This is a genomic window from Streptomyces sp. NPDC055243 (genome assembly GCF_044544025.1).
Taxonomy (GTDB): Bacteria; Actinomycetota; Actinomycetes; order Streptomycetales; family Streptomycetaceae; genus Streptomyces.
Map to the genome: position 1 here is coordinate 56,179 of NZ_JBITWR010000018.1, position 57,480 is coordinate 113,658.

Consider the following 57,480-nt stretch of genomic DNA (forward strand, 5'->3'; position numbering starts at 1 on the left):
TCGCCCGACTCCCGCGTCGGGCTCCGTCACCTTGTCGACATGCGCAAGGAAAGCCCCGGCTACGAGGGGGAGACCCCCGAGGCCCTGCGGCCCGCCCGCACGTTCCCCGGCGCGGAAGGCCGCTACGACCAGTACAGCGCCCTGACCGACCGGCGCATCGCCGCGCACCTCTCCTCGCTCGACTCCGACGTGGTGGTCGGCACGCGGCCGGGCCTGAACGTGCACATCGCCCGCGAGGCGGCGCGCGGCCCGCTGCGGGTCGGCCAGGAGCACCTCACGCTCGACAGCCACTCCAAGGAACTGCGCCGACAGCTGCGCAGCGTCTACCCCCGCCTCGACGTCCTGACCACGACGACCGAGGCCGACGCCCGCGCCTATCGCCGCATGATGCGCCTGCCCGGAGTCCACGTCCAGGCCGTGCCCAACCCCGTGCCCGCGCCCGGCATAGAGCCCGCCGACGGCAACCAGAAGTGGGTCGTCGCGGCAGGGCGGCTCGCCCCCGTCAAGCGGTACGACCTGCTGATACGGGCCTTCGACCAGGTGCGCGCCGAGCGCCCCGACTGGCGGCTTCGGATATACGGCGGCGGCAAGCAGAAGGACAAGCTGCGCGCCCTGATCGACGAACTCGGCCTCTACAACCACGTCTTCCTGATGGGCCCCGCCCACCCCATCGAGCCCGAGTGGGCCAAGGGCTCCATCGCGGCCGTCACCTCCAGCCTGGAGTCCTTCGGCATGACGATCGTCGAGGCGATGCGCTGCGGTCTGCCCGTGGTGGCCACCGACTGCCCGCACGGTCCCGGCGAGATCATCGACAACGGTGTCGACGGGCGCCTGGTCGAGGTCGGCAACCCCGACGCGATCGCGGGCGGACTGCTCGAACTGATCAACAACGACACACTGCGCCGACGGATGGCGGGCGCCGCGCTCCACGACTCCGAGCGCTTCGACCCGGCCCGCATCGCCGAGCGCTACGACGCGATGTTCACCGGGATGCTGGCCCGCGGCAGCTCCTTCGGCGGCCGGATGCGCGGCTCACTGCACCGCACCCGCGGCGCGCTGCTCGGCGGCGCGTACGCGCTGCGGGACATCGGACACGGGGTACCGACCAGCGGCATACAGACGAAGGGATCCACCGCATGACGGCCTTGGCCACCTCGGACGCCTCATCGCCCTGCGACGCCGGTGTCGATCACGACGTCGCCGCCGCACCGCGCGCGGACTGCATAGCCGACTCCGCCGGCGGCCTCACCTTCGACGTCACCGACCCCGGCGGCAAGGGCGCGGCCTACCTTCTGCTGCGCCGCCGCGACGCCGCGTCCGCCGACGAGGACGTACGCCTGCCGCTGTCCCCGGCGGCCGACGGCAGGCTGCGGGCCGCACTGCCCAGCAGCGTCCAGCTGGCCGAGGGGCGCTGGAACGCCTACGCGGAGGTCGGCGGCGGCACCCCGCGCCGCCTCGCGCCCGGCGTCAACGACCTGCGCTCGCTGGTCGACCGCGCCCCCAGCGGGGCCCGCGGCCACATCGCCGTCCGCATCCCGTACGCGACCAAGCAGGGCAACCTCTCCGTACGCAGCTGGCTGCGCGCCCCGCACGCGGAGATCGGCGAGCTGCGGATCTCCGGCCCCGCGGTGACCGCCCAGGGCCGCGTCTACGGCACCGTGCTGACCGGCGCCGCCTACGCCGAGGCGTCCCGCCGTGCCGAGCCCGACCGCGTCGAGCGCTCCGAACTGACCGCGGACGGAGTGGAGTTCAGCTTCGGCCTGCACTGCGACGTGCTCGCCGACAGCGGCCCGGGACCCTGGGACCTCTGGCTGCGCCCGGCGGGGGAGAGCGGGCCGCGCATCCGGCTCGCGAGGCTCCTGGACGACGTGCCGGACAAGAAGCAGATCTTCACCTACCCGGTGGTGCGGCTCGACACCGCGGCGCACGGACCGCTCGACGCGGGGCCGTACTACACGAACGACAACGACCTCTCGGTGCGGATCCGCGAGGCGGACGCGATCGACGGCTGACCTCGTCGAGAGGCTGAATGCCATCGGTGGCCGACGCCGTCGCGGACCGTGGCTGTCCGCGACGCCGGGCACAATCGGCCCCATGCTGGAGACCTCCGCACGACTGCTCCGCCTGCTCTCGCTGCTGCAGGCCCACCGCGACTGGTCGGGCGCCGACCTCGCCGACCGGCTCGGCGTCACCCCGCGCACCGTGCGGCGTGACGTGGACCGGCTGCGCGAGCTCGGCTACCCCGTCAACGCGAGCCCCGGCACGGGCGGCGGCTACCAGCTGGGCGCGGGCGCGGAGCTGCCGCCGCTGCTCCTGGACGACGACGAGGCGGTCGCGGTGGCCGTCGGCCTGCGCACCGCCGCCGGGCAGGGCATCGAGGGCATCGGTGAGACCTCCGTACGCGCCCTGGCCAAGCTGGAGCAGGTCCTGCCGAGCAGGCTGCGGCGCCGGGTCGGCGCGCTCACCGCGTTCACCGTGCCGATGCTCAGGACCCCGCAGCGGCAGGCCGTCGACCCCTCGGTCCTGACCGAACTCGCCCACGCCTGCCGGGACTCCGAGCGGCTGCGCTTCGACTACCGCGACCACCAGGGCAGTTCGACCCGCCGCACGGTCGAACCGCACCGCATCGTCTGCACCGAGCGCCGCTGGTACCTGGTCGCCTGGGACGTCGAGCGCGAGGACTGGCGCACCTTCCGCGCGGACCGCATCACCCCGAGGCCGCCGCACGGCCCCCGCTTCGGTCCGCGCGCCGCGCCCGCCGAGGACCTGGCCGCGTACGTCGCCAGGGGCGTCTCCACGCGCGCGTACGCCGCCCAGGCGGTGTTCCGGCTCCTGGTGCCCCTGGAGGAGGCGGCCCAGCGGGTCTCCCCGTCCGACGGCACGCTGGAGGCCGAGACCGAGAGCAGCTGCCTGTTGCGCACGGGTGCCACGAGCCTGGACGTCCTGGTGATCCACGTGCTGATGATGGGCTTCGAGTTCGAGGTCGTCGAACCGGCCGGCCTCACCGAGCGGCTCAGCTCGGCGAGGGGCCTCCTGAGCCGGGCCCTGGACCGGGGTGCTCGGTCTGCGGGTCCGGGTACTGCGCCTGGGGCGGATGGAACGCCGCGAACTCCGGATGGTGCAGATCGAAGGCCGGGGACTCCGAGCGGATCCGGGGCAGCGTGACGAAGTTGTGGCGCGGCGCCGGGCAGGCGGTGGCCCACTCCAGGGAGCGGCCGAAGCCCCAGGGGTCGTCGAGGTCGACCTTCTTGCCGTACTTGGCGGTCTTCCAGACGTTGTAGAGGAACGGCAGCGTGGAGAGGCCGAGCAGGAACGCGCCGATGGACGAGACGGTGTTGAGCGCCGTGAAGCCGTCCGCCGCCAGATAGTCCGCGTAACGCCGGGGCATGCCCTCCGCGCCCAGCCAGTGCTGGACGAGGAACGTCACGTGGAAGCCGACGAAGAGCGTCCAGAAGTGGATCTTGCCGAGCCTCTCGTCGAGCATCTTCCCGGTGAGCTTCGGCCACCAGAAGTAGAAGCCGCCGAAGGTCGCGAAGACGACGGTGCCGAACACCACGTAGTGGAAGTGCGCGACGACGAAGTACGAGTCGGTGACGTGGAAGTCCAGCGGTGGCGAGGCCAGGATGACGCCGGTGAGCCCGCCGAACAGGAAGCTCACCAGGAAGCCGACGGCCCACAGCATCGGTGTCTCGAACGACAGCGAGCCCTTGAGCATCGTCCCCGTCCAGTTGAAGAACTTCACGCCCGTGGGGACCGCGATGAGGAAGGACATGAAGGAGAAGAAGGGCAGGAGCACCGCGCCCGTCGCGAACATGTGGTGCGCCCACACGACGACCGAGAGCCCGGTGATGGCCATCGTCGCGCCGATCAGGGGCAGATAGCCGAAGATCGGCTTCCTGCTGAACACCGGGATGATCTCGGAGATGATCCCGAAGAACGGCAGCGCGATGATGTAGACCTCCGGATGCCCGAAGAACCAGAAGAGGTGCTGCCACAGCAGCGCGCCTCCGTTCTCCGAGGCGAAGACCATGGAGTGGAAGCGCCGGTCGGCCTCCAGGACGAGCAGCGCGGCGGCGAGCACGGGGAACGCGAGCAGGACCAGGATCGAGGTGAACAGGACGTTCCAGGTGAAGACGGGCATCCGGAACATCGTCATCCCCGGTGCCCGCATCCCGATGATGGTCGTCAGGAAGTTCACCGAGCCCAGGATCGTGCCGAACCCGGAGAGCGCGAGCCCCATGATCCACAGGTCGGCGCCGATCCCCGGCGACCGCTCCAGGCTGTTGAGCGGCGCGTAGGCGAACCAGCCGAACGCGGCGGGGCCGCCGGGCACCAGGAACGAGCCGAGCACCATCAGGCCGCCGAAGAGGAACAGCCAGTACGACAGCATGTTGAGCCGCGGGAAGGCGACGTCGGGCGCGCCGATCTGCAGCGGCATGATCTCGTTGGCGAAGCCGGCGAAGGTCGGCGTCGCGAAGAGCAGCAGCATGATCGTGCCGTGCATGGTGAACATCTGGTTGAACTCGTCGTTCGTCATCAGCTGCAAGCCGGGACGGGCGAGTTCGGCCCGCATCATCAGGGCCATCAGGCCCGCGGCGAGGAAGAACACGAAGGACGTGATCAGGTACAGGTGGCCGATCTTCTTGTGGTCGGTGGTGGTCAGCCAGTCCACGAGGACCCGGCCCGAACTCTTGTGCCGGACCGGTGGTGCGGCCTCGGTCGCGGTCTCAGTCCCCATCGCTCGCCCCTTCGCCGTCGCGCCGCTGGGCCTGCCTGAAGCACCCGCCATGATGCTCGCGTCCCACCCGGCTCCGACAGGGGGCGTACGAGACCGCTGTGCTGGAACCTTGAATTCCCTATGCGGCGTCACATCCCCCGGAGCGTCCGGGATTCGGGAATTGGGTGGGGTGTGTAAAGGCGCCTCGTCCACTTTTCGGCCGTGCTAATACGGTCGTTTCTGGGCGCGGTGGGGAACCCCGCGGGAAATCCGGGAATCACGTCGGAACAACTCCGGAACCGCCCGTACGTGTGACGGAGTTAAGGCGAAACGCCGGTCGTGATGCTGTGACAAAAGCGTGACCGGAGGGGGACCGGTGACGCATGGTGTCCGGCTACGGCCTTCCCCGGCCGGGCCGCGCCGCCTAACGTGGCGGCCATGGCACCTATTCCGACCCCTCCCGCCCAACCCCAGGAACCCCAGGACAGCATCGACGCCTACGTGGGCCTCGCGGCCGACGGCGCCGAGCAGCAGGCCCGCGAGCGCGGCTGGTCCACGGTCAGGTCGTTGCCGCCGGGCGCGATCATCACCATGGAGTACCTCGCGGGGCGGCTCAACTTCGAGGTCAAGGAAGGCGTCGTGATCCGCTGCTGGAAGGGCTGACCGCGCCCCCGGCGACCCACGACGACCCGTGACGGCGTGCGGCGAGGCAGCACGCGGCACGGCGAAAGGCCCCGGTTCCTGGACGGAACCGGGGCCTTCGCGATGCGGGGGATGGGTTGTGCGTACCGACCCCCGCTGTCCGGGGCTAGCCGCCCGCCACCGGGCGGGGCGACGTGGCGGCGCGTGAGGCGCGCTCGGAGTGCGGCGGGCGGCGGCTGCCCGCCGGGGTGACCGGGCTGCGCTCGGAGCGCGGTGTGTGCGGGCCCGGCGCGAGGTAGGCCGGGGCGCGGGAGGGGCGTGAGGCGCCGACCGGCTCGCGGACCTGGGGCTCGTCGGCCGGTGCGGCTGCGGGCCGTGGCAGCGTCGCCGGGACCGGGGCGACCGGGGCCGGGAGGCCGGCGCCGGCGCGGCGCTCGCGCCAGAGGTCCCGCAGGCTGAAGATCCAGCCCTCGACCCGGGTGAGCAGCGGCTCCACCCAGGGCAGCGCGAGCAGGACGAGCAGACCCGCGGCCCAGCCGAGGAAGACGTCGCTCAGCCAGTGCGTGCCCAGGTACACGGTGGTCAGGCCGACGCTGAGGGAGACCACCGCCGAGAGCGCCGAGAGATAGCGGCGGGTGCGCGGGGTGGAGGCCATGTAGGCCAGGATTCCCCAGGTCACCACGGCGTTGGCGGTGTGACCGGAGGGGAATATATCGCCGCCGAGCCACATCTCGTTGGCGCCGATCGTGGTGGCGTAGTGCGGGCCGAGGCGGCCCATGCCGATCTTGGCGGCGCCGACCGTGACGTTCAGGAGCAGCAGGGCCGCGCCGAACGTCAGGAGCGGGCGGATCGTGTGCTGACGCCAGGAGCGCCAGCCCAGCCAGGCCGCGACCATCACCGCGGTCGGACCGCGCTGGCCGAGGACCACCCAGTAGTCGAGGAAGGCGTGGATCTCGGGCCACTGCTGGTAGGGCCGGAAGAACATGACCTGCCAGTCGAACCGCACCAGCCACGAGGTGGCAAGGACGGCGACCACGATGGCGAGGTAGAAGGCGAGGGTCGCGCTGAAGAGCACGATCCGGTGCCTGCTCATCCTCGGCACATCGAGGCCGGCCGGTCGTTCCGGCTCACGGTCAAGACGGGCGAAGACCCGGTCCAGACGGGTGAGGTTTCGTTCGGTACGCACCCAATCGACGTTACAGCGAGTGAGTGCACGACTAGGCCGAATCAGTGGCTTTGTGATGACGATGTGATGTGGCATTGATCTCAGGCGGGGGTTTATTCCGGCGGCCCCGCTATTCCGCGACGAGCCCCTTACTGAATTGGTTGATCATTAGTGCGACCGTTTTATGGCGCTTATGAATTCGTTCACCGGGGTCTGGTGTGGAATTTGCCCGGCGCTCACCGCGGGACCCGGAAATGATCATGGCGGACCCGAGCCGTTCAGCCAGAACGCCCCGTACACCGCGCTCGCCGCCGCCACACCCCCCAGGACCAGCGCCGACCTGGACGTACGCAGCCCGGCGAGCCCCACCGCGAGGGGCAGGAGCAGCGGGAAGGCGGGCAGCAGGAGGCGCGGCTTCGAGCCGAAATAGCCCGCCGCGCACAGGGCGAGCGCCACGACGATCCCGCAGTAGACGAGCAGCGGCAGCGGCTGCCTCTGCCGTACGCCGATGACGTACAGCCAGACCACCAGGGCGACCCCGACGATCAGGCCGACGCCCGCGAGGGCCGCGGGGAAGGCGGTGAACTTGTCGCCGACGAAGCGGGCGAAGGCGTAGCCGAAGTCGAAGCCGTTGCCCCACCCGGCCTGGACGTCGAGATAGCCGAGGAGGCCGTCCCCGGTGCGGTGGCCGACCCACAGGACATAGCCCGCGGCGCCGAGCGGTGCCAGGAGCACGCCGAGGACCATGCGCCGGTCGGCGCCGCGCTCCCGGCGCACCTGGACCGCCGCCGTCACCCACAGTGCCGCGACGACCGCGGCGCCCACGGGACGGGTCAGGCCCGCGAAGGAGGCCAGCACGCCCGCCCACACCCAGCGTCCGGTGAGCACCGCGTACAGCGACCAGGCCGCGAGCGCCGTGAAGAGCGACTCGCTGTACGCCATCGACTGCACGATCCCCACGGGCAGGACCGCCCAGAGGGCGACCGCGCAGATCCCGGCACGTCGCCCGTAGAGGTGATCGGCGATCGCGAAGATCCCCGCGGCGGCGCAGAGCGAGGCGAGCCAGCTCACCACCAGTCCTGCGTCGGCGTACGACAAGGGGGTGATCGCCGAGACGAGGCGTTCCAGCCAGGGCAGCAGCGGGAAGAACGCGAGGTTCGAGTGGACGCTGCCGTCCGGGAGCGTCACCTCCCAGCCGTAGCCGTGCTCGGCGACGCGGGTGTACCAGAGCGAGTCCCAGCGGGCGGTGAGCAGCGTGTGCGGGCTCTTGCCCGCCGCCGCGCTCCAGGCCGCGAGCACCGCGACCCCCAGGGCGCGCACCCCGGCGTAGGCGAGGAGCGCGGGCGCCGCGCGGCGCAGGGCGGCGCCCGCACGGGCTCCGTACGAGGGCGGCGGGCGTTGATCCAGGTCGGTCACGGGGTCGATTATCGGCGTCGGCGGGAACCGGCCCCCCGCCCGGGGGCGTGGTCCATGGGTGGGCAGCGTGGCGTACGCCACACCCTCTCCGCTCAACCATGAGAGGTCCGCCACGCGCCACAGCCGTGAACTCGCGTACTCTGACGGCTCACTCGCCTTTCGCCGCCGCCAGCTGGGAGATCACGTCCCGCGGGGCCGCCGATGCGAGGGACCACTGGGAGGTATCGCACATGTCGGGTTCAACCACGGCCACCGCTCCTTCCGGCCGTCGGGTACCCGGGTCGCAGGGTGGCGCCAACCGCTGGCTGGTGCTCGTCGTTCTCTGTGTAAGCCTGTTGCTCGTCGCCGTCGACGCCACCGTTCTGCACGTCGCGGTGCCCGCCGTCACGGAAGACCTCAAGCCCGGCGGCATCGAGCTGCTGTGGATCGTGGACGTCTATCCACTGGTCTGCGCCTCGCTGCTCATCCTCTTCGGCACCCTCGGTGACCGGGTCGGCCGCAGACGCGTGCTGCTGCTCGGTTACGCCCTCTTCGGCGTGGCCTCGGCCGTGGCGGCCATGGCCGACAACGCCCAGGTCCTGATCGCGGCCCGCGCCCTGCTCGGCGTCGGCGGCGCGATGATCATGCCCGCGACCCTCTCGATCCTCCGCCAGGTCTTCCCCGACCGGCGTGAGCGCGCCGTCGCCATCGGCGTGTGGAGCGCGGTGGCCGGAATCGGCGCGGCGGGCGGACCGCTGCTCGGCGGCTTCCTCCTGGAGCACTTCTGGTGGGGCTCGGTCTTCCTGATAAACATCCCGCTGATGCTGGTCAGCCTGCCCATCGGGCGGCTGCTCCTTCCCGAGTCGACGGGTGACCGCGACGGCCCGTGGGACGTGGTCGGCGCGCTGATGGCCGCGGGCGGCCTCTTCGGCCTCGTGTTCGCGGTGAAGCGGGCCGGTGGCGGAGAGTCGCCGTTCGGCATGACGACCCTCCTCTCCTTCTTCATCGGCGGGGCCCTCCTGATCGGCTTCGTCCGCAGGCAGCGGCGGCGCAAGCACCCGCTCATCGATCTGTCGATGTTCGCGCGGCCCGCGTTCAGCACCTCGCTGGGCTGCATCGTGCTCGCGATGCTCGCCCTGGTGGGCCTCGAACTGGTCGCCGCGCAGTATCTCCAGCTGGTGCTCGGCCTCTCCCCGCTGGAGACCGGCATGCGGCTCGTGCCGCTCACCGTCGCCGCGATGGTGGCAGGCCTCGCCGGATCGAAGTTCCTGCACCGCTTCGGCCCGCGGGTGATGGTCGCCTCCGGCTTCACCCTGACCGCGGTGGCCGTGGTGGTGCTCACCGGGATGGGCGACCAGCTCAACGACCCGTTGATGATCACCAGCTTCGTGCTGCTCGGCCTCGGTCTGCAGACCACCCTCTTCGGCTCGTACGAGTCGATGCTCAGCGAGGCGCCGCAGTCGCAGGCGGGCGGCGCCGCCGCGATCGGCGAGACCTCCTACCAGCTGGGCGCGGGCATCGGCATCGCGCTGCTGGGCAGCGTCATGAACGCGGCGTACGCGCCGGGCCTCTCGTCCGTGCGGGGCGTTCCCGCCAAAGAGAGCGCCGCCGCAAGCCACTCGCTGGGCGAGGCGTACGAAGTCGCTTCCGGCCTCGGTGGCGCTGCGGGCGCGGCGTTGCGCAGCGCCGCGCGGGAGTCCTTCGTGCACGGGCTGCACGTGACCTTGCTGGTCAGCGCGGGGCTGCTGCTGCTCGGTGCGCTGATGGCGCTGAAGCTGCCGCGGACCATGGAATGCGGGGCGCCCGCGGCGCTGCCTGAGCAGGGGGCTTGCGAGCAGGGGGTACCGGCACCCCGTGGCGAGGCCGGAGTTCCCGCGGAGTCCGTCCGCTGACGTGATTCCGGCCTTCGGCCGGGGAATTCTCCCACCCGCCCGCCCTTGTTCCTGCGCGACCCCGCGTCGTAACGTCAGCGCGAGCCGTAGTAACTACCACTGCTAGTTTTTGCGCCGCCGGAGGCCCGAGATGTCCGCACGCAGCCGTACGCCCCTGCCGCCCTTCGACCCCACCGACCCCCTCGGCATCGACGACCTCCTGGAGCCGGAGGACCTCGCGATCCGCGAGACCGTCCGCGGCTGGGCCGCCGACCGCGTCCTGCCGCACATCGCCGACTGGTACGAGAAGGGCGAACTGCCCGGCATCCGCGATCTCGCCCGCGAGCTCGGCTCGATCGGCGCGCTCGGCATGTCCCTGGAGGGCTACGGCTGCGCCGGCGCCAGCTCCGTCCAGTACGGCCTGGCCTGTCTGGAGCTGGAGGCCGCCGACTCCGGCATCCGCTCGCTCGTCTCCGTGCAGGGCTCCCTGGCCATGTACGCCATCCACCGCTTCGGCTCCGAGGAGCAGAAGCAGCGCTGGCTGCCCGGCATGGCCGCGGGCGAGATCATCGGCTGCTTCGGCCTGACCGAGCCCGACCACGGCTCCGACCCGGCCTCCATGCGCACCTTCGCGAAGAAGGACGGCACCGACTGGGTGCTCACCGGACGCAAGATGTGGATCACCAATGGTTCGGTGGCCGGTGTCGCCGTGGTCTGGGCGCACACCGACGACGGGATCAGGGGCTTCGTCGTCCCCACCGAAACGCCCGGCTTCTCGGCCCCCGAGATCAAGCACAAGTGGTCGCTGCGCGCGAGCGTCACCAGTGAGCTGGTCCTCGACGAGGTGCGGCTGCCGGCCGACGCGGTGCTTCCCGAGGTCACCGGGCTCAAGGGCCCCCTGAGCTGTCTCTCCCACGCGCGCTACGGCATCGTCTGGGGAGCCATGGGCGCCGCCCGCTCCTCCTTCGAGGCCGCCGTCGAGTACTCCAAGACCCGCGAGCAGTTCGGCAGGCCCATCGGCGGCTTCCAGCTCACCCAGGCCAAGCTCGCCGACATGGCGGTCGAGCTGCACAAGGGCATCCTGCTCGCCCACCACCTCGGCCGGCGTCTCGACGCGGGCAGGCTCCGCCCCGAACAGGTCAGCTTCGGCAAGCTCAACAACGTACGAGAAGCGATCGAGATCTGCCGCACGTCCCGGACGATCCTGGGCGCGAACGGGATCTCGCTTGAGTACCCCGTGATGCGGCACGCCACGAACCTCGAGTCGGTGCTCACCTATGAGGGCACCGTCGAGATGCATCAACTCGTGTTGGGCAAGGCGCTCACCGGCCTCGACGCCTTCCGGTGAGCGGCCTCGCCCGCTAGCTCTGGTTGAAGAAGCCGTCCGACGGACGGCTCGTGGCCTCCCCGTTGACAATCTGCGTGTTGGCGGGGGTGAGCAGGAAGACCCGCGTCGCCACGCGCTCGATGGAGCCACGCAGACCGAAGGTCAGGCCCGCCGCGAAGTCCACGACGCGCTTGGCGTCGCCGGGCTCCATCGACGTGAGGTTGATGATGACCGGGACACCGTCCCGGAAGAGCTCGCCGATGCCGCGCGCGTCCCGGAAGCTGTCCGGGGTCACGGTCCCGATGCGGCGCCCTTCCTCTTCGGCGGCCTCGGCCACCACCCGCACCCGCGGGTCGGTCACCCAGGCATCGCCGGGCCCCTCGGCTCCGTCGTCGTCGTAGCCGTCGTAGTAACGCTCGTCATTGTTGTTGTCGTCGACGAGGCCAAGCCAGGCACTCGCCTTGCGTACCGATCCCATGGACGCCTCCTCTCACAGCGGGCTTTCTGCGTTCCGCATCCCCATGTTCGTCCATGATGCGGATAGTGCGCCAAGTGGATAGTCGCCGCGCGGGGTTTTCGTGACGGTACTGGTGCAGAGTCAACACGGTGTTTCACGTGGTTCCCCAAGGGTCCTGCTGTGTACGGCTGCTGACAGTGAGTGAAATATGATTCTTCACGGCGTATGGGTGACGACCGGTGCGTCCGGGTGAACGGACCCCTCGATACGATGCCCCAGTTGATCGAAAACAGGCTCACGGGGGAGTCGCATGTTCGGAATCGTCAGGCCCTGCACCCATCGTCTGGGCGAGGGGCTGAAGGCGCAGTGGATGGCGCACCTGTGCGGCCTCTGCCTCGCGCTGCGCGGTGATCACGGGCAGTTCGCCCGGGTCGTGACCAACTACGACGGCCTGATCATCTCGGTTCTGACGGAGGCTCAGGCCGCCAAGTCGCCCGGCCGGCGGCGCACCGCGGGGCCCTGTCCGCTGCGCGGCATGCGCACCGCGTCCGTCGCGCAGGGCGAGGGGGCGCGGCTCGCCGCCGCCGTCTCGCTGGTGCTCGCGTCGGCGAAGGTGCGCGACCACGTGGTCGACGGGGACGGCTTCTTGGCGCGCAGGCCGGTGGCGGCCGCCGCCCGGAAGGTCGCACGGAGCTGGGACCGGGCGGGCGCGCGCACCGGCGCCGATGTGGGCTTCGACACGGCGGTCCTGCTCGACGCCGTCGAACGGCAGGTCGGCATCGAGGGCTTGGCGGGCCCCGGCACGCCCCTGCTCGCGGTCACCGAGCCGACCGAGACCGCGACCGCCGCGGCCTTCGCGCACACCGCCGTCATCGCGGGCAGGCCCGGCAACGCCGAGCCGCTCGCCGAGGCCGGGCGGCTTTTCGGCAGGCTCGCGCATCTCCTGGATGCCGTGGAGGACAAGGAAGCTGACGCCGCGTCGGGTGCCTGGAACCCGCTGACGGCCACGGGCACCGGCCTCGCCGAGGCCCGGCGCCTGGCCGACGACGCGCTGCACGGCATCCGCCTCGCGCTGCGCGAGGTCGAATTCACCGACGGCAAGCTCGCCCACATGCTGCTCGCGCACGAGCTGGGGCGCTCGGTGGACCGCGCCTTCGGTACCGACGCCTGCGGGCACACCCACGAGGTGACGGCTCATCAGGGCGGCACCTTCGGACCGCCCCCGGAGCAGGGCGGACCGTACGGACCTCCCTCCAGCGGTCCGTACGGCCCGCAGTCCCCGTACGGGGGTGGCAATCCGTACGGAGGCGGGGTGCCCGGCGGTCCCGGTGGACCTGGGGGCGGCGGGCCCGGGTTCGAGCCGCAGCCGCCGCCGAAGCCGGGCAAGCGGGGGTTCTGGGCGGGGTGCGCGGTCGCCATCGGGCTCTGCTGCACCTGCAAGCTGTGCTGCGCCGATTCGTACGAGGGCCCCTGGTCCCGCAAGAAGCGCGAGGGCTGCTGCAACAACTGCGGCGACAGCGGGTGCTGCGGCTGTTGCGAGTGCTGCCAGTGCTGCGACTGCGGGCTCTAGGCTCCGCCCTGAGCGTCCGTCAGTCCTTGATCTCCGGGGGTGAGATCCGGGACTCGTCGATCGCCGAGTCCCGGGTGCCCCACTTCTTCAGGATGCGGTCGTACGTCCCGTCCTCGATCAGGTGGTTCACCGCCGCCCGGAAGGCGGGCGCCAGCTTCGTGCCCTTCTTGAAGGCGAAGCCGACGTCGAGACGGTGGTACTCGCCGAGGAACTTCAGGCCCTCCTGGTGGTCGACCGCGTAGCGCAGACCGTTGATGGTCGACATCACCACATCGGTGCGGCCCTGCTGGAGCGAGCCCCAGATCGCGCCCTGCTCGGCGTACGTCTTGACGCTGTACGGCTTCTTGCCCGCGTCCTCGCACACGTGCTTGTTGTCCTCCAGGGTGACCTCGAAGGTGGTGCCCGCGCCGGTCGCCACGTTCAGGCCGCACAGCTGCCGGAAGTCGGTGACCTTCTTCAGCTCGCTGTCCTCGCGGACGGCGAAGCCCTGGCCGTCGTTGATGTACGTGACGAAGTCGATGGTCTTGCGCCGCTCCTCGGTCACGCCGAAGTTTCCGGTGCCCAGGTCGTACTTACCGCTGTCCAGCGCCGGCAGGATCGCCTCGAAGCTCGCCGCCTCGCGCTTCAGCTTCAGGCCCAGCGCCTTGGCGACGGCTTCCGCGAAGTCGGCGTCCTGGCCGACGATCGTCTTCCCGTCCTCCAGATAGGTGTTGCCGGGTGGGCTGCCGCCGACGGCGGTCGCGAGAGCGAGGGTGCCCCGCTCGCGTACGTCCGCCGGCAGGAGTTCGGCTGCCGCCGCGTTCTTCTCGACGGAGGAGACCACGTCCTGGGTGGGGATCTTGTCGCTCTTGCCCGCGGGCGCCGCGCCGCCCGTGGTGTCGGCGGAGCCGCCGGAGCCGCAGGCGGTGAGCGTCAGGGTGGCGGCGGTGATCAGGGCGAAGGCCGCCGGGATGCGACGGGAGTGCGACACGCTGCGGGAGTGCGGGGCGCGGCGGGAATGCGGGTACGTGCTCATGGCGTGACGTTCTCCATCAGGCAGCAGGGCAGGGCGAAGCGGACGTACGAGGGAGGGGTGCCGTCGCGCAGAGCGGTGCGATGGCGGAGTACGCGTGTGAAGGCGAGGTCAACGGCGCGCGGGCGCACGGGAGATGCGAGGCGGGAGAGACCCGGGAGAAGAAGGGCTCAACGCGCAGGGGGGCGGCTCAGAGAGTCGTCGAACACGACGCCGACCACACTCGACCGAAGTCGATGTGGGAGCGCGTGACCAGCCACTGCTGCGGATGCATGGGGCAAGTGGAGCAGGCATCCGTTTCCGCGTCAACTGCCGTGAGACGTAACGCTCATATCCTGGACAGCCTTGACAGCGGGCCGAAAGCGCCCCGTACTCTCAAGGCGGATCGTTGCTGAGGGGCTCGGTCCGTGTGAAGGCACCACCCGTATCCACGGAGCCTTCGCCATGTCTTCCGACACGCTCGCCAAAGCCGCACCCGCCCCTCCCCAGGACCCGCCCCCCGATGTCCCGCGCATCGTGCCGCAGCGTCGCGCCGGGCAGTGGGTGGCCGCCGCGGCGGTCCTGGTCCTCCTCGCCATCGCCGTCAACTCCGTCGTCCGCAACGACGCGTTCCAGTGGGACGTGGTCGGCGACTACTTCACCTCCGCGTCCGTGCTGCGCGGCCTGTGGCTCACGCTCTGGCTGACCGCCGTCGTCATGGTGCTCGGCTTCGCGCTCGGCGCGGTGCTCGCCCTGGGGCGGCTCTCGTCCAACCCCGTGCTGCGCGCGGTCAGTTGGGGCTACGTCTGGCTCTTCAGGTCGATGCCGATCCTGGTGCAGCTGCTGTTCTGGTTCAACATCGGGGCGCTGTACCCGTACCTCTTCGGCGTGAAGACGGTGAACCTCCTCGGGCCCATCACCATCGCCGTCATCGGGCTCACCCTGCACGAGGCCGCGTACGCCGCCGAGGTGGTGCGCGGCGGCATCCTCTCCGTCGACCGCGGGCAGATCGAGGCCGCGCAGGCGCTCGGCCTCAGCCGGTGGCGCAGATGGCGGCGGATCGTCCTGCCGCAGGCCATGCGCTCCATCGTGCCGCCCGCCGGGAACATGCTGATCGGCACGCTCAAGGGCACGTCGATCGTCAGCGTGATCGCGGTGCAGGACCTCCTCTACTCCGTGCAGCTCGTCTACCACCGCACCTACCAGGTCATCCCGCTGCTCCTGGTCGCCACCATCTGGTATGTCGTGATCACCTCGCTGCTCAGTGTCGGCCAGTACTACGTGGAGCGGCACTACGCGCGCGGTTCGGAGCGCACCCGATGAGCGTGACGGAGCGCAAGCCGGCCAGTGACATCGCCAAGGACGACTTCGGCGCGCTGAAGGTCGTCCCGGTGCGCCATCCCTGGCGCTGGGCCGCCGTCGTCGCGACGGCCGTCCTCGTGGCCCAGTTCGCGCACGGCCTGGCCACCAACTCCGGCTGGGAATGGGAGGTGTTCGCCGAGTTCTTCACCGCCGACGTGATCCTCAAGGCGGTCTGGGTCACCCTCCAGCTCACCTTCTACGGCACGGCGCTCGGCTTCGCGCTCGGTGTCGTGATCGCCTTCATGCGGCTCTCGGCGAGCCCCTTCCTGCGGGCGGTCGCCTTCGCCTACATCTGGGCGTTCCGTTCGATCCCGCTCATCGTGCAGCTGCTGTTCTGGTTCAATCTCGCCTATCTCTACAAGGAGTTGCAGTTCGGCATCCCGTTCGGGCCCGGCTTCCTCACCTTCGACACGATGGGGCTCGTCGGCGCGATGAGCGCGGCGGTCCTCGGGCTCGCCCTGCACCAGGCCGCGTACGCCGCCGAGATCGTGCGCGCGGGCGTACTGAGCGTCGACAGCGGCCAGTTGGAGGCCGCGGCGGCGCTCGGCATCCCCCGGCTGCGGCAGATCCGCCGCATCGTCCTGCCGCAGGCGATGCGCTCGATCCTGCCCAACGCGGCCAACGAGATCATCTCCCTCTTCAAGGGCACATCGATCGTCTCCGTGATGGCGATCGGCGAGCTCTTCTACCAGGTGCAGGTCATCTACGGCCGCAACGGCCGCGTCGTGCCGCTCCTGATGGTCGCCACCGCCTGGTACGTCCTGCTCACCAGCGCCCTCTCCGTCCTCCAGCACTACGTCGAACGTCACTTCTCTAAGGGGGCATCGCGATGAGCGCGATGGTCGAACTCCGCGCCGTACACAAGTCCTTCGGACCCCTGGAGGTCCTGCGGGGCCTTGATCTGGAGGTGCGCAAGGGCGAGGTCACCGTCATCCTCGGGCCCTCCGGGTCCGGCAAGTCCACGCTCCTGCGTGCCATCAACCACCTGGAGAAGGTGGACAAGGGCTGGATCAGCGTCGACGGCGCGCTCGTCGGCTACCGGCGCTCCGGCGACAAGCTGTACGAGCTGCGCGAACGCGAGGTGCTCAAGCAGCGCACCCAGATCGGCTTCGTCTTCCAGAACTTCCATCTCTTCCCGCACCTGACCGTCCTGGAGAACGTCGTCGAGGCGCCCATCTCGGCCCTCAAGCGCCCGCGCAAGGAAGCCGTCGCCCAGGCCGGGGCCCTGCTCGCCCGGGTCGGGCTCGCCGACAAGGCGGACGCCTACCCCAAGCAGCTCTCCGGCGGTCAGCAGCAGCGCGTGGCCATCGCCCGCGCGCTCGCCCTGGAGCCGAAGCTGCTGCTCTTCGACGAGCCGACGTCGGCGCTCGACCCCGAGCTGGTCGGTGAAGTCCTCGACGTCATCAAGGACTTGGCGAGCCAGGGCACCACGATGATCGTCGTCACCCATGAGATCGGCTTCGCGCGCGAGGTGGCCGACACGGTCGTCTTCATGGACGAGGGGCTCATCGTCGAGCAGGGCGCGCCCGGCGACGTACTCGACCGGCCGCGGCACGACCGCACCCGCGCGTTCCTCTCCAAGGTCCTCTAGCCCTCTCTCATCCCGTCCCGCCCATTCCCGTCCGTTCCCGTCCGTCCCCGTCCAGTCCCCTCCAGTTCTCCAGGAGCTCCCGCATGCTTTCCCGACGTACCCGCCGACGCACCGTCTCCGTCTCCGTCGCCGCCCTGGCCATCGCGCCCCTGCTGAGCGCCTGCGGCGGGGACAGCGACGCCGCGACCGGCGGCGGCGAGCCCGGCACCAAGAAGGTCGGCGGCATCAACATCGGGCCCGACCAGAACCGCGTACGCGGCAAGAAGGTCGAGGCGATCGCGAAGCTCCTGCCCGCGAAGGTGCGCGAGCGCGGCACGCTGCGGCTCGGCGGCAGCGCCGACTCGGTCGCGCCGCTCGGCTTCTACGCCACCGACGACAAGACGCGCATCGGCTCCGAGGTCGACATCGCGAGCCTGGTCGCCGACACGCTCGGCCTCAAGCCGAAGTTCGAGCAGGTCTCCTGGGAGAACCTCTTCGTCGGCCTGGACAGCGGGAAGTTCGACGGCGTCTTCTCGAACGTCACGGTGACCGAGGAGCGCAAGGAGAAGTACGACTTCGCGACCTACCGCCACGACAACATCGCCTTCGAGGCCCGCAAGGACGCGAAGTGGACGGCGAAGAAGCCCGCGGACGTGGCGGGCAAGTCGATCGCGGTCTCCTCCGGCACCAACCAGGAGAAGATCCTCGTCGACTGGAGCGAGCGGAACGAGAAGGCCGGCCGCGAGCCGGTGGACATCAAGTACTTCCAGAAGGACTCCGACTACTACCTCGCCCTCCAGTCGGGACGCATCGACGCCTACCTCGGGCCGAACCCGTCGGCCGCCTACCACGTCGCGTCGTCCGGACAGACGAAGATCATTGGGACGCTCTCGGGCGGCGGCCCCAGCATCCAGGGCGAGATCGCCGCCACCACGAAGAAGGACAGCGGGCTCGTCGACGCGTACGCCGCCGCGCTCAACCACGTGATCAAGGACGGCAGTTACGCCAAGGTCCTGGGGCGCTGGGACCTGACGAGTGAGGCCGTGAAGGAGTCGCAGATCAACCCCAAGGGGCTGCCCAAGCCGTAGGGGAGCGTCAGCAAGCGTCAGCGGAAAGCCGCAAGGGGACACCGCATGCGGCACATACCGGTATGAAAGGGTTGGCACATGACGACGGACGCATCGACGGACGGCACGACGGACGCTTCCCGCGACTGGAAGCACTGGCACGAGCAGCGGACGGAGACGGTGTCCGCGCCCTACGGCCCGCTCTCCCTCACGGGCACGCACTGGCTCGCGGACTACCCGGAAGGGTCGCTTCCGGACATCCCCGGGCGCTGGACCGAGGCGGGCGACGAGATCGTCCTGACCGCGGAAGCCGGTGACGGGCTCACCCTCGACGGGCAGCTCTTCGACGGAGAGGCCCGGCTCGGCGCCGACCCCGGCCCGGTCGCCGCGGCCCGCGTCGGGCACGGCGAGCGCCGCCTGGTCGTGCTGCGGCGCGAAGGGCTCTGGGCGGTACGCGACTTCGACCCGGAGTCCGCCACGCGCCGCGCCTTCCGGGGCATCGAGGCCACCGAGTACGACGCGCGCTGGGCGGTGGAGGGGCGCTTCACTCCGTACGCCGCCGAGAGCACCACCGACGGGGTGCGCACCGTGCGGGTCGGCAACGCGGACGGGGTGGAGCGGGGGCTCGGCCTCGGGGGTGAGCTGGCCTTCAGCCTGGCCGGAAAGGACCACACGCTCCAGGTGTCGGTGGAGGGCGACGGGTCGCTCTGGGCGGTGTTCGCCGACGCGACCAGCGGGGTGTCCAGCTACCGGTTCCGCTTCCTGCGGCCCGCCGCGCCGGACGCCGAGGGGCGCACGACGGTGGACTTCAACCGGGCGCTGCTTCCGCCGTGCGCCTTCGCCGACCACTTCATCTGCCCCTTCCCGCCTCCGGGCAACACCCTCGGCGCCGAGATCGCCGCGGGGGAGCGGAACCTCATCGGCAGCTGACACGTCAGAAGCAGAGCCGATGACCCAAGCCCCGGCGGCGTACGACAGGTACGACAGCCGCCGGGGCCGGTCGCCGTATCCGGCTGACGGCCGAAAGGCGCCCTTGTGCGCGGTGTCCCCGGCCCGAATACTCCCGAGCAGCGCTTGTCAGGAGCACGGCGTATCCGGAATCCGGCCTGCCTCTTGCTCATTGGCTGCGCCTCACGGGCCCCAACCCACGCGGCCCACTGACTTCCCCCCGGGAGGAACAACAAGTGAGGATCAAGCGCACCACCCCCCGCAGCGGCATAGCGAGACACACTCGTCTGCTCGCCGTGGCCACCGGACTTGTGGCCGTCGGCGCGCTCGCCGTCCCCGCTGCGAACGCCAATGACGTCACCACCTTCAGCTCGGCGCAGCTCACCAAGGCGAGCGACGCGGTGCTCGACGCGGATGTCGCAGGCACCGCATGGAGCGTCGACAAGGCGACGAACCGTCTGGTCGTCACCGCCGACAGCACCGTCTCCAAGGCCGAGATCGCCAAGATCAAGAAGGCGGCGGGCAGCAACGCGGACGCCCTCAAGGTCGAGCGCACTCCCGGCAAGTTCAGCAAGCTGATCTCCGGCGGCGACGCGATCTACGCGTCCAGCTGGCGCTGCTCGCTCGGCTTCAACGTCCGCAGCGGCAGCACCTACTACTTCCTCACCGCCGGTCACTGCACCGACGGTGCGGGCACCTGGTGGGCCAACTCGGCGAAGACCACGGTCCTCGGGTCCACGACGGGATCGAGCTTCCCGACCAACGACTACGGCATCGTCAAGTACTCCAACTCGTCGATCACCAAGTCCGGCACGGTCGGCAGCCAGGACATCACCAGCGCGGGCAACGCCACCGTGGGTCAGAACGTCACGCGGCGTGGCTCGACCACCGGTACCCACAGCGGCAGGGTCACCGGCCTGAACGCGACCGTCAACTACGGCGGCGGTGACATCGTCTACGGCATGATCAAGACCACGGTCTGCGCCGAGCCCGGCGACAGCGGCGGCCCGCTCTACGCGGGGACCAAGGCGCTGGGTCTCACCTCGGGCGGCAGCGGAAACTGCTCCTCGGGCGGCACGACCTTCTTCCAGCCGGTCACCGAGGCGCTGAGCGCGTACGGCGTGAGCGTCTACTGATCCGGGTAACGGACCAGTCTGCAGCCAGCAGCAGGAGAGCCCCCGCCCGGAGTCCGGGCGGGGGCTCTCCCCTGTCTCCCGTCTCCCTTTGCGCGCCGTGCGGCGCTACCTTCGAAGTGCACGCCCAACACGCCCAATTCGGACCCTGGGGGGCCGGCATGGTCGAGGAGCTGGTGACGGCGGGAGTGGCCGTCGGGGCTGTCGGAGCGGTCTATGCGATGGCTGCGGCGCGTGTCATCAAACAGTACGAGCGGGGCGTGGTGCTCCGGCTCGGGCGACTCCAGCGCTCGGTGCGGGGGCCCGGGTTCACGATGATCGTGCCGTTCGTGGACCGGCTCCGTAAGGTGAACATGCAGATCGTGACGATGCCGGTCCCGGCGCAGGACGGCATCACCCGGGACAACGTCACGGTGCGGGTGGACGCGGTCATCTACTTCAAGGTGATCGACGCCTCCGAGGCCGTCGTCCAGGTGGAGGACTACCGTTTCGCGGTCTCGCAGATGGCGCAGACGTCGCTGCGTTCGATCATCGGCAAGAGCGACCTGGACGATCTGCTCTCCAACCGCGAAAAACTCAACCAGGGCCTGGAGTTGATGATCGACTCTCCCGCGGTCGGGTGGGGCGTGCAGATCGACCGGGTGGAGATCAAGGACGTGTCGCTCCCGGAGACGATGAAACGCTCGATGGCCCGGCAGGCCGAGGCCGACCGCGAGCGGCGGGCCCGCGTGATCAACGCGGACGCCGAGCTGCAGGCTTCCAAGAAGCTGGCCGAGGCCGCGCACGAGATGGCGGACGAGCCGGCCGCGCTCCAGCTGCGGCTGCTTCAGACGGTGGTGGCGGTCGCCGCCGAGAAGAACTCCACCCTCGTCCTGCCCTTCCCCGTGGAGCTGTTGCGCTTCCTGGAGCGGGCCCAGCAGGCGCAGCCGCAGCCGCCCGCCGCCGTGTCCGAGTCACCCGCGGCCGGGTCCGGGCCGCCCGCCGTCGAGCTGCCGGATTTCGGTACGGCGGATTCGGAAGCCGGAGTGCCGGACGCGCCAGGAGCGTCGAGAACCGGACAGGACTAGTCCTTACCCGCTGCCGATCACTCGCTCGCACGCGGTGTTTGCAGCGGGAACCGACGTGGTGAGACCGGCGCCGGTGAAGACATGTGGGGCGCACGGTGATTGTCGCGTGCGCGTCCTGAAGTAGACCTTGTGTGCTACCAGGCGGGATCGGGATAGTGGGCCGCACCCTTTGGCATGGACGCGGCTTTCGCAGCGTGTGCGACTCCGTGCCGGTACGCCTTCCGGTCCCCAGGTCCCCACACCGAACGGGCCGACCCCCCACAGGAGGACGTGACTTGAAGCACCGACGCATATCCAAGCGACGTGCAGCCGTGGCAGGTGCGGGCATCACCGCACTGATCGCCGCCGGAATCACCTTCCAGACTGCGAACGCGAGTGAGAGTGCCCCGACCCCCACGCCGGACACCCTCTCGGTCGCGAAGGCCGGAAAGCTCGCCTCGTCCCTCGGCAAGGACCTCGGTCCGGACGCGGCAGGTACGTACTACGACGCCAAGGCCAAGAACCTCGTCGTGAACGTCCTCGACAAGAGTGCGGCGGACGCCGTCGAGTCGGCGGGCGCCAAGGCGAGAATCGTCGAGAACTCCCTCGCCGAGCTGAAGAGCGCGCGCACCACCCTCACCGACAAGGCGTCCATCCCCGGCACCTCGTGGGCGGTCGACCCGGCCACCAACAAGGTCGTCGTCACGGCGGACCGCACGGTCAAGGGCGCCCAGCTCGACAAGCTCGGCGCGGTCGTGAAGGGGCTCGGCTCCAAGGCCGAACTCCATCGCAGCAAGGGGGAGTTCAAGCCCTTCATCGCGGGTGGCGACGCCATCTGGGGCGGCGGCGGCCGCTGCTCGCTCGGTTTCAACGTGGTCAAGGACGGTGCGCCGCACTTCCTGACCGCGGGCCACTGCACCGAGTCGATCACGAGCTGGTCCGAGGAGCAGGGCGGACCGGTCATCGGTGAGAACGCGGGCTCCAGCTTCCCGGACAACGACTACGGCATCGTCAAGTACAGCGGCGACACCGCGCACCCGAGCGAGGTGAACCTCTACAACGGTTCGACGCAGGCCATCACCAAGGCCGGCGACGCGACCGTGGGCCAGAAGGTGCAGCGCAGCGGCTCGACCACGCAGCTGCACGACGGCTCGGTCACCGGTCTCGACGCCACCGTGAACTACGGCAACGGCGACATCGTCAACGGGCTCATCCAGACCGACGTCTGCGCCGAGCCCGGTGACAGCGGCGGCGCGCTCTTCGCGGGCGACACCGCCCTTGGCCTGACCTCGGGCGGCAGCGGTGACTGCGGCTCCGGCGGGGAGACGTTCTTCCAGCCGGTTCCCGAGGCGCTCTCCGCCTTCGGTGCGGAGATCGGCTGACGTAGGCCCGGGGCCGGTCCGCCACGGCGGACCGGCCCCTTCGCCCGTCCCCTTGTGAAATCCTTCACAAGGGGACCTTCGGCCTGCCCGGAGGGGTCTTTCTCGGCCCCTGCGGGGCTGTGCGCAGGTGTGCAATGGAGGCACGAGCGAAAAGGTCTCAGCTGAAGGAGCCCTGTCATGGCGGCCAAGGAGATGGTGGACGGACTGGTCGAGAGGGCGCTCACCGCGCTCGGCCGGTTCACGTCGTACGACCAGGAGCAGGTCGACCACATCGTCAAGAAGGCCTCCATCGCCGCACTGGGCCGGCACGGGGAACTGGCGAAGCTGGCCGTCGAGGAGACGGGGCGCGGGCTCTTCGAGGACAAGGCCGTCAAGAACCTCTTCGCCTGCGAGCACGTCGTCAACTCGATGCGCGGCCTGAAGACCGCGGGCGTCATCTCCCGCGACGAACTGAACGGCATCACCGAGATCGCCGAACCGGTCGGCGTCGTCTGCGCCATGACCCCGGTGACCAACCCGACGTCGACGACCCTCTTCAAGGCCCTCATCGCCCTGAAGACCCGCAACCCGATCGTCTTCGCCTTCCACCCCAGCGCCCAGCGCTGCTCCGCCGAGGCCGCCCGCATCGTGCGCGACGCCGCGATCGAGGCCGGCGCCCCCGCGGACTGCGTGCAGTGGATCGAGGAGCCCTCGATGGAGGCGACCGGTCTGCTCATGAACCACGACGGCGTCTCCACCATCCTCGCCACCGGCGGCAACGCCATGGTCAAGTCCGCCTACTCCTGCGGCAAGCCCGCGCTCGGCGTCGGCGCGGGCAACGTACCCGCGTATGTCACGCGCAGCGGCAAGCTGCGCCGCGCGGTGCACGACATCGTGCTCTCCAAGGCCTTCGACCACGGCATGATCTGCGCGTCCGAGCAGGCCGTGATCCTCGACAAGGAGATCTACGACGCGGGGATCGCGGAGTTCGAACGGCTCGGCGCGTACGTCGTCACGGCGGCCGAGAAGACCAAGCTGGAGGAGTTCGTCTTCGGCGCCACGGCGTTCGGCGCGAACTGCTCGGGCGCGAAGCTGAACGCGTCCGTCGTCGGCAGGTCACCGCGGTGGATCGCCGAACAGGCCGGGTTCGAGGTCCCTTCGGGTACGTCGGTCATCGTCGCCGAGTGCGCGGAGGTCGGCGACGCCGAGCCGCTGACCCGCGAGAAGCTCTCCCCGGTCCTCGCCGCCCTGAAGGCCGACTCCACCGAGCAGGGCCTGGAACTGGCCGCCCGGATGGTCGAGTTCGACGGCCTCGGGCACAGCGCCGCCGTCCACACCGAGGACGAGGAGCTCGCCGAGGAGTTCGGCAGGCGCGTCAAGGCGGTGCGCGTCATCGTCAACGCGCCCTCCACCTTCGGCGGCATCGGCGACGTCTACAACGCCTTCCTGCCCTCGCTCACCCTCGGCTGCGGCTCCTACGGGCACAACTCGGTGTCGAACAACGTCTCCGCGGTCAACCTGATCAACGTCAAGCGGATCGGACGGCGCAACACCAACATGCAGTGGTTCAAGGTCCCGCCGAAGATCTACTTCGAGCGCAACTCCCTGCGGTACCTGGGCGAGATGGACGGCATCGGGCGCGTCTCGATCGTGACGGACAAGACGATGTCGCAGCTCGGCTTCGTCGCCCGGGTGACCGACATCCTCGCCGCGCGCCCCGACGCCGTCACCGTCCAGGTCATCGACGACGTCGAACCCAACCCGGAGCTGGCGACCGTGCGGGCCGGGGCCGCGCGCATGCGGGAGTTCCGGCCGGACACGATCATCGGGCTCGGCGGCGGCTCGCCGATGGACGCGGCCAAGATCATGTGGCTGATGTACGAACACCCGGAGATCGAGTTCGCGGACACCAAGGAGAAGTTCTTCGACATCCGCAAGCGCGCCTTCACGTTCCCGGGCCTCGGCGAGAAGGCGCGGATGGTGGCCGTCCCGACGACCTCCGGAACGGGTTCTGAGGTCACCCCCTTCGCGGTCATCTCCGACCCGAAGGCCGCGCGGAAGTACCCCCTCGCCGACTACGCGCTCACCCCGAACGTCGCCATCGTCGACCCGGTGCTGCCGATGAGGCTGCCCGCGACGGTCACCGCCGACTCCGGCTTCGACGCGCTGACCCACGCCACCGAGGCGTACGTGTCGGTGTACGCGAACGACTACACCGACGGGCTCTGCCTCCAGGCCATCAAGCTCATCTTCGAGAACCTGGAGCGGTGCGTGGTGAACGGGGCCGACGACCCCGAGGCGCGCGAGAAGATGCACAACGCCTCGACCGTGGCGGGCATGGCCTTCGCCAACGCCTTCCTGGGCCTGGTGCACGCGATGGCGCACACCCTCGGCAACACCTTCCACGTCTCGCACGGCCGCACCAACGCGCTGCTCCTGCCGCACGTCATCCGGCACAACGGCACGGTGTCGGCCAAGGCGACGCCTTGGCCGAAGGCCGAGGTCTACCGGGCCCCGGAGCGGTTCCAGGAGATCGCGCGCATGCTGGGCCTCGCGGCGGCTTCCCCGGAGCAGGGGGTGGAGTCCTACGCCTCCGCCGTCGAGGAGTTGCGCGCGAAGTGTGGCCTTCCCGCCTCCTTCCAGGAGGAGGGCGTGGACGAGGCCGCCTTCATCGAGGCCCTGCCGGAGCAGGCGATGAACGCGTACGCGGACCAGTGCGCGCCGGCCAACCCCCGGATGCCGATGCTCGATGAGATGCGGGAGTTGATGAGGCGGGCGTACTACGGGGGCGAGCCCCGTAGGGGCGCGGGGAACCGCGCGACCAGCCGCTGACGGCCCGCAGTCGAGATCAGCGCTTCGGCCAGTACCACAGCGGCTCGTCCAGGAGGCTCTCGCGGCCCGCCACCGTCGCCTCCCCCGACTCCTTCACCAGTTCTATGGAGTTGACGTCCACCCGGTGGCGCACCGCCCCCTTGGCCACGGCTTCGGCGAGAGGGCGGGCATGGGTCACCAGGACGACCTGCGTGTCCTTCGTGGCGGTGAGGATCAGATCCGCGAGGGGGCGCAGGAGGTCGGGGTGCAGGCTCGTCTCCGGTTCGTTCAGGACCAGGAGCGAGGGCGGCCGGGGGGTGAGGAGGGCCGCCGCCCACAGCAGATAGCGCAGAGTGCCGTCGGACAGCTCGGCGGCTCCGAGGGGGCGGGTCAGTCCGCGCTGGTGCAGCTGGAGCTCGAACCGTCCGCCGTGCTCGACGACGCCCACCCGGCTGCCGGGGAAGGCGTCGTCCACCGCGTCGTCCAGGGCGGCCGGATCGCCGATCTCGCGGATGGTCTGCAGGGCCGCGGCCAGGTCGGCGCCGTCATGGCCGAGGACCGGGGTGCGGGTGCCGATGCGGGCGGCTCTCGCGGGGGCTCCGGCATCCGTACGGACGTGGTCGTAGAACCGCCAGGACCTGATCAGCTCGCGCAGCCGCAGCAGGTCGGGGGCGAGCTGCGGGTCGGCGAGCTCGCTCAGCATGCTGTCGTACGGACGGATGCCCTGGGTGCGGTGCCAGCCGCCGTCGGCGGTGCGGGTGCGCACGGCCGGGCCCGCACGGTCGCAGAGCAGTGCGGCGGGGCGCAGCACAGGGCCCGCCCAGGTGCACTCGCGCTTGATCTCCGGGTCGAGATTGAAGAGGGAGGGCTCGGCGCCGGCGCCCGAGGTGGGGGCCGGGTGCCCGAAGTCGACCGCGTACCCGAAATCGTCGCCCGCGAAGCCGAGGCGCAGGCTGGTCGGCTCCGCCTTCGCGGGGCCCGCCCACAGCGCGGAGGGCAGCCCGCCCTCGCGGGCCAGGGCCGAGACGGCGCCGCCCCGCGCGGAGTCGGCGAGCAGCCGCAGCGCGCGGTACAGGCTCGACTTGCCGGTGCCGTTCGCGCCCGTCACGACGTTCAGCCGGTCCAGGGGGACGATCAGTTTGCGCAGGGAGCGGTAGTTCTCGACCGCCAGGGTGGTGATCATTGCTCAAGACTCGCACCCGGGTCTGACAATCGCCCCGGGCCGCCGCTCGGGCTCACCCGCGGTGGGCGCCGGTGTCCGTGTCCGTCTCCTGCATCGCGGGCTTCTGGCCCGGCTGGCGGTCCCCGCGCAGCGAGGACATGACCAGGGTGACGGCGGTGCCCACGACCGCCCAGGCGGCGAGCACCAGCATCGGTCCGGTGATCGCGTTGCCCTTGAAGTACGCGATCGAACGCGCCACCCAGGTGCCCGCGCCCGGCGGCAGCCAGGGGCCGATCTCCTTCCAGAACGGCGGCAGCATCGGCAGCGGGAAGGCGCCGCCCGCGCTCGGGTTGCCCGCGATCACGACGAGCAGGACGGCGAGGCCGATGCCCACGATGCCGGTGAGCGACTGCAGGGCGAGCGTGATCATGCCGACCCCGAAGACGACGAGGGAGCCCAGGCCCCACAGGCCCATGATGCTGCCGGGCAGGGCACCCAGGATCGGCCCGATGATGATCGCGCCGCCCAGGCCGCCCGCGATCGAGTAGAGCGCCATGACGCCGGTCCTGATCAGCGCGCGGCGGCCGTTGGCGGCCCGGGACCCCGCGCTGATCGCCAGGATCGAGGCGCACAGGTAGCCGCCGACGCACCAGCCGACGACCAGGTAGAAGGACGAGAGCCCGTCGAAGTCCTTGCTGGAGGCGGGGGCCACGTCCACGGTCTTGACCGTCCGCTTCTGGGCCCCGTCGACCTCGGTGGCGATCTTCTCCAGTGCGGTGGCGAGGACGGTGCCGCCGCCGGAGCCGACCAGAAGGGTGTCGGTGGTGCCGCGGGGGTCGACGATCAGGGCGCCGTCGATGTCGCGGTTCATGATCTGGTGCCGGGCCGCGGCCTCGTCCTCGACCACGCGCGGGTCGAGCGGTTCACCGGGGAGTTTCCCGAGCTTGTCGGAGGTCTCCTTGGCCGCGGGGCCCGGAGCGACGACTCCGAAGGGCACGTCTTTCGGCTTCGGGTCGTGCAGGGCCCCTACGTAGGAGGCGATGAACAGCAGCTGCAGGGCCAGTACACCGATGACCAGCAGGGCTGCTCGCGGGGTGACGGCGCTCTTCAACTCATCGGTGAAACTCATGCCCCCACGCTCCGTGGCCCCTGCCGTTCCCGCAGGTGGGCGGGGCCGAATGGGCGAAGCGGGGTGCGGTTCGACTCGGGTGTCGCACATGCGTTCGAAACTTGGTCTATGGTGGAGGCGGGGGATGTGAGGTCGGATCGGTTCAGGGTTTCAGGAGGTGCGTGTGCCGGGGTTCACGCATCTGCACACCGTCTCCGGGTTCTCCCCGCGCTACGGCGCCTCGCACCCGGAGCGGCTGGCCGAGCGCGCCGCCGAGCGGGGCATGGACGCCCTCGCGCTCACCGACCGGGACACCCTCGCGGGCACCGTCCGGTTCGCCAAGGCCTGCGCGAAGGCGGGGGTGCGGCCGCTGTTCGGCACCGAGCTCGCGGTGGGGGAGCCCGCGTCGGCGAGCGGTGCGCGGCGGCGGACTCCGGTGCGCGGAGGTGCCTTCATCGACGAGTCGACCCCGCGTGTCACCTTCCTCGCCCGTGACGGCGCCACCGGCTGGGCCTCGCTGTGCCGCCTGATCACCGCAGCGCACCGCGGCGGCGAGGGGCAGCCCGTGCTGCCGTGGGAGGAGAACCACGGCGACGGCATGACCGTGCTGCTCGGGCCCGCGTCCGACGTGGGGCGCGCGCTCGCCGCCGGACGCCCCGACCGGGCCGTCCGGCTCCTGGCCCCCTGGCGCGAGCGCTACGGGGACGCGCTGCGCCTGGAGTCCGTCTGGCACGGCCGCGAAGGCACCGGACCCGGTTCGCTCCGCCTCGCCGCCCGCACCGTCGGCTTCGCCGCCGAGCAGGGTGTGCGCCCCGTCCTGACCAACGCCGTCCGCTACGCCGACGCGGGGCTCGGCCCGGTCGCCGACGTGCTCGATGCCGCGCGCCGCCTCGTCCCCGTCGACCCGAGCAAGGAACTCGACAGCGGGGAGCGGTGGTTGAAGGGCGCCGACGCCATGCTGGGCAACGCCGAGCGCATCGTGGAGGCGGCGGGATTCCGCCGCGACACCGCCCAGCGCCTCGTCGAGCAGACGCAGACGGCCGCCGCCGAGTGCCTCGTCGACCCCGAGGACGACATCGGCATCGGCTCCGTGCGCTTCCCCGAGCCGCACCTCGTCGGCGCGGGCCGCCGCACCGCCCAGCGCGTGCTCGCGTCCCGGGCGGCCGCGGGGATGGTGCTGCGGGGCTATGACAGGCACCGCGAGTACTGGGAGCGGATGCACCACGAGCTGGACATCATCGCGTACCACGGCTTCGCCTCCTACTTCCTGACTGTGGCCCAAGTGGTCGACGACGTACGCGACTTGGGCATCCGGGTCGCGGCGCGCGGCTCCGGCGCCGGGTCCCTGGTCAACCACCTCATCGGCATCGCGCACGCCGACCCCGTCGAGCACGGCCTGCTCATGGAGCGGTTCCTGTCGACGCGGCGGTCCGTCCTGCCGGACATCGACATCGACGTGGAGTCGGCCCGCCGCCTGGAGGTCTACCGCGCGATCATCGGCCGCTTCGGCACCGAGCGGGTCGCGACCGTCTCCATGCCCGAGACCTACCGGGTCCGCCACGCCATCCGCGACGTGGGCGCCGCCCTCTCCATGGACCCGGCCGAGATCGACAAGATCGCCAAGTCCTTCCCGCACATCCGCGCGCGCGACGCCCGCTCGGCGATGGAGGAACTGCCCGAACTGCGCGAGGTCGCGGGGGACGTGGACAAGCACGGCCGTCTGTGGGAGCTGGTCGAGGCCCTGGACGCGCTGCCGCGCGGGGTCGCCATGCACCCGTGCGGGGTGCTGCTCTCCGACGCCTCGCTGCTCGCGCGTACGCCCGTCGTGCCCACCAGCGGCGAGGGCTTTCCCATGTCCCAGTTCGACAAGGAGGACGTCGAGGACCTCGGGCTGCTCAAGCTCGATGTGCTCGGCGTGCGGATGCAGTCGGCGCTGGCGTACGCGGTGGGGGAGGTCGAGCGGGCCACGGGTGAGCGGGTGGACGTGGACGCGGTGGAGCCGGGGGACCCGGCGACGTACCGGCTCATCCAGTCGACCGAGACGTTGGGCTGCTTCCAGATCGAGTCGCCGGGCCAGCGCGACCTGGTCGGACGCCTTCAGCCCGCGACCTTCCACGACCTGGTCGTCGACATCTCGCTCTTCCGGCCAGGGCCGGTCGCCGCCGACATGGTGCGGCCCTTCATCGAGGCGAGGCACGGCCGCGCGCCCATCCGCTATCCGCATCCGGACCTGGCGAGGCCGCTCAAGGAGACGTACGGCGTCGTCGTCTTCCACGAGCAGATCATCGAGATCGTGGACATCATGACCGGCTGCGGGCGCGACGAGGCGGACCGGGTGCGGCGCGGGCTCTCCGACCCCGATTCACAGGGGCGGATCCGGTTCTGGTTCGCGCAGCAGGCGGCGGCGAAGGGGTACGACGCCGAGACGATCGGCCGGACCTGGGAGATCATCGAGGCCTTCGGTTCGTACGGCTTCTGCAAGGCGCACGCGGTGGCCTTCGCCGTGCCCACCTACCAGTCGGCGTGGCTGAAGGCCCATCATCCGGCCGCCTTCTACGCGGGGTTGCTCACGCACGACCCCGGCATGTACCCGAAGCGGCTGCTGCTCGCGGACGCGCGGCGGCGCGGGGTGCCGATCCTGCCGCTGGACGTGAACCGGTCCGCGGTCGCTCACCGTATCGAACTGGTGTCCGGTTCCGGCTCGGCTCCGGACCGATGGGGCCTGCGCCTCGCGCTCTGTGACGTCCACGGCATCAGCGAGGCCGAGGCCGCGCGGATCGCGGACGGGCAGCCCTACGCCTCGCTCCTCGACTTCTGGGAGCGGGCCAGGCCCGGCAAACCGGTCGCCCAGCGCCTCGCGCAGGTCGGCGCGCTCGACGCGTTCGGCGCCAACCGCCGCGACCTGCAACTGCACCTGACGGAGCTGCGGCGCGGCTCCCGAGGCGCATCCGGGGGCCAACTCCCCTTGTCCGGCGGGCGCGAGACGGCCCCCGCCGGGCTGCCCGACCTGGACGACGCCGAGCGGCTCAGCGCCGAGCTCGGCGTCCTGGGCATGGACTCCTCGCGCCATCTCATGAGCGACCACGCGCGGTTCCTCCGGGAGCTCGGCGTCCTGACGGCCCGGCGCCTGCGGGAGGCCGAACACGGGGCGACCGTCCTGGTCGCGGGCGCCAAGGCGGCCACCCAGACCCCGCCGATCCGCTCCGGCAAGCGGGTCATCTTCACCACCCTGGACGACGGCACGGGCCTGGTCGACCTGGCCTTCTTCGACGACGCCCACGAACGGTGCGCGCACACCGTCTTCCACTCCTGGCTGCTCCTGGTCCGCGGAGTGGTGCAGCGGCGCGGCCCGCGCAGCCTCAGCGTGGTCGGCGCCGCCGCGTGGAACCTGGCGGAACTGGTGGAGCTGCGGCGGGAGGGCGGGCTCGACGCGGTGGGCGCGCGCCTCGCCGAACCGGGGCCGGGGCCAGGGCCGGGTCCGGCGTCGGCATCGGAGGGGGAGTCCGACGGCGCCCCGGCGGACGCCGGCCGTCGCATCCGCATGTCCACGGGGTACGAGATGCACCCCTGGGCCGACCTCCAGCCACCCGGCGAACGGGCGGCGACAGGGCGGAAGCTGTGGCACCAGAGCCCGGGGAGCGCGGGATGAGCACCCTCTGCGTACGGTTCCTCCTGCCACCGATGTACGAGGCCGCCATGCCCCGACTGCTGGCGCTGCTCGGCGAGTTCAGCCCGGTCGTCGAGGCCCTGCCGCCCGACGGCGCGCTCGTCGACGTGCGCGGGGCGATGCGTTACTTCGGGTGGGACGCCGTAGAGATCGCCTCGGTGATCCGGGTACGGGCGCTCGCCCACTGCGGGGTGGACTGCGTGATCGGCGCAGGGCCCGGCCCGATGCTGGCGCGGATGGCCGTGCGGGAGGCCGCGCCGGGGGTGACCCGGGTCGTGGGCCCGGACCCTGACGCCGTCGCGGAGTTCCTCGGGGCGAAGCCGGTCGCCGAGCTGCCGGGGGTCGGCCGCGCCACCGCCCGCACCCTCTGCTCGTACGGGCTCGACTCCGTCGGCAAGGTGGCCGCGGCGCCGCTGTCCACGCTGCAGCGCCTCGTCGGCGCCCGCACCGGCCGCGAACTGCGCGAGAAGGCGGGCGGTGTCGACCGCGCGCGCGTCGTGCCGAACGCCGCCGCCCGCTCCCTCGGTTCCGAACGGCCCTTCCCGCGCGACGAGTTGGACCCCGCGCGACACCGCAGGGCGCTGCTCTCGCTCACCGAGGAACTCGGTGCGCGGATGCGCGACGAGGGCCAGGTGTGCCGCTCCCTGACCCTCACCGTGCGGTACGCGGACCGCTCCACGACGACCCGCACGCGTACGCTGCCCGAGCCGACCGCGCACTCCAGCGCGCTGACCGGATCCGCGTACCGGATGTACGAGGCGCTCGGCCTCCAGCGGGCCCGGGTGCGCGGCATATCGCTGCGCGCCGAAGGGCTCGGCCCCGCCGAACACGCCGCCCACCAGCTGATGTTCGACCCGGTGGACGACAAGGCCCGCCGCATCGAGGCGGTGGCCGACCGGGCGCGGGCGAAGTTCGGCCCCGGCGCGATCGTGCCGGGAACGCTGGCGGCGTAACCGCCGCGGCGGCTGCGGGTCGCTCCGGTAGCCCCTGGGCGTACGACCGCGGGCCAATATCCCCGCGAGGAAAGGGCACATACGATCGGCGCATGGACATCGAGCCAGGTCAGCCGCTGCCCGGGGAGGGCCGGAGCCGGCTTGCGCCCGGACGGCTGTGGCCACCCGTGCGCACGGGCCTGGCCTGGAGCGGAGCCGTCGTCTACCCGTTCGTCACGTACGTGACCTTCGACCACGGGCGGCAGGGCTTCGACACCCTGATGGTCCTCGCGTCGATCGCCCTGACGGCCGTGGTCGCCTCGCTCCTGCGGCGCAGACCGCTGCCGGCGCTCGCCTTCCTCCTCCTGGGCGCGGTGGCGGCGACGATGGAGATGCGCAAGACGGAGGTCAGCTATCTGCAGACGCTGGCCGGGGCCTGTGCCATCGGCTATCTCGCCGCCACCCGTCCGCGCCGCACCTCGGTCGTCGCCGCCGTCATGGCCTTCGCGACCCAGGCCGTCACCCTCTTCGCCTTCCCGCCCGACGGCGACTGCCACCCCCCGTACCAGGCGGGCGGCTGCCCGTCCTCCGGCTGGGCGAGCAACAACGGCGAGACCGTGGCGTTCGTCGCCGTCGCCCTCATCGCCGCCTGGACGACGGGCAGTTCGGCCCGCGAGCGCCGTACGCACGCCGACGCGCTGCGCGCCCAGGCCACGGCGCGGGCCGTCACCGCCGAACGGCTGCGCATCGCGCGGGAGTTGCACGACATGATCGCGCACAGCATCGGCGTCATCGCCATCCAGGCGGGCGTGGGCAGCAGGGTCATCGACACCCAGCCCGCGGAGGCGCGCAACGCGCTCACCACCATCGAGGCCACCAGCAGGGAGACGCTCGCGGGCCTTCGCCGCACGCTGGTCGCCCTGCGCAGGCCCGAGTCGGGGCCCGAGCCGGAGCGGGGGGCCGTCGACGGCACGGCGCACTCCGTCCGCGAGGCGTCCGCGCCGCCCCGCGAACCCGCCCCCGGCCTCGCCGACGTCGAGCGCCTCGCCGCCTCGGCGCGGGACGCCGGAGTCCGTGCGGAGGTCCGCTGGCGCGGGGAGCGCGGGCCGCTGCCCGCCGACATCGACCTGGCCGCGTTCCGCATCCTCCAGGAGGCCCTCACCAATGTCGTACGGCACGCGGGAACGGACACCTGCCGGGTGACCGTCGAACGGCGGGACGGCGAACTGTCCCTCGACATAGAGGACGACGGCCGCGGCGGCCTGCCCGCGGGCACCGGGTTCGGCCTCGTCGGCATGCGCGAGCGGGTCGCCCTGCTGCACGGCCGGTTCACCGCGGGCCCGCGCCCCGAAGGCGGCTTCCGGGTGACGGCCCTGCTGCCCCTGCCGGAGGCGCCCCTGCGGGAGGCGGCCCGATGACCGGCCCCACCGTCCGCGTCGTACTCGCCGACGACCAGCCCCTCGTCCGCGCGGGCCTGCGCGTCCTGATGGCCGACACCCCCGACATCGAGGTCGTGGGGGAGGCGGGGACGGGCGCCGAAGCGGTCCGACTGGTCCGCGCCGTACGCCCCGACGTCGTCGTGATGGACATCCGCATGCCCGGCATGGACGGCATCGAGGCCACCCGCCTGATCACGGCGGAGGCCGAGGCGACGCGGGTCCTGGTCCTCACCACCTTCGACGACGACGACTACGTGTACGGCGCGCTCCGCGCGGGCGCGAGCGGGTTCCTCGTCAAGGACATGGCGCTGGAGGACATCCTCGCGGCGATCCACGTGGTGGCCGCCGGGGACGGCCTGATCGCGCCGAGCGTCACCCGGCGCCTGATCGCGGAGTTCGCCGCGCGGCCCGATCCGAGACCGCGGGCCCGGCGGACGGTGAACGGCATCACCGACCGCGAGTGCGAGGTGCTCACGCTGGTCGGCCGCGGCCTGTCCAACGCGGAGATCGCGGCCGAGCTGTTCATCACCGTGGCCACGGTGAAGGCGCACGTGGCGCGGCTCTTCACCAAGCTCGACTCCCGTGACCGGGTCCAACTGGTCATCATCGCGTACGAGTCGGGGCTTGTCTCTCCGCCGCGGTGAGGCGGCGACCGCGCCAGTGGTTACTGGAAGTTTTTACTGACGCGTAACTTCACACTTCCACGGCCCGCCCCTAATTTGTCGTGTGCACGGCATCCTCGTGATCCGGATCACAGGGCTCACCCATCGCAACTCCCTTGAGCCGCAAGGAGATCACACGATGCTGCCCTGGAGACGAGCGCTCAGAGCGTTCACCGCCGCCCTGCTCATGACGGGCGCGCTCACCCTCACCCCCACCGCCACGGCGACCGCCGGCACCGCTTCGTCCGCAGCCTCCGCGGCCTCGTCACGGGGCTGGAACGACTACGACTGCAAGCCGTCCGCAGCCCACCCGCGCCCCGTGGTCCTCGTGCACGGCACCTACGGCAACTCCGTCGACAACTGGCTCGTCCTGGCGCCCTACTTGGTGCGGCGCGGCTACTGCGTCTACTCCCTGGACTACGGCCAGCTGCCCGGCGTGCCGTTCTTCAACGGGCTCGGCCCGATCGACAAGTCGGCCGAGCAGCTCGACGGCTTCGTCGACAAGGTGCTCGCCGCCACGGGCGCAGCCGAAGCGGACCTCGTGGGCCACTCGCAGGGCGGCATGATGCCCCGCTACTACCTGAAGTTCCTCGGCGGCGCCCAGAAGGTGAACGCCCTGGTCGGCCTCGCGCCCGACAACCACGGCACCACCCTGCTCGGCCTGACCAGGCTGCTGCCCCACTTCCCCGGCATCGAGGACCTGCTCACCACCAAGACCCCGAGCCTCGCCGACCAGGTGGCCGGATCGCCGTTCCTGACCAAACTCAACGAAGGCGGCGACACCGTCCCCGGCGTGCGCTACACCGTCATCGCCACCAAGTACGACGAGGTGGTCACCCCGTACCGCACGCAATTCCTGAACGGCCCTGACGTACGCAACGTGACCATCCAGGACCTCTGCCCCGTGGACCTGTCGGAGCACGTGGCGATAGGCATCCTCGACCGGGTCGCGCACCACGAGGTCGCCAACGCGCTGGACCCGGCGCACGCGACGCCGAGCACCTGCTTCTCCTGAACCGAGACCGGAACCGAGAGCAGCCGCTGACCGAGGTCAGCGGCTGCTCCGTACGTCAGCGGAAGTTCAGCTCAGGCTCAGCGGCCGTGGCGCGCCGTGCGGCGGCGGGCCGTGCCGAACATGGCCGCGGCACCGACGGCCAGGGCGGCGGCGCCGCCGATCGCGATGTACGGGGTGGTGCTGTCGCCGCCGGTCTCGGCGAGGTTCTCGTTCGTGGCCGCGACGGGCTTCTCGGCGCCGCCGTTCACCTCGGGCTCGTTCGCGGCGGCGTCGTCACCCGGCGCCGCGCCGTCACCCGCGGCCGGGGCCGCCTCGGAGGCTTCGGCGCCCGTCTTCGCGTCGCTGTCGCCGTGGCCGTGGTGCTCGACGGTGGACTTCTCCGCGCCCGCGGCGATGTCCTTCTCGGAGGGCGCGGAGGCGGCCGGGGCCGGAGCAGCCGCCGAGCCGCCGCTGTCCTTGCCGAAGACGACGTCGGAGCAGGTGTAGAAGGCCTCGGGGGAGTCCGAGCGCTGCCAGACCGAGTAGATCAGGTGGCGGCCCGACTTGGCCGGGACCTTGCCGTCGAAGACGTAGTCGCCGTTCTCCATCTTCGGGTCGGCGACGTCGACGAAGGGCTTCTCCTCCAGGTCCGACCACTTCAGGGGCTTGGTCGGGTCGTACGAGTCCTTGGTGATGTACAGCTCGAAGGAGCCCTTGTGCGGGGCGGTGCCCTTGTAGCGGAAGGTGTGGTTGCCGCCGGACATCTTGCTGGACGGCCAGTCGGCGCGCGGCAGGTCGAGACCCTTGTACTTGTCGTTGCCCGCGCTGCACAGCTTGCCGTCGGGGATGATCTCCTTCGACTTGCCCGCGGCGTTGGCGATGTTCACGCCGTTCCAGTCGTAGAAGGCCTGCGCGCCACTGGCCGCGACAGCCGCCTTGCAGGCGGCGGAGGTCGGCGACTCCGGGCCCTCCTGGAAGCACGCGGAGACACGGCTCACCGGGTCCGTCATCGAACCGTGCGCGGCGGCGGGGGCGGCCGACAGGGCGGTCAGGGCGAGCGGGGCGATGCCCGCGGCGGCGATCGCGGCGACCTTGCTTCGACGTGCGGTCATGAGTGGTTCTCCTCAGCGGCGGTTCTGGGGGGGGGTGGGGGACACGAGACGGTTGCGAACGGCCGGTGCCGCCCCCCGATTGCGTGCGGCGCCGACGGTTCGTAACCGGCCCGGCGACGAGAAAACTAGCCGCTGAAATCCCCGAATTCGCCTGCTGGAAGGGGGTGATGGTGATCTTTATGGTCGACTTAAGGGAGGGCTAACCGAGGGCTGAGGCTGAGCCCCCGTGAGGGCCGGTTCGCCCAGTACGTGCGCCAGGGGACGGTCCGGGGGAGCAGGCCGTACCATCCGCGCATGCGACCAGCCAGATACAGCGACGAGGATCTAGAGCAGCACTCCCTGCGGCGCCGGGTGTCCGACGACGGACAGCGGTCCGGGTTCGAGCACGACGTGGACCGCATCCTGTACTCGACGCAGTGGCGGGCCCTCGCGGGCAAGAGCCAGGTGGTGGCCAGCGCCGAGCTCGGCGCCTACCACACACGGCTCACGCACTCGATGAAGGTGGCCCAGCTCGGCCGGCGCATGGCCGAGCGCCTGGAGCGCAAGTACGGCGGGCCGAATCCCGCGCTCGTCGAAGCGGCCTGCATGGCGCACGACATCGGCCATCCGCCCTTCGGGCACGCCGGCGAGCTGGCGCTGCGCGACACGATGGACGAACTGCACTTCGCGGACGGTGTCCTGGACAGCTTCGAGGGCAACGCGCAGACCTTGAGGGTGCTGACCTTCCTCGCCGCCCACAAGTACCCGGGCCACCGCGGACTGCACCTGACCCGCGCCTGTCTTGACGCGTCCACCAAATACCCGTGGGAGCGGGCGCCGGTCGACCGGAATCCGGCGCGGCACGTGAAGTGGGGCGTGTACGTCGCCGACCGCGAGGCGTTCGCGTGGGTGCGGGCCGATCGCACCGACACCGCCGTACCGGTCGAGGAGCAGGTCATGGACTGGGCGGACGACGTCACCTACGCCTGCCACGACGTGGAGGACTTTTACCGCACGGGCCTGATCCCGCTGGCCGCGCTGTTCCCGCCGGACGGGGCCGCGGGCGGCGACACCGAGCGCGAGACCCGCCGCTTCCTCGACTACGTACAGGCCAAGCGGGAGCGGGCGGGCGAGGCGTTCGACCGCGCCGCGGCGCTGCTCCTGATGGCGGACATCGGCAAGCGCCTCGCGGTGCACGCCCCCTACAGCGGCAGCCACGAGGACGCGGTCGCGGTCAACCGGCGCACCGCCGACCTGATCTCGTACTTCACCCGCGGCATCGAGCTGGAGGTGGGCGGCCCCGCCGCGATCCGGTACGGGGCACGCCTGGTGATCCCGGCCGAGCGGCGGGCGGCCTGCGATCTGCTCAAGGAGCTGGTGTGGTGCTACGTCATCGACCGCCCCGCGCTCGCCACCCAGCAGCACGGCAAGCGGCGCGTGGTCGGCGAGCTGCTGCGCTGGAGCCATGACGCGCCCGAGCTGCTGCCTCCCGACCGCGCCGAGGAGCTGGCGCTGCACGGCGACCGGCTGCGGGCCGCCGCCGACCACGTCGCCTCGCTCACCGAGGACCAGGCCCTGGCCCTGCACCGCCGCCTGTCCGGCACGGGCCTCGGCTCGGTCAACGACAACGTGTGGCTGTGACGCCGAAAAAGCCCTGCGGTCCGCCCGCTACCGCACCCACCGATACCGCCGCTCCGGCCGCCCCGTCCCCCCGTACCGGAGCGTCACCTCGACCCGCCCCGTGTCCGCGAAGAACTCCAGGTAACGGCGTGCGCTGACCCGCGAGAGCGTGCCCTCCTGCGCGCACTCCGAGGCGGAGAGGCCGTCCGGGTGCCCCCGCAGCGTCTGCTCGACCAGGTCCGCGGTGTGTGCCGCCAGGCCCTTCGGGAGTTCGCGGGAGCCGGGCGGGCGGGGGCCGAAGAGCTGGTCCACGTCCTCCTGGCGTGCCTCGTCCAGGCCGGCCAGGCGGGCCCGCAACGCCGCCACGTGCAGCAACTGCTCGCGCAGCGCCGCCTGGTTGAACGGCTTGATCAGGTAGTGCACCGCTCCCGCCCGCAGCGCGGCCCGCACGATCTCCGCGTCCCGCGCCGCCGTGATGAACAGCGCGTCCAGCGGCTGCCGGTCCCGGTCGCGCTCCTCGACGGCCCGCAACTCCCGTAGCACCGCGATGCCGTCCATATCGGGTAGATAGATGTCGAGGAGTACGAGATCGGGGCGCAGCCGCTCCGCCGCCGCCAGCGCCTGAGCGCCACTGTGCGCCACTCCCACCACCGAGAACCCGTCCACCGCGGACACATAACGGCTGTGCAGTTTGGCGACCATGAAGTCGTCGTCCACGACCAGCACCCTTGTCATCGCCGCAGGCTATGGGCGCGACCACAACGACCACAACGTCCGTTGATTCCGGAAGAGAGACAGCTTCTTAACGCCCAGGCAACATGTGGGCCACCTCACAGGTATCCCCGTCCCCGCGGACGGCGGCCGGGCTCCCGCCCCCACGGGGAACCCGGCCGCCGTCCATTCCCCCGTGCGACTCCGTACCGACCGCGTACGACGCCGTACGACTACGTACCGACAGGTGGTGGCACACGTGCGTCTGCGCACACCCCTTGCCCTGCTCGGGGCCGCGCTGCTCGTGCTCGCCGGCCCGCCGCTGCTCTCCACGGGCAGCGGCGCCGAGACCGGCACACAGATCCCCGGCCTGCGCTTCATGGTCCCCAACACGCCGGGCGGCGGCTACGACATCACCGCCCGCACCGCGGCGAAGAACGCCGAGGACGCCGGACTCACCCACAACATCGAGGTGTTCAACCTGCCCGGCGCCGGCGGCACCGTCGGCCTCAGCCGCCTCGTCGGCGAGCACGGCAACGGCAAGCTGGCGATGTCCATGGGCCTGGGCGTCGTGGGCGCCGCACGCTCCAACGACTCGGCCAAGACCCTCGCCGACACCACCCCGATCGCCCGCCTCACCGAAGAACCGGACGTCGTCGTGGTCGCCAAGGACTCGCCCTACAAGGACATCAAGCAGCTCGTCACCGCCTGGAAGAAGAACCCCGGCAAACTCCCCGTCGGCGGCGGCTCTTCCCCCGGCGGCCCCGACCACCTCGCCCCCATGCTCATGGCGCGCGCCGCCGGGATCGACCCGAAGAAGGTCAACTACGTTCCCTTCGACGGCGGCGGCGAACTCCTCGCCTCGATCCTCGGCAAGAAGGTCGCCTTCGGCGTCTCGGGCGTCGGCGAGTACCTCGACCAGATCAAGTCGGGCGAACTGCGCCTGCTTGCCACCACCGGACCCAAGCGGGCCAAGGGCCTGGACGGACCGACCCTCAAGGAGTCGGGCTACGACGTCGACTTCACCAACTGGCGCGGCATCGTGGCCCCGCCCGGCCTCTCCGAAGCCGAACGCAAGAAGCTCACCGGCCTGGTCAGGAAGCTCCACGACTCCCCTGAGTGGCGCAAGTCCCTCAAGACCAACGGCTGGGACGACGCCTTCCTCACCGGCGACAAGTTCGGCGACTTCCTGGCAGCCCAGGACAAGAGCGTGGTGTCCGTGCTGAAGGAGCTGGGACTGTGACGACGTCGACCCCCGAAACCGCGCCCGGCGAGCACCGGAACAGCCGCCGTGCCTGGCTGCGCGAACACTCCGAACTCGGCGTCTGCGTCATGCTGTTGGCCCTCGGCGCCCTCGTCCTCACCGACGCGCTGACCATGGACGTCGAGATCGCCCAGCGCGGCCCGATCGGCCCCAAGACGGTTCCCGTCGCCGTCGGCATCGGACTCCTGGCCGTCGCCGTGATCCTCGCCGTCGACGTCCTGCGCGGCGGCCGCGGCGAGGCCGAGGGCGGCGAGGACATCGACCTGTCCGAACCCGCCGACTGGCGCACCGTGCTGCTCCTGGCCGGGGTCTTCCTCGGCGCCGCCGTCCTCATCGAACCGCTCGGCTTCCCCATCGCGGGCGCCCTGCTCTTCTGGGGCGCCGCGTACGCCCTTGGCAGCCGCCACCTGGACCGCGATCCGCTCATCGCGGCAGGGCTCTCCCTCTTCACGTACGTCGTCTTCAACAACCTGCTCGGGGTGCCGCTCCCCGGCGGACCGCTGATGGGAGTGCTGTGACATGAACGCCTTCAACTCCCTGATGGACGGCTTCGGCACGGCCCTCACCCCCATGAACCTGCTCTGGGCCGCCGTCGGCGTGCTCCTGGGCACCGCGATCGGCGTCCTGCCCGGCATCGGCCCCGCGATGGCGGTGGCACTCCTGCTGCCCGTGACGTACGGCCTGGAGCCGACCGGCGCGTTCATCATGTTCGCCGGCATCTACTACGGAGCGATGTTCGGCGGCTCGACGACCTCCATCCTGCTCAACACACCGGGCGAGAGCGCCGCGGTGGTGGCGGCGATGGAAGGCAACCCGATGGCCAAGGCGGGGCGCGGCGCACAAGCGCTCGCGGCCGCCGCCATCGGGCACTTCGCGGGCGGCATCATCGGCACGATCCTCCTGGTGGCGCTCGCGCCGACGGTCGCCGACCTCGCGGTCGACATCGGGGCGCCCGACTACTTCGCCATCATGGTGCTCGCGTTCATCGCCGTGACCTCCGTCCTCGGCTCCTCGCGCGTACGGGGACTGGCCTCGCTCCTCATCGGCCTCACCCTCGGCCTGGTCGGCCTGGACCAGATGACCGGCCAGCAGCGCCTGACCTTCGGCTCGCTCCAACTCGCCGACGGCATCGACGTGGTGATCGTCGCGGTGGGCCTCTTCGCGATCGGCGAGGCCCTGTGGGTCGCCGCCCACCTGCGGCGCACCAGCGGCGAGGCGATCCCGGTCGGCCGCCCCTGGCTGGGCAGGGCGGACGTGAAGCGCACCTGGAAGTCCTGGCTGCGCGGCCCGCTCATCGGCTTCCCGTTCGGCGCGATCCCCGCGGGCGGCGCCGAGATCCCCACCTTCCTCTCGTACGTCACCGAGAAGCGCCTGTCCCGGCACAAGGACGAGTGGGGCAAGGGCGCGATCGAGGGAGTGGCGGGCCCCGAGTCGGCGGCATCGGCATCGGCGGCCGGAACCCTCGTCTCCATGCTGACGCTCGGCCTGCCCACGACGGCGGTGGCGGCCGTGATGCTCGCCGCCTTCCAGCAGTACGGCATCCAGCCCGGCCCGCTCCTCTTCGAGCGCGAACCGGACCTGGTGTGGGGCCTGATCGCGTCCCTCTTCGTCGGCATGGTCCTGCTCCTGGCCCTGAACCTGCCGCTGGCCCCGGTCTGGGCGAAGCTCCTTCGCATCCCCAGGCCCTACCTCTACGCGGGCATCCTCTTCTTCGCTGCGGTGGGCGCGTACGCGGTGGGCGGCGAGGCGCTCGACCTGGTGATCCTGCTGATCATCGGCCTGATCGGCTTCGGCATGCGGCGCTACGGACTGCCCATCCTGCCCGCCGTCATCGGCGTCATCCTCGGCCCGAACGCCGAGCAGCAGTTGCGCCGTGCCCTCCAGATCAGCGACGGCAGCGTCAGCGGCCTGGTCGACACGCCCTTCTCGATCACGGTGTACGTGATCATCGCGCTGATCGTGCTCTGGCCGCTCCTGAAGAAACTGCTGGTGCGGGGCGGGAGGACTGACGTAGACGTAAAGGCATGACACCCGACATCCGCCTCGCCGGCGCCGCCGACGTCCCCGCCGTGCAGGCGGTGACGTACGCGGCCTACCACCCCTACATCGAGCGCATCGGTGTCGTGCCCGTCCCCATGGAGGCGGACCACGCGGCGGAGGTGGCGGCGGGGCGGGTGTACGTCACCGGGGACCCGGTGGTGGGTGTCCTGGTCCTCGTCCCGTACGAGGACCACCTCTTCCTGGACAGCATCGCGGTCCACCCCGAGGCGGCGGGCCAAGGAGTGGGCCGCCGCCTGCTCACGTTCGTGGACGACCGGGCGCGGTCGCTCGGACTGCCCGAGGTCAGGCTCTACACGAACGCGATGATGTGGGAGAACCAGAAGATCTACCCTCGGTACGGCTACGAGATGGTGGAGCGCAGAGTGGACGGTCCGTACGACCGCTACCACTACAGGAAGCGCCTCTAGCGGTGCGCGCCCCGCGGGCGCCGGGGCTCACCCGTCCGGCCACCAGGTCCGCTGGACGTCCTTGCGGACCTCGGGGCGCTCGCGGGGCCGCTCCTCGGCCTCGAACTTCTCCCGGATCTGCCGATTGGTGGGCTTCCCGACGGTCTTGTGCACGGTCACACGGCGCATGGCTGCCTCCCTGTACTACCGATGTCCAAGGTGGGACGTCTGTAGACCTCTGCCGGGAGGGTTTCTCGTCGGAGAGGGATTGTCAGTGGCGGGTGTCACCATCGCCGGATGCGGATCGACTGGGACGCCGAGGCGGCCACCTTTGACGAAGAGCCGGACCACGGGCTGCGGGACCCGGCGGTGCGGGAGGCGTGGGCGGAGCGCCTGCGGGACTGGCTTCCGGCCACCGGCGACGTGCTTGACCTGGGCTGCGGCACCGGAAGCCTGTCTCTGCTCGCGGCCGAGGCAGGACACCGCGTCACGGCGGTGGACCTGTCCCCGGGCATGGTGGAGCGGGCCCGCGAGAAGCTGGCGGGGCACGCCGCGGAGGTGCTGGTCGGCGACGCGGGCGAGCCGCCCGTTCAGGGGCGCCGCTTCGACGCGATTCTGGTCCGGCACGTGCTGTGGACGCTGCCGGACCCGGAGGCGGCGCTGCGGCACTGGTGCGGGCTGCTGCGGCCCGGCGGCCGCCTGGTTCTCGTCGAGGGCGTCTGGGGCACGACGAACCCCTCCGGCATCCCCGCGTCCCGCCTGGTCGACGCGCTCACTCCCCTGGCCACGCACCTCCACTCCGAACGCCTGTCGGGCGACGAGCGGCTGTGGGGGAGAAGGGTGGAGGACGAGCGCTACGCGGTGGTGGCGGTCATCCCCGCCCCCAGCCGCCACAAGGAGGTGGTGGACGTCCACCTGATCCTCCGCCGCGGCGACGAGGTCCTGCTGGCCCGCCGCGCCAACACCGGTTACGGCGACGGCCTGTTCAACGTCCCCTCCGGCCACGTCGAGCCCGGCGAGGACGTCCGCACGGCGGTGATCCGTGAGGCGAAGGAGGAGATCGGCCTCGACCTGGCCCCCGAGGACGTGAGCGCCGAACTGGTCCTCCAGCACCGGGGCCCGGGCGAGGCTGCCCGCATCGGCTGGTTCTTCGAGGCGACGTACGGCACGGGCGGCGACCCCTTCAACGCGGAGCCCGAGAAGTGCGACGGACTGAGCTGGCACAGAGCGGACGCACTGCCGGACGACATGGTCGCGTACTGCAGGGCGGCACTTGAGGCGTGGCGGACGGGGCAGAGGTTCGCCCTGCACTGGCAGGAGGAGGGGGACGCGGTGCGGTACGAGAGGGGCGGGGCCGAGCGGGCGGTGGCCCTCGCACCCGCGCGGGGCGCGCACCATGTCGAGCTCTGGGTACCGGACTTCGCCGCCGCGGAGGCCTCGTGGGGCTGGCTGCTGGGGGAGTTGGGGCATGTCCGTGAGCAGCGGTGGGAGAGAGGCGGCAGCTGGCGGCGGGGTGCGACGTACGTGGTGCTGGAGCAGTCGCCGGACATGCGGGGCGAGGCGCATGACCGGCGGCTGCCCGGCCTCAATCACCTGGCGTTCCACGTGACGGGCGCGGCGGAGCTTGACCGTCTGGTGGCACGGGCCCCGGAGCACGGGTGGTCCTTGCTCTTCCCGGAGCGGCATCCGTTCGCGGGAGGGGAGGAGCACCGTGCCGCTTACCTGGAGGACGGGGCGGGGTTCGAGGTGGAGCTGGTGGTCGGAGGCTGACGCGAGTCCGCTTAGGTGAGGGGTGGAGCCGGCGAGAGGGAGCCGCCCCCGCGCGCCAGGCCCTCCAAGGCGTCGAGGGCGGCCAGGGCAGCCGAGGCGGCGGCGGGATCGCGCTCGGCGAGGCCGCTCTCGGCGAACTCGTCCTCGTCCAGGCGCAGGACCGTCCCGCCGTCCGCCGAGCACCACAGGTCCAGGTCCAGGTCCTCCACCGTGAGCGTGGCGCCGTCCCGTACCGCGGGCCGGGTCACGTCGCAGTACCAGCCCTTCAGGACGCCGGTGGACGTGCGGACCTCCTTCACGGCGTACCAGCGGTCACGCCAGTAGTGCTCCGTGAAGACGTCGCCCGGCTCGAAGCGTACGAAGCCGAAGTCCCGCACTCCGTCCGCCGCCCAGGGTGCGCGGACCGTCACCACGGTGCCGTCGTCCGCGACCACCTCCGCCGGATAGCGGATCTTCGTGCGGCCCGCCTTCGTCAGGACGACCTCCACCTTGTCGGCCGTCGACGTATCAGCCGAGGTCTCGGACATGGCGTACCTCCGTTGCGCAGATCTCGTAGCCGAACCATTTGTTGATCGCCAGCATCGGGCCGTTCCCGGCGTCGTTGCCGGTGAACGCCTCGGTGCAGCCAGCGGCCCGCGCCCGGTGCAGGGAGTCGTTCTTGGCGAGCTTGGCGAGCCCGCGTCCGCGGAACGCGCGTGCCGTGCCGGTCATGCCGCTCGCGTAGCGCGACGCGTCGTCCGTGCGGGCCAGGGTGAAGGCCGCGGGACGGCCGTCCACCATCGCCACCGAGGTCAGTTCGCGGTTCACCAAGGGGTGGTGCCAGGTCTCGGCGAGCCAGTGCTCGTAGTCCGTGAACTGAGCTGCCACATCGCCCGGTTCGTCCGCGACCGTCTCCGCGTCCAGCTCGAAGAGGGCCCGCGGGTCGTCCCCGAACTCCGCCCCCGTACGCAACTCCACGCCCGCGGGCGGCTCTTGGCGGGGCGGCAGCGCGCCGCCCGCCAGGTCGAGGCGGAGGAAGTGGGCCGAACGGCTCGCGCGGTAGCCGCGCCCGGCGGCGAAGGCGCGGTTCGCGGGCTCGTCGAAGACCCAGGAGAAGACCGTGGTGGCGTCCTGGTCCGCGAGGTACTCCTGCGCCGTCCGCAGGATCAGCGAACCGGCGCCGAGCCCGCGCCGCTCCGGGAGTACGTAGACGTTGGCGAAGCCCTGGCCGGGTTCGGGGCTGTCGTGGGCGACGCCCACCTGCGCCGTGCCGATGATCTCCCCGTCGGCCTCGGCGACCAACTGGCGGTAGTGGGAGCGGGGATGGGCGTGCGCCAGGTCGAACTGGATCGAATCGGCCGTGGCCAGCATGGCGGGTACGCAGGCGCGACGGACGGCGGCGAAGGCCTCGGCATCGGGTCTGCTGCCGGGGCGCAGGGCGCGGACTAGGACGGTCATGGTGCCGCACGCTACGCGCGGGGCGCGCCGGGATGCCTCCTATTTTCCGGGGGTGCGGGACAATCACCGCGTGACCTTGAAGATCGAGATCGACGGTGGCGGTGCGGGTGGTGTGCCGTCCTACGAGCAGGTGCGGGCCCAGATCGCCGAGCAGGCGCGCGGCGGAGTGCTGCCGGTGGGGTACAAGTTGCCGACCGTGCGGGGGCTCGCCCAGGAGCTGGGGCTGGCCGCCAACACGGTGGCCAAGGCGTATCGGGCCCTTGAGGGGGACGGGGTGATCGAGACGCGGGGGCGGCACGGGACGTTCGTGGCGGCGGCCGGTGACGCGGCGGCGCGGGAGGCTTCGGCCGCGGCCCAGGCTTTCGCCGAGCGGGCTCAGCGGCTCGGGCTCTCCGAAGCCGCGGCGCTGGCCGCCGCGCGGGACGCGGTGCGCGCGGCCTACGGGGACTCGGGGTGAGACCGCACCGGGGCGGTGCGTGAGGCCTTGCTCGGTCAGTACCCGGCAGCTTCGCGTGGTGTCCACCGCTTCCGCCCCGCGGAACGCCTGCCCACGACAGGGAGCGGCACCTGTCAGAGATACAGCCCCGCGTCCGCTCCCTCGCGAGGATCCGGGACCGACGTGGGGGAGGTCCCGCGCCGCAGCGCGTACAGCTCCGCCAGTGTCGCGCCCTCGCGCGCGACCCCCTCGTCCGTGCCGAGCCAGTCGATCGACTCGGCGCGGGTCAGGTTCCCGACCTCGATGCGGGCCAGGCACCGCCCGGGCCGGACCACCGCCGGGTGGAGCCGCTCCAGGTCCTCGTTCGTCGTCACGCCGACCAGGACGTTGCGGCCCTGACCGAGCAGCCCGTCCGTCAGGTTCAGCAGCCGCGACAGCGCCTGCCCCGCGGTGTGCTTGGCCTCCCCGCGGATCAGCTCGTCGCAGTCCTCCAGGAGCAGCAGCCGCCAGCGGCCCTTCGCCGAGCCGTCGTCCTCGCCGATCGCGATGTCCATCAAGTAGCCGACGTCGCTGAACAGCCGCTCCGGGTCCAGGACGCAGTCCACCTGGCACCAGTCGCGCCAGGACCGCGCCAGCGTCCGCAGCGCCGACGTCTTGCCCGTGCCCGGCGGTCCGTGCAGCAGCAGGAGACGGCCCGAGATGTCCTCGGGGCCCGTCTTCATCAGGGAGTCCATGGCCTCGGCGACCGGCGCGGTGTAGTTCTCCCGCACCTCCTCCCACGTACCGGCGGCGATCTGCCGCGTCGTGCGGTGCGGGCCGCGCCTGGGGGACACGTACCAGAACCCCATGGTCACGTTGTCCGGCTGCGGTTCGGGCTCGTCCTGCGCGCCGTCCGTCGCCTGCTTCAGGACCTTCTCCGCGAGGTCGGCGCTCGTCGCCGTCACCGTGACGTCCGCGCCGCGGTTCCAGCGGGAGATCAGGAGCGTCCAGCCGTCACCCTCGGCCAGCGTCGCGCTGCGGTCGTCGTCGCGGGCCGCGCGCAGCACCGTCGCACCCGGCGGGAGCAGCGTGCAGCCGGACTTGACGCGGTCGATGTTGGAGCTGTGCGAGAAGGGCTGCTCGCCCGTGGCGAAGCGCCCGAGGAAGAGGGCGTCCACGACATCGGACGGAGAGTCGCTGTCGTCGACGTTGAGCCGGATCGGCAGGGTGTCCTGAGGGTTCGCAGACATGCCGCCATGATCCGGCACGCAAGTGCCCTCGTGCATCCTGGTTTACGCACTCCGCCGTACTCCGTTCAGGTGCCCGCAGGTTTGCGCGAGCAGCGCCAATGCTGCCGGGAAGCCGCAATCCCGTGGTCCGGAACCTGTCCTACCGCCAACTACCGCCGTTACTATTGCCCCTGATGGCACGTCATGGGTGGAATTCGGGGGTACGGCGGTGGCGGCTCACCGCGCTGCTCGGCATTGGTCTGGCCGCACTGGCCCTGGTCCTGACCGTCATCACCACGCTCCCCGAGGACGACACGGGCACCCAGGGCACCACGCGCGACGGGGACAAGGTGCACGGCACCCCCGCCGTCCCGCCGGGCGACGCGAAGCCGGAAGTGGGCTGGGGCTTCACCCACACCCAGTACAGCGCGGACGAGGGCACCGACGCCGCCACGCGGCGTGCCGAGACGCTGCTCGCGGACAAGCCGCGCCCGCTGCCGCAGATCCAGCACATCATGGGCTGGGGAGCGAGCAACCCCGAGCCGGTCAAGGGGCGTTACGACTTCGCGGAGATGGACCAGCGGATGGACTTCATCCGCGCCACCGACGGCACGCCGGTCGTCACCCTGTGCTGCTCCCCGGACTGGATGAAGGGCGGCGAGCCCGGCGCGGACAACACCGACTGGAGCCAGCAGGCCCTGGAGACCGCCCCGGAGCGCGCCCACTACAAGGACTTCGCCAAGCTCGCCGCGACCGTCGCCAAGCGCTATCCGGACGTACGCCACTTCATCGTCTGGAACGAGTTCAAGGGCTTCTGGAACGACGAGAAGGCCCGCTGGGACTACGAGGGCTACACCGACCTCTACAACCTGGTCTACAAGGAGCTCAAGAAGGTCAACAAGGACATCATGGTCGGCGGCCCCTACCTCGTGATGGACAGCGTCGACCCGCGCCAGAGCGAGGGGGCCTCGAAGGAGGTCGAGGGCGACTGGGGCCGCCTGGACCAGCGCGTCCTCGACGCCTTCGACTACTGGAACAAGAACAAGACGGGCGCGGACTTCGTCGTGGTGGACGGCTCCAGCTACACCGTGGACGACGAGATGCTCCCCGACGAGTTCAAGGCCACCGACAAGCTCACCGCGGTCGGCAAGTGGGTGCGGGAGCGCACCGGCGACCTGCCGCTGTGGTGGGCCGAGTACTACGTGGAACCGGGTGACAGCAAGGACAACCGCGACGACTGGTCCGAGCCGCACCGCGTCGCCGTCCAGGCCAGCGGCCTGATGGCGATGGCCCGCGGCGGCGCGAGCAGCGGCTTCTACTGGAACCCGCAGAAGAGGGGCGAGACCTGCGCGGGCTGCCTGTGGCGCTCGACCGAACTGGACGACGGCGGCACGGAGTTGCCGATGCTGGAGATGCTCTCCCGGTTCAGCGAGGCCTTCCCGCCCGGCACGGAGTACGAGAAGGTCTCCGTCGCCGCCGACGACGTACCGAACGTCCGCGTCCTGGCCGACAAGAACACGGTGCTCGTCGTGAACACCCTGGACCGCTCGATCGACGCGAAGGTCGACGGGAAGCGGTTCGCGATGAAGGGGTACGAGGTGAAGTGGCTGAAGCGGTGATCCGCCTCAGCCACCCGCACCCCGCCCCAGGGCACGCCCGGCCATCGGCCCCGAGGAACGTCAGGCCATCGTCAGGAACCGCTGGATCAGCGAGGCGAACAGCACCGCGAGCAGCGGCAGCGAGAACCAGAAGCTGCTCTGCAGCCAGCGCAGCTGCCGCACGCTGGGCTCCACCGCCACCCGCACGACCTCACGGGTGGTGAGCAGCAGGACCACGGCGATCGCCGCGAGCGCGCCGATCACCGACCAGGGCGTCCACGTCACCTGCGGGCCGATCGGGCCCGGATCGGCCTTCTCGACCGCGCCGTTCGGCTGCTTGCGCAGGGTGTAGAGGGTCGCGTCGTCGTTCGTGAGGACCTTCTTCAGCTCCTGGCGGTTGTCGAGGTTCGTGATCAGCCGGGAGTCCCAGGTCTTGGAGTAGCCCACGTCCATCTGGAGATAGATCGTCTGGCTCTTGTTGATCATCAGATACGAGTTGGGGCCCGCGTCCTTGAGCGCCTTCACCAGGCTGGAGACCAGGACCGGGTCGGCCGGGGCGAGCGTCGGGACGTACTGGACCTTCTCCATGTCGCGCGTGCCCCACGGCATCGCGGGCGTCACGTTGTTGACGGTGTCGTCGCTCATCCACAGCAGCCGCACCGTCGGGTCGTCGTGCTCGTACACGTACTCCATCGCGGCGACCTCGCCGGCCCGGGTCTGCTCGAAGGCCTCGTTGCCCCAGCGGGCCACCAGGAAGCCGCCCATCAGGACGAGACCCGCCATCAGGGCGGCAAGCGGCGCCAGGCTCACCTTGTCGCGGTCGCGCTCCTTGGCGGTGATGCCCGCGCGCGGGAAGAGCGCGAGCCCCGCCAGGAGCGCGGCGCCGGGCAGCGCGAACATGAAGACGCGCAGGGCCATCTCGCCGCCGTACGACTGCATGCCGAAGCCCAGGAACGGCACGAAGGTCAGGACGAGCAGCGAGCGCTCCGTGTACTTGTGGTCGCGCCGCCGCCACCAGCCCCAGCAGGCCAGCGCCATGACGCCGCCGGCCAGCGCCACGCGGGCGTACAGGACGAGTTGGTGGGTCGAACTGCCGCCCTCGATCCGTCCCGACACCGACGACGACACATTGCCGCCGACTCCGCCGATCCCGCCGAACAGCTCGTCGAAGTGTCCCGACCAGTACGGCTCCGCCAGGAAGCCCACCCAGACGGCGACGAGGACCGCGAAGAGGATCGGCAGGCCGCGCAGCTCCGAGCGGCCCACCAGGACGAGCACGGCAAGGACCCCGAGCATCACGAACGGCGTGAGCTGGTGCGCAGGGACCGTCGCCGCGAACAGGGCGATCAGGACCCCGAGCAGCACGGCGCGCTGGCGCCGGTCGACGGGTTCGACCTCCAGCTCGCCCGGGCGCCGCTTGGCCCACAGCACGTGCGGCGCGCGGAACCACACCAGGAGCACCGCGACGAACACCAGATAGAGCAGGTACGTGAAGCCCTGCGGGGAGAAGTAGTCCTGGCCGACCCAGCCGCTGAGCGCGAAGATCCACAGGCCGGCCCACTTGGCGCGCCAGGCCGCCCGCATGGAGCGCACGAGCAGCAGCATCGGCGCCAGATAGAGCAGTTGCATGGCCAGCGGCCACCAGCGGATCACCTCGGTCATGTCCGAGAGGCCGCACGCCTTGGCCACGAACGTGGCCGCGGCGAAGAACCCGGGCCAGCTCCAGCGCGCGTCCAGGTCGGGCACCGCCGAGCCGGTCCTGTCGATGTACTCCATGAAGCCCAGGTGCTGCCAGGCCGTCGCGAACCGCGGCTCGTCCTCCAGGACGGCGGGCAGCGCGTGCAGACACACCACCGTGGCGATCAGGGTCACCAGGAGCAGGGCCTTGTGCGGCCGCTCCATCCAGAGCAGCGAGGCGAAGACGACGACGAGCAGCGCGGCCCCGACCAGGGTCGGCGCGGGCAGGACGGAGATGAGCCCGAGCCCGCCCATCGTGTCCAGATCGGCCTCGGTGATGCCCAGGGCGGGCAGCCAGTAGAGGGCGAGCGCGAAGGCCAGGAGCAGCGCCATGAACAGGGCGCGGCGGCGGGGGAGCGCTGGTTCCGGGGCGACGGCGGGCGGCGATGGCGGGGCCTCGGGCACGCGTGCCTCGGTGCCCGGCTCCTCGGCGGGCGCCGTGACGGCCGAGGACACCGAGGGCGGCATCGGCGAGGACGCCGCCGGTTCGCGGGGCTTGGGCGGAGTTCTCAGCGCCCAGGTCGGCCGGTGCTCCACGTCGTCCCCCTCGTCCCCCGTGCCCGCGGGTTTCCCGGCAGCGGGCTTCGCTGGAACCGGCTTGTCCGCGGCGGACTGCCCAGGAGCGGACTTCCCGGCAGCGGCCCGCCCGGGAGCGGACCTGCCGAACGCCGGTGTCCCGCCCGCCGGCGTACCCGGCCCCGGACGCACGTCGGGCCTGCGCTCCGGATGCTCGAAGTCGGTCTGCACGGCCAGTTGCAGCGTGTCCGAGTCCAGTGTCTCGCGCAGCGCCCACGCGGGCCCGCGCCGTTCCTTCTTCTGTCCCGGCTCCTCGGGGGCGGACGGGGGCGGCGTCGCGGGCGTCCCCAGGTCGGCGAGATCGCCGTCCGGCGCCGCGTCGGCCGACTCGGAGGAGGGAGCTCCCCGCGCCACCCGGTACAGCTTCGGCGCCGCGATGGCCACGATCACCGCGAGGCTGGAGATCTCCGCGACGCCCGCCCCCGTCAGCCCCATCCGCGGCAGCAGAAGCAGCGTCAGGCCGAGCACGAGGAAGCACAACAGGCCCTGCATCCAGGCGATCCCGGACGTACGGCTCTGCGCGCGCATCACCGCGAAGTACGTCTCCATGACGACCCGCAGCGCCGCGCCCACCGCGAACCAGCGCAGCAGCGGCGTCGCCGCGTCCGCGTACCCCTGGCCGAAGACGCGCAGGATGAAGGGCGCGCAGAGGAAGAGCAGTGCGCACACCGGCAGCATGATGCGCGCCATGCGGCGCAGCGCGGCCCGGGTGTTCGCGGCAAGGCGCGCCGGGTCGTGCGCGCCCTCGACGGTCAGCGACGCGCCCATGTTGATGGCGAGCAGATTGACCGTGCCGCCGATCGTGGTGGTGATGTAGAAGTACGCGTTGTCGACCGAGCTGACCTGCGAGGCGACGATCACCGGTACGAGATAGACCACGGCGAGCGAGAAGAGCGAGCCGGTGTAGTCGCCGGCCAGGAAGCGGCCCATCTCGCGCAGCGTCGGCGGCTGCGTCTTGTCCTGGGTCGCCTTCACGTGCCGTGGCACGAGCCGCCGGAAGACCAGATAGCCGAGCGGGACGACCGACATGGCGATCGCGGCGACCCACGAGACGAACACGCCCGCCGTGGGGATCGCGGCGGCGATCGCGATGAGCAGCCCCAGCTTGACGACGGAGAAGACGGTGTTGCCGACCGGCACCCACAGCGCGCTGCGCAGCCCCGTGAGCACCCCGTCCTGCAGGGTGAGCAGCGACCAGGCCACGACCGCGGCGATGAAGCCGAGGCCGTTGAGCCACCCGTGCAGGAACTGGTAGGAGGGTCCCCACAGATCGAGCGTGGCCAGGAAGATCAGCCCGGCGAACGCGACGACCAGCGAACTGGTCGCGTACGTACGGAAGATGAGCTTGCCCGTGGCGCGCCCCGCGACGGGGATGAAGCGGGCCAGCGCCCCCATCAGGGTGAGGGCGGTGAGCCCCGCCAGGAACTTCATGGCGGCGATCGCCGCCGAACCCTGGCCGACCGCCGATTCCGAGTAGTACCGGGCGGCGGCCAGCCAGAACCCGAGGCCGAGCACGCCGGAGATGCCGGTGTTCAGCATCAGCGCGTAGGCGTTGCGGAACAGGGGGCTCCCGCCGCCCGAACCGCTGGAGCCGCCGAGGCCGCCCCTGCCGGGCAGGCGCATTCTGCGCTGCCTGCCCGACTTGCCGGACGGCGGCTGCTGTTCGGTGCGGGGAGACCCAGAGACGTCTGCCTGGGCGGTCGACGTGTCAGACACGGGTACGAGTTGCCTTCCGGCGGGCCTGTCGGGCTCTGCGGACCACGGCGTACCCCTTGGTGTGGGCACGGTCCCTTGCGAAGTTGCGGGCGATCGCACGGCCCTCGACGAGCCGCTCGAACTCCGCGATGCCGGTGGAGCGGCGCACGGTCACCCGCTGCAGGGCGTACGGCCCCTGGGAGCGCCGCGCGAGGCCGTTGCCGACCGCGAGCGACTGGGCGAATCCGGCGCCGCGCACCGTGTTGCGCACCCGGCGGCTGGAATAGCCGTACGGATAGGCGAAGGAGGCCGGCCGGGTGCCGACCTCGTCGGTGACGATCTCCTTGCAGCGCAGCAGCTCGAACCAGAGGTCGTCGTCGTCCAGCTGGTCGAGCTGCGGGTGCGTGTGGCTGTGCCCGCCGATCTCCGTGCCCGCCGCGGCCAGTTCGCGCACCTGGTCCCAGTCGAGCATCAGGTCGAGGCCGCCCCCGGTGTCATGGGCGCCGCGGATCCAGCCCGTGGAGACGAAGAGTGTCGACGCGAAGCCGTGCTTGGCGAGCACGGGCAGCGCGTGCCGGTGCACGCCTTCGTATCCGTCGTCGAAGGTGATCAGGACGGGCCTGGCCGGCAGGGCGCGGCCGGGCGTACGCCAGATGGCGGCGAGCCCGGACGTGCTCAGCGGCGTGAACCCCCGCTCGCCGAGCAGCTCCAGCTGCTCGGCGAACGCCCCTGGAGACACGGACAACGCCCGTGTCTCCAGGGTCGGTTCATGCGCGATCGAGTGATACATGAGTATCGGCACAGGAGCGTTCATGACGGCCCCCCTCGGCCGATCGGTGCCGTGCTCATGCCGCAGCCCCCTCACCGTCCGCATCCTTCTCGATCTCCACGACCGAGAAAGTGGCGCCTCCCCTGCGTGCGCGGACACTGCCGAGGACGTACCCCCCCGCCGCGGTGACCACGCCCGCCACGATGGCGCCCGCACGGCCCGCACCGCCAGGCCGTGCAAGGAGCGCGTCCCGCAGTCCGCGCGCCACACCGGCGGGCAGCACGCGCGTGGCGTACCGCCGCTCGGACTCAAGCCCCTTCTGTGCGCCGACACTTCGGGCCACGAGCGCCTTGGACAGGCCTTCCGCGTACGTCCGCGTGCGGAAGTAGCCGAAGCGCTCCCGGGCCGCGGGCACACGGTGGTGGATCACCGCGCGGTCGTCGATGAGCAGGACCGCGTCCGGCCTGGCCCGGGTGAGGCGGATGCACAGCTCCGTCTCCTCGCAGCCCAGCGGACGCTTGTCGCCGTCGCGCCCGATGCCGGTCGCGAAGCCGCCCGCCGCCTCGAACGCGGTGCGGCGGAAGGAGGCGTTGCCGCCCAGGACGTTGCGCACCCGCACCCGCCCCTCGGGCAGCCCCTTGTACGTACAGCCCACGACCCAGTCGAACTCCTCGGGGAACCAGGCGGGCCTGCGCCTGGACTCCCAGACGGGCAGGGTGCGCCCGCCCACCGCGAAGACCTTCGGATCGGCGTACCCCTCGGCGAAGTGGCGCAGCCAGTCGCGCTCCGCGACGGCGTCGTCGTCCAGGAACGCGATGACCTCGCCGCTGGAGGCGGCGATGCCGGTGTTGCGGCCCGCGGAGAGGCCGCGGGGGCCCGCGTTGGCGAGCACCCGCACCCCCTCGGTCTCCTTGTACTCCTTGGTGAGCCGGTCCAGGAGCGAGGCGTTGTGATCCACCACGAGAAGCGTCTCCAGCGCCGCCAGGGACTGCGCCCGCACCGAGGCGACCGCCGCGAGGATGTCTTCCCAGCGGTCCTCGGTGTAGACGCAGATGACGACGGAGATGCCCGCGACCGTGCTCCCCCCGTGGTGTCCGGAACCGCTCAAGACACCTCTCCCTGGCGTGTGCGGAAGGGAACACCACGGGTGCGGCGTCGGCCGCGGCGGTTGGAGCGCTCCGTGAGAATCACCTTCAGGACCCGCAGACCGTCGCGTACGGCGCTGAGATTGCTGACGCCGTGGATGCGCAGATACTCGTGGCTGGGGATCTCCTGCACCTTGAGCCCGGCCTTGACCACCCGGATGTTCATCAGGGTCTCGACCTCGAAGCCCGTGCAGTCGAGGTCGATCTTGTCCAGGCAGTGCCGCCAGAAGGCGTTGTAGCCGTAGCACAGGTCGGTGTAGCGGGCGCCGAACTTGGCGTTCACGACGGAGCACAGGACGTGGTTGCCGAGCTTGCGGATCGGCGTCATGTCGTCCGTGGCACCGCCGTTGGCGAACCGCGAGCCCTTGGCGAAGTCCGCGCCCGAGACGAGGGCGGAGACATAGCTGACGATCTCGTGCCCGTCGGCCGAGCCGTCCGCGTCGACCATCACGATGATGTCGCCGGTGCACGCCTCGAATCCGGTGATCAGGGCGTCGCCCTTGCCCTTGCCGAGCTGGCGGACGACCTTGACGTCCGGCCAGAGCTCCCGTGCGACGGCCACCGTGTCGTCGGTGGAGTTTCCGTCCACCAGGACGACCTCGTGGATCCAGTCGGGCAGGGTCTTGAAGACGTAGGGAAGATTCTCCGCTTCGTTCATCGCGGGGATCACGACGCTCACCGGCGGTGTGATCGCCAGGTGCGTGGAAATGGGCCGGTAGTTGCCGGACAGCGTCGGCTTGTTTAACGGGTCTTCGTCCGACTCGGTCGCCGGGCGCACAAAAGAACTCATGAGTCTGATCCCTCTCGTCCGGTGGACCGCCCACCCCCGGGCGGTCCGGATATGTATCCGGTTCGAAAGGGGGGTTCTCACTTGAGCATGACGAAATCGATCTCCGTGCACGCCAAATGAGCTGGCATTGCGCGGGACGTGACTCGGCACGAATTCAGTCGCCGAGCACGGCACCCCCCTACCGCGCCCCGCGCCGGAACCACCGCGATCTTGAGCCCTCCCCTAGATCGCATTGCGTGATGGACCGATGCGGGTGGATGTACGACGGTATTGATGATTGCGACCGTATGGCAAGACCTGGAACGAGGCCTCACCCTTTTGATGATTTGGCCTGTCTTGGTGGGCGTATATGGAGCGCCCCGTTCCTTTCTGATCCCTCTTATTCCTTCTTTCTTGATCGAATTTGACCCATGCGTTTCAGCAGCTTGTCGGCCGGTTCGAAGAGCTCCGGCCGGGACAGCACCGTGTTGCGCAGCGCCCTGACCGGAGCGCGCCGCACCCGGTGACCGATCGCTGCCGGATGGCGCAGAGCCACCCATCCCTCGGACACGGTGAGTTCACGTGTCTTGAGGGAGTCCTTGTACTGCTTCTGGCCGCGTCCCAGATCCATGTACGCGATGCCGTCGGCGGCGGCCGCCTCGGCCATGCGCAGATGCATGATCAGGCCCGGCGAGTACTTGGCGAACGCCGGGTCGTAGGCCGGGAACCACTGGGCGAAGACCCGCTCGGAGCACAGCCCGAAGTGCGCGGCGACCGGCACGTCCTCGACGTACAGCACGGAGAGCCTGCCGGAGAACTGATCGGACCTGGTGTGGAAGAGCTGGCGCACGAGCTGGCTGATCCAGGCCTGCGCGAAGCGGTCGCTGCGGCCGGTCCTGCGGTACTGGGCGGACTTCCACTCCATCAGGGTGCGCAGGGCCGCCGGGTCGCGCTCGTCGTGCACGTAGCGAACGGCGCCGTGGTCACGGGCGAGCCTGCGCTCCTTGGCGTGGGTCGAGCGGACGAACTTCGGGGATCTCGCCTTGAGCTGGCCGAGATACGCCTCGTACCCCTGGTCGATGTCCATGACGGGGGAGGCGAAGGAGCCGGAGGCGTGCGCCTCGAACGGCCCCTGGCCGCCGGCCAGATGGTCGAACTCGTACATCGCGAGCCCGCAGGCCCGCAACAGCTCTCGCGCGTCCCAGGTGAAGCCGGGCCGGTGCACCAGGCCCTGGCAGTCGGAGACGCCGAGGCCGACGGCCCGGCCGATGCCGGTGACGGATCTCTGGAACGGGAGGAACGCCGCGGGCTCACCCGCCTCGCGCACGACCGCGATCCGCACCCCGCGTCGCCAGTGGCCCACCGCGAGGGTGAACTCCGGGGAGAGGAACGGATTGCCCAGCTCCGGCGCGCCGTTGAGATGGGCCTTGGACTGCAGTGCTGTCCAGGCCACCCGGTCCGCAGCGGTGAGTTCTCCGGGGCGGTGCACGGTGATGTCCACGTCAGGAGGTCCGCCTCGTCGGGGTACGGCCGCGCAGTCGCCGTACCAGTACCAGCAGATAGATGAGCGAGCCGATCACGGTGATGGCGACGACTCCGCCGCGGACCGACCACATGTGCAGGGCCAGCAGTGCCTGGGCCACCAACAGATTGACGGCGACGGCCCCGGAAACGGAAGTCACGATCCGGCCCCATGGATCAAGTCCCCTGAGGGCGGCGCCTATCGCCGCGCCGGGCGCGGCCAGGAGGAAGAACAGCGTGAGGGGGCCGCGCAGGGGCGATGCGATGTCCGTGAGCGCCAGCATCGCGC

General features: G+C 71.0%; 47 protein-coding genes and 1 pseudogene (2 of these 48 cut by a window edge). 29 read left to right on the top strand and 19 right to left on the bottom strand.

Features of this window, described 5'->3' with window-relative positions; all coding sequences use genetic code 11:
- The 3 genes from ACIGXX_RS36655 to ACIGXX_RS36665 form a co-directional block, all read left to right on the top strand.
- A protein-coding gene (locus tag ACIGXX_RS36655) for a glycosyltransferase family 4 protein (protein ID WP_361469906.1) crosses the window boundary here: on the top strand, positions 1-1,140 show its 3' portion. 141 nt of this gene lie to the left of the window's left edge; the window shows 1,140 of its 1,281 coding nt (coding positions 142-1,281); the start codon falls outside the window, past its left edge; its stop codon occupies positions 1,138-1,140.
- Positions 1,137-2,012 (top strand): hypothetical protein, encoded by an 876-nt coding sequence (locus ACIGXX_RS36660; RefSeq protein WP_351171287.1) that lies wholly within the window; start codon positions 1,137-1,139, stop codon positions 2,010-2,012. The genes ACIGXX_RS36655 and ACIGXX_RS36660 overlap by 4 nt, the downstream gene beginning before the upstream one ends.
- Positions 2,013-2,094: 82 nt before the next feature.
- The gene (locus ACIGXX_RS36665) at positions 2,095-3,165 is read left to right on the top strand and encodes a YafY family protein (RefSeq protein ID WP_351171289.1); all 1,071 of its coding nucleotides are present in this window, start codon (positions 2,095-2,097) and stop codon (positions 3,163-3,165) included.
- 46 nt (positions 3,166-3,211) lie between these two features.
- On the opposite strand, the pseudogene ctaD reads toward ACIGXX_RS36665, so the two are convergent.
- Positions 3,212-4,789: pseudogene (gene ctaD, locus ACIGXX_RS36670) on the bottom strand (cytochrome c oxidase subunit I); the annotation flags it as partial.
- Positions 4,790-5,155: 366 nt separating this feature from the next.
- Here ctaD and ACIGXX_RS36675 point away from each other — a divergent pair.
- Positions 5,156-5,380 (top strand): I78 family peptidase inhibitor, encoded by a 225-nt coding sequence (locus ACIGXX_RS36675; protein ID WP_361469908.1) that lies wholly within the window; start codon positions 5,156-5,158, stop codon positions 5,378-5,380.
- 145 nt (positions 5,381-5,525) lie between these two features.
- Here ACIGXX_RS36675 and ACIGXX_RS36680 read toward each other — a convergent pair whose 3' ends face one another.
- Positions 5,526-6,545 (bottom strand): phosphatase PAP2 family protein, encoded by a 1,020-nt coding sequence (locus ACIGXX_RS36680; RefSeq protein WP_351171293.1) that lies wholly within the window; start codon positions 6,543-6,545, stop codon positions 5,526-5,528.
- A gap of 237 nt (positions 6,546-6,782) precedes the next feature.
- Entirely contained in the window at positions 6,783-7,940 is a 1,158-nt protein-coding gene (locus tag ACIGXX_RS36685) for a glycosyltransferase family 39 protein (RefSeq protein ID WP_399982385.1), read from the bottom strand.
- Positions 7,941-8,170: 230 nt separating this feature from the next.
- Here ACIGXX_RS36685 and ACIGXX_RS36690 point away from each other — a divergent pair, with 230 nt between their 5' ends.
- Positions 8,171-9,811: an MFS transporter gene (locus tag ACIGXX_RS36690; protein ID WP_361469913.1), complete on the top strand. Its 1,641-nt coding sequence runs from the start codon at positions 8,171-8,173 to the stop codon at positions 9,809-9,811.
- Between the two features lie 130 nt (positions 9,812-9,941).
- On the top strand, positions 9,942-11,138 hold the full coding sequence (locus tag ACIGXX_RS36695) for an acyl-CoA dehydrogenase family protein (protein ID WP_351171300.1): 1,197 nt from the start codon (positions 9,942-9,944) through the stop codon (positions 11,136-11,138).
- Between the two features lie 13 nt (positions 11,139-11,151).
- On the opposite strand, the gene ACIGXX_RS36700 is transcribed toward ACIGXX_RS36695, so the two are convergent.
- Positions 11,152-11,595, bottom strand: a complete 444-nt coding sequence (locus ACIGXX_RS36700) for a cell division protein SepF (RefSeq protein WP_249590824.1) — start codon at positions 11,593-11,595, stop codon at positions 11,152-11,154.
- A 289-nt stretch (positions 11,596-11,884) separates the two neighbouring features.
- Here ACIGXX_RS36700 and ACIGXX_RS36705 point away from each other — a divergent pair, with 289 nt between their 5' ends.
- On the top strand, positions 11,885-13,144 hold the full coding sequence (locus ACIGXX_RS36705; protein ID WP_351171303.1) for a DUF5685 family protein: 1,260 nt from the start codon (positions 11,885-11,887) through the stop codon (positions 13,142-13,144).
- A 19-nt stretch (positions 13,145-13,163) separates the two neighbouring features.
- On the opposite strand, the gene ACIGXX_RS36710 is transcribed toward ACIGXX_RS36705, so the two are convergent.
- Positions 13,164-14,159, bottom strand: a complete 996-nt coding sequence (locus ACIGXX_RS36710; protein WP_361469917.1) for a transporter substrate-binding domain-containing protein — start codon at positions 14,157-14,159, stop codon at positions 13,164-13,166.
- Between the two features lie 441 nt (positions 14,160-14,600).
- Between ACIGXX_RS36710 and ACIGXX_RS36715 the strand changes: the two genes are divergently transcribed.
- From ACIGXX_RS36715 to adhE, 9 genes are all read left to right on the top strand, one after another.
- Positions 14,601-15,458 (top strand): amino acid ABC transporter permease, encoded by an 858-nt coding sequence (locus tag ACIGXX_RS36715; RefSeq protein ID WP_351171309.1) that lies wholly within the window; start codon positions 14,601-14,603, stop codon positions 15,456-15,458.
- Positions 15,455-16,330 carry an amino acid ABC transporter permease gene (locus ACIGXX_RS36720; RefSeq protein ID WP_351171312.1) on the top strand — a complete coding sequence of 292 codons (876 nt, stop codon included), beginning with the start codon at positions 15,455-15,457 and terminating at the stop codon, positions 16,328-16,330. Before ACIGXX_RS36715 ends, ACIGXX_RS36720 begins: the two co-directional genes overlap by 4 nt.
- Entirely contained in the window at positions 16,327-17,088 is a 762-nt protein-coding gene (locus ACIGXX_RS36725; protein WP_351171315.1) for an amino acid ABC transporter ATP-binding protein, read from the top strand. Before ACIGXX_RS36720 ends, ACIGXX_RS36725 begins: the two co-directional genes overlap by 4 nt.
- Before the next feature lie 83 nt (positions 17,089-17,171).
- Positions 17,172-18,155 carry an ABC transporter substrate-binding protein gene (locus ACIGXX_RS36730; RefSeq protein WP_361469921.1) on the top strand — a complete coding sequence of 328 codons (984 nt, stop codon included), beginning with the start codon at positions 17,172-17,174 and terminating at the stop codon, positions 18,153-18,155.
- 78 nt (positions 18,156-18,233) lie between these two features.
- Positions 18,234-19,064: a DUF1684 domain-containing protein gene (locus ACIGXX_RS36735; RefSeq protein ID WP_399982395.1), complete on the top strand. Its 831-nt coding sequence runs from the start codon at positions 18,234-18,236 to the stop codon at positions 19,062-19,064.
- 254 nt (positions 19,065-19,318) lie between these two features.
- Positions 19,319-20,218, top strand: coding sequence for a S1 family peptidase (locus ACIGXX_RS36740; RefSeq protein ID WP_351171324.1), 900 nt, complete (start codon positions 19,319-19,321; stop codon positions 20,216-20,218).
- Positions 20,219-20,376: 158 nt separating this feature from the next.
- A complete protein-coding gene (locus ACIGXX_RS36745) occupies positions 20,377-21,282 on the top strand; it encodes a slipin family protein (protein WP_399982399.1) in 906 nt (301 codons plus the stop codon).
- A gap of 275 nt (positions 21,283-21,557) precedes the next feature.
- Complete coding sequence (locus tag ACIGXX_RS36750; RefSeq protein ID WP_399982402.1) at positions 21,558-22,643, top strand: S1 family peptidase; 1,086 nt, start codon at positions 21,558-21,560, stop codon at positions 22,641-22,643.
- Between the two features lie 177 nt (positions 22,644-22,820).
- A complete protein-coding gene (gene adhE / locus ACIGXX_RS36755; RefSeq protein WP_399982405.1) occupies positions 22,821-25,454 on the top strand; it encodes a bifunctional acetaldehyde-CoA/alcohol dehydrogenase in 2,634 nt (877 codons plus the stop codon).
- A 16-nt stretch (positions 25,455-25,470) separates the two neighbouring features.
- Here the strand turns inward: adhE and ACIGXX_RS36760 are convergent, their stop codons facing one another.
- Both ACIGXX_RS36760 and ACIGXX_RS36765 read right to left on the bottom strand, forming a co-directional pair.
- Entirely contained in the window at positions 25,471-26,616 is a 1,146-nt protein-coding gene (locus tag ACIGXX_RS36760; protein ID WP_399982408.1) for an AAA family ATPase, read from the bottom strand.
- A gap of 52 nt (positions 26,617-26,668) precedes the next feature.
- Complete coding sequence (locus ACIGXX_RS36765; RefSeq protein WP_361469929.1) at positions 26,669-27,724, bottom strand: DUF3533 domain-containing protein; 1,056 nt, start codon at positions 27,722-27,724, stop codon at positions 26,669-26,671.
- Positions 27,725-27,887: 163 nt separating this feature from the next.
- Between ACIGXX_RS36765 and ACIGXX_RS36770 the strand changes: the two genes are divergently transcribed.
- From ACIGXX_RS36770 to ACIGXX_RS36790, 5 genes are all read left to right on the top strand, one after another.
- Complete coding sequence (locus ACIGXX_RS36770; protein WP_399982413.1) at positions 27,888-31,352, top strand: DNA polymerase III subunit alpha; 3,465 nt, start codon at positions 27,888-27,890, stop codon at positions 31,350-31,352.
- A complete protein-coding gene (locus ACIGXX_RS36775; RefSeq protein ID WP_383818001.1) occupies positions 31,349-32,323 on the top strand; it encodes a DNA polymerase thumb domain-containing protein in 975 nt (324 codons plus the stop codon). The genes ACIGXX_RS36770 and ACIGXX_RS36775 overlap by 4 nt, the downstream gene beginning before the upstream one ends.
- Positions 32,324-32,415: 92 nt before the next feature.
- Complete coding sequence (locus ACIGXX_RS36780) at positions 32,416-33,720, top strand: sensor histidine kinase (protein WP_399982418.1); 1,305 nt, start codon at positions 32,416-32,418, stop codon at positions 33,718-33,720.
- The gene (locus ACIGXX_RS36785) at positions 33,717-34,385 is read left to right on the top strand and encodes a response regulator transcription factor (RefSeq protein WP_351171348.1); all 669 of its coding nucleotides are present in this window, start codon (positions 33,717-33,719) and stop codon (positions 34,383-34,385) included. The genes ACIGXX_RS36780 and ACIGXX_RS36785 overlap by 4 nt, the downstream gene beginning before the upstream one ends.
- A gap of 157 nt (positions 34,386-34,542) precedes the next feature.
- The gene (locus tag ACIGXX_RS36790) at positions 34,543-35,418 is read left to right on the top strand and encodes an esterase/lipase family protein (RefSeq protein WP_399982423.1); all 876 of its coding nucleotides are present in this window, start codon (positions 34,543-34,545) and stop codon (positions 35,416-35,418) included.
- 77 nt (positions 35,419-35,495) lie between these two features.
- On the opposite strand, the gene ACIGXX_RS36795 is transcribed toward ACIGXX_RS36790, so the two are convergent.
- Positions 35,496-36,509, bottom strand: a complete 1,014-nt coding sequence (locus ACIGXX_RS36795) for a lytic polysaccharide monooxygenase (protein ID WP_361469938.1) — start codon at positions 36,507-36,509, stop codon at positions 35,496-35,498.
- Between the two features lie 294 nt (positions 36,510-36,803).
- Between ACIGXX_RS36795 and dgt the strand changes: the two genes are divergently transcribed.
- A complete protein-coding gene (dgt, locus tag ACIGXX_RS36800; protein ID WP_351171357.1) occupies positions 36,804-38,129 on the top strand; it encodes a dGTP triphosphohydrolase in 1,326 nt (441 codons plus the stop codon).
- 27 nt (positions 38,130-38,156) lie between these two features.
- Here the strand turns inward: dgt and ACIGXX_RS36805 are convergent, their stop codons facing one another.
- Positions 38,157-38,843, bottom strand: a complete 687-nt coding sequence (locus ACIGXX_RS36805) for a response regulator (protein WP_351171360.1) — start codon at positions 38,841-38,843, stop codon at positions 38,157-38,159.
- A 235-nt stretch (positions 38,844-39,078) separates the two neighbouring features.
- Here ACIGXX_RS36805 and ACIGXX_RS36810 point away from each other — a divergent pair, with 235 nt between their 5' ends.
- From ACIGXX_RS36810 to ACIGXX_RS36825, 4 genes are read left to right on the top strand one after another with little or no spacing between them, the layout of a single operon-like run.
- Positions 39,079-40,062: a tripartite tricarboxylate transporter substrate binding protein gene (locus tag ACIGXX_RS36810; protein WP_351171438.1), complete on the top strand. Its 984-nt coding sequence runs from the start codon at positions 39,079-39,081 to the stop codon at positions 40,060-40,062.
- A complete protein-coding gene (locus tag ACIGXX_RS36815) occupies positions 40,059-40,601 on the top strand; it encodes a tripartite tricarboxylate transporter TctB family protein (RefSeq protein WP_351171363.1) in 543 nt (180 codons plus the stop codon). The genes ACIGXX_RS36810 and ACIGXX_RS36815 overlap by 4 nt, the downstream gene beginning before the upstream one ends.
- A gap of 1 nt (position 40,602) precedes the next feature.
- Entirely contained in the window at positions 40,603-42,111 is a 1,509-nt protein-coding gene (locus ACIGXX_RS36820; protein WP_351171366.1) for a tripartite tricarboxylate transporter permease, read from the top strand.
- Positions 42,108-42,551 (top strand): GNAT family N-acetyltransferase, encoded by a 444-nt coding sequence (locus ACIGXX_RS36825; RefSeq protein ID WP_351171369.1) that lies wholly within the window; start codon positions 42,108-42,110, stop codon positions 42,549-42,551. Before ACIGXX_RS36820 ends, ACIGXX_RS36825 begins: the two co-directional genes overlap by 4 nt.
- A 27-nt stretch (positions 42,552-42,578) precedes the next feature.
- Here ACIGXX_RS36825 and ACIGXX_RS36830 read toward each other — a convergent pair whose 3' ends face one another.
- A complete protein-coding gene (locus ACIGXX_RS36830; RefSeq protein WP_351171372.1) occupies positions 42,579-42,719 on the bottom strand; it encodes a hypothetical protein in 141 nt (46 codons plus the stop codon).
- 108 nt (positions 42,720-42,827) lie between these two features.
- Between ACIGXX_RS36830 and ACIGXX_RS36835 the strand changes: the two genes are divergently transcribed.
- Positions 42,828-44,300 (top strand): trifunctional class I SAM-dependent methyltransferase/NUDIX hydrolase/VOC family protein, encoded by a 1,473-nt coding sequence (locus ACIGXX_RS36835; RefSeq protein WP_399982431.1) that lies wholly within the window; start codon positions 42,828-42,830, stop codon positions 44,298-44,300.
- Positions 44,301-44,311: 11 nt separating this feature from the next.
- Here ACIGXX_RS36835 and ACIGXX_RS36840 read toward each other — a convergent pair whose 3' ends face one another.
- Positions 44,312-44,827, bottom strand: coding sequence for a DUF402 domain-containing protein (locus ACIGXX_RS36840; RefSeq protein ID WP_399982434.1), 516 nt, complete (start codon positions 44,825-44,827; stop codon positions 44,312-44,314).
- On the bottom strand, positions 44,808-45,737 hold the full coding sequence (locus ACIGXX_RS36845) for a GNAT family N-acetyltransferase (protein WP_399982437.1): 930 nt from the start codon (positions 45,735-45,737) through the stop codon (positions 44,808-44,810). Before ACIGXX_RS36845 ends, ACIGXX_RS36840 begins: the two co-directional genes overlap by 20 nt.
- A gap of 70 nt (positions 45,738-45,807) precedes the next feature.
- On the opposite strand from ACIGXX_RS36845, the gene ACIGXX_RS36850 reads away from it, so the two are divergent.
- Positions 45,808-46,194, top strand: coding sequence for a GntR family transcriptional regulator (locus ACIGXX_RS36850; protein WP_351171384.1), 387 nt, complete (start codon positions 45,808-45,810; stop codon positions 46,192-46,194).
- Positions 46,195-46,307: 113 nt separating this feature from the next.
- Here ACIGXX_RS36850 and ACIGXX_RS36855 read toward each other — a convergent pair whose 3' ends face one another.
- Positions 46,308-47,402, bottom strand: a complete 1,095-nt coding sequence (locus ACIGXX_RS36855) for a DUF5925 domain-containing protein (RefSeq protein WP_351171387.1) — start codon at positions 47,400-47,402, stop codon at positions 46,308-46,310.
- Positions 47,403-47,575: 173 nt separating this feature from the next.
- Here ACIGXX_RS36855 and ACIGXX_RS36860 point away from each other — a divergent pair, with 173 nt between their 5' ends.
- Entirely contained in the window at positions 47,576-49,000 is a 1,425-nt protein-coding gene (locus ACIGXX_RS36860; protein WP_351171390.1) for a xylan 1,4-beta-xylosidase, read from the top strand.
- 60 nt (positions 49,001-49,060) lie between these two features.
- On the opposite strand, the gene ACIGXX_RS36865 is transcribed toward ACIGXX_RS36860, so the two are convergent.
- The 6 genes from ACIGXX_RS36865 to ACIGXX_RS36890 form a co-directional block, all read right to left on the bottom strand.
- Complete coding sequence (locus tag ACIGXX_RS36865; RefSeq protein WP_399982443.1) at positions 49,061-53,008, bottom strand: lipopolysaccharide biosynthesis protein; 3,948 nt, start codon at positions 53,006-53,008, stop codon at positions 49,061-49,063.
- Positions 53,001-53,801 carry a polysaccharide deacetylase family protein gene (locus tag ACIGXX_RS36870; RefSeq protein ID WP_399982446.1) on the bottom strand — a complete coding sequence of 267 codons (801 nt, stop codon included), beginning with the start codon at positions 53,799-53,801 and terminating at the stop codon, positions 53,001-53,003. The genes ACIGXX_RS36865 and ACIGXX_RS36870 overlap by 8 nt, the downstream gene beginning before the upstream one ends.
- Positions 53,802-53,832: 31 nt before the next feature.
- Positions 53,833-54,864, bottom strand: coding sequence for a glycosyltransferase family 2 protein (locus ACIGXX_RS36875; RefSeq protein WP_361469951.1), 1,032 nt, complete (start codon positions 54,862-54,864; stop codon positions 53,833-53,835).
- Positions 54,861-55,691, bottom strand: coding sequence for a glycosyltransferase family 2 protein (locus ACIGXX_RS36880; protein WP_351171399.1), 831 nt, complete (start codon positions 55,689-55,691; stop codon positions 54,861-54,863). Before ACIGXX_RS36880 ends, ACIGXX_RS36875 begins: the two co-directional genes overlap by 4 nt.
- 379 nt (positions 55,692-56,070) lie before the next feature.
- Positions 56,071-57,171: a GNAT family N-acetyltransferase gene (locus tag ACIGXX_RS36885; protein ID WP_351171402.1), complete on the bottom strand. Its 1,101-nt coding sequence runs from the start codon at positions 57,169-57,171 to the stop codon at positions 56,071-56,073.
- 1 nt (position 57,172) lies between these two features.
- Positions 57,173-57,480, bottom strand: partial view of a hypothetical protein gene (locus ACIGXX_RS36890; RefSeq protein WP_351171405.1) — the 3' portion only. 25 nt of this gene lie beyond the right edge of the window; 308 of the gene's 333 nt are visible here — the last part of the coding sequence; the start codon falls outside the window, past its right edge — the gene reads right to left on this strand; it ends in the stop codon at positions 57,173-57,175.

Bases quoted from the DNA above. Each gene is read 5' to 3' on its own strand.
- ACIGXX_RS36660 (WP_351171287.1), top strand. From the start codon at position 1,137: ATGACGGCCTTGGCCACCTCGGACGCCTCATCGCCCTGCGACGCCGGT.
- ACIGXX_RS36665 (WP_351171289.1), top strand. From the start codon at position 2,095: ATGCTGGAGACCTCCGCACGACTGCTCCGCCTGCTCTCGCTGCTGCAG.
- ACIGXX_RS36675 (WP_361469908.1), top strand. From the start codon at position 5,156: ATGGCACCTATTCCGACCCCTCCCGCCCAACCCCAGGAACCCCAGGAC.
- ACIGXX_RS36690 (WP_361469913.1), top strand. From the start codon at position 8,171: ATGTCGGGTTCAACCACGGCCACCGCTCCTTCCGGCCGTCGGGTACCC.
- ACIGXX_RS36695 (WP_351171300.1), top strand. From the start codon at position 9,942: ATGTCCGCACGCAGCCGTACGCCCCTGCCGCCCTTCGACCCCACCGAC.
- ACIGXX_RS36700 (WP_249590824.1), bottom strand. From the start codon at position 11,595: ATGGGATCGGTACGCAAGGCGAGTGCCTGGCTTGGCCTCGTCGACGAC.
- ACIGXX_RS36705 (WP_351171303.1), top strand. From the start codon at position 11,885: ATGTTCGGAATCGTCAGGCCCTGCACCCATCGTCTGGGCGAGGGGCTG.
- ACIGXX_RS36710 (WP_361469917.1), bottom strand. From the start codon at position 14,159: ATGAGCACGTACCCGCATTCCCGCCGCGCCCCGCACTCCCGCAGCGTG.
- ACIGXX_RS36715 (WP_351171309.1), top strand. From the start codon at position 14,601: ATGTCTTCCGACACGCTCGCCAAAGCCGCACCCGCCCCTCCCCAGGAC.
- ACIGXX_RS36720 (WP_351171312.1), top strand. From the start codon at position 15,455: ATGAGCGTGACGGAGCGCAAGCCGGCCAGTGACATCGCCAAGGACGAC.
- ACIGXX_RS36725 (WP_351171315.1), top strand. From the start codon at position 16,327: ATGAGCGCGATGGTCGAACTCCGCGCCGTACACAAGTCCTTCGGACCC.
- ACIGXX_RS36730 (WP_361469921.1), top strand. From the start codon at position 17,172: ATGCTTTCCCGACGTACCCGCCGACGCACCGTCTCCGTCTCCGTCGCC.
- ACIGXX_RS36735 (WP_399982395.1), top strand. From the start codon at position 18,234: ATGACGACGGACGCATCGACGGACGGCACGACGGACGCTTCCCGCGAC.
- ACIGXX_RS36745 (WP_399982399.1), top strand. From the start codon at position 20,377: ATGGTCGAGGAGCTGGTGACGGCGGGAGTGGCCGTCGGGGCTGTCGGA.
- adhE (WP_399982405.1), top strand. From the start codon at position 22,821: ATGGCGGCCAAGGAGATGGTGGACGGACTGGTCGAGAGGGCGCTCACC.
- ACIGXX_RS36760 (WP_399982408.1), bottom strand. From the start codon at position 26,616: ATGATCACCACCCTGGCGGTCGAGAACTACCGCTCCCTGCGCAAACTG.
- ACIGXX_RS36765 (WP_361469929.1), bottom strand. From the start codon at position 27,724: ATGAGTTTCACCGATGAGTTGAAGAGCGCCGTCACCCCGCGAGCAGCC.
- ACIGXX_RS36775 (WP_383818001.1), top strand. From the start codon at position 31,349: ATGAGCACCCTCTGCGTACGGTTCCTCCTGCCACCGATGTACGAGGCC.
- ACIGXX_RS36780 (WP_399982418.1), top strand. From the start codon at position 32,416: ATGGACATCGAGCCAGGTCAGCCGCTGCCCGGGGAGGGCCGGAGCCGG.
- ACIGXX_RS36785 (WP_351171348.1), top strand. From the start codon at position 33,717: ATGACCGGCCCCACCGTCCGCGTCGTACTCGCCGACGACCAGCCCCTC.
- ACIGXX_RS36790 (WP_399982423.1), top strand. From the start codon at position 34,543: ATGCTGCCCTGGAGACGAGCGCTCAGAGCGTTCACCGCCGCCCTGCTC.
- ACIGXX_RS36795 (WP_361469938.1), bottom strand. From the start codon at position 36,509: ATGACCGCACGTCGAAGCAAGGTCGCCGCGATCGCCGCCGCGGGCATC.
- dgt (WP_351171357.1), top strand. From the start codon at position 36,804: ATGCGACCAGCCAGATACAGCGACGAGGATCTAGAGCAGCACTCCCTG.
- ACIGXX_RS36805 (WP_351171360.1), bottom strand. From the start codon at position 38,843: ATGACAAGGGTGCTGGTCGTGGACGACGACTTCATGGTCGCCAAACTG.
- ACIGXX_RS36820 (WP_351171366.1), top strand. From the start codon at position 40,603: ATGAACGCCTTCAACTCCCTGATGGACGGCTTCGGCACGGCCCTCACC.
- ACIGXX_RS36825 (WP_351171369.1), top strand. From the start codon at position 42,108: ATGACACCCGACATCCGCCTCGCCGGCGCCGCCGACGTCCCCGCCGTG.
- ACIGXX_RS36830 (WP_351171372.1), bottom strand. From the start codon at position 42,719: ATGCGCCGTGTGACCGTGCACAAGACCGTCGGGAAGCCCACCAATCGG.
- ACIGXX_RS36835 (WP_399982431.1), top strand. From the start codon at position 42,828: ATGCGGATCGACTGGGACGCCGAGGCGGCCACCTTTGACGAAGAGCCG.
- ACIGXX_RS36840 (WP_399982434.1), bottom strand. From the start codon at position 44,827: ATGTCCGAGACCTCGGCTGATACGTCGACGGCCGACAAGGTGGAGGTC.
- ACIGXX_RS36845 (WP_399982437.1), bottom strand. From the start codon at position 45,737: ATGACCGTCCTAGTCCGCGCCCTGCGCCCCGGCAGCAGACCCGATGCC.
- ACIGXX_RS36855 (WP_351171387.1), bottom strand. From the start codon at position 47,402: ATGTCTGCGAACCCTCAGGACACCCTGCCGATCCGGCTCAACGTCGAC.
- ACIGXX_RS36860 (WP_351171390.1), top strand. From the start codon at position 47,576: ATGGCACGTCATGGGTGGAATTCGGGGGTACGGCGGTGGCGGCTCACC.
- ACIGXX_RS36870 (WP_399982446.1), bottom strand. From the start codon at position 53,801: ATGAACGCTCCTGTGCCGATACTCATGTATCACTCGATCGCGCATGAA.
- ACIGXX_RS36880 (WP_351171399.1), bottom strand. From the start codon at position 55,691: ATGAGTTCTTTTGTGCGCCCGGCGACCGAGTCGGACGAAGACCCGTTA.